This window comes from Streptomyces sp. NPDC002845 (assembly GCF_053591955.1).
Window position 1 is genome coordinate 67,349 of the sequence record NZ_JBSFUU010000019.1, and the last position, 57,671, is coordinate 125,019.

43 protein-coding genes and 3 pseudogenes (1 of these 46 cut by a window edge) are annotated in these 57,671 nt (G+C 72.0%); 23 read left to right on the forward strand and 23 right to left on the reverse strand.

Annotated elements, in window-relative coordinates:
- Positions 1-765 precede the first annotated feature (765 nt).
- A complete protein-coding gene (locus ACWD3C_RS16230; RefSeq protein WP_451144308.1) occupies positions 766-2,634 on the reverse strand; it encodes an AAA family ATPase in 1,869 nt (622 codons plus the stop codon).
- Between the two features lie 431 nt (positions 2,635-3,065).
- Complete coding sequence (locus tag ACWD3C_RS16235) at positions 3,066-3,791, reverse strand: uridine kinase family protein (protein WP_451144310.1); 726 nt, start codon at positions 3,789-3,791, stop codon at positions 3,066-3,068.
- Between the two features lie 136 nt (positions 3,792-3,927).
- Here ACWD3C_RS16235 and ACWD3C_RS16240 point away from each other — a divergent pair, with 136 nt between their 5' ends.
- The 3 genes from ACWD3C_RS16240 (at position 3,928) to ACWD3C_RS16250 (ending at position 6,382) form a co-directional block, all read left to right on the forward strand.
- Positions 3,928-5,292, forward strand: a complete 1,365-nt coding sequence (locus ACWD3C_RS16240) for a peptidase C39 family protein (RefSeq protein WP_451144312.1) — start codon at positions 3,928-3,930, stop codon at positions 5,290-5,292.
- 158 nt (positions 5,293-5,450) lie between these two features.
- Positions 5,451-5,597: an SCO1431 family membrane protein gene (locus ACWD3C_RS16245; RefSeq protein ID WP_451144314.1), complete on the forward strand. Its 147-nt coding sequence runs from the start codon at positions 5,451-5,453 to the stop codon at positions 5,595-5,597.
- A gap of 125 nt (positions 5,598-5,722) precedes the next feature.
- Positions 5,723-6,382, forward strand: a complete 660-nt coding sequence (locus ACWD3C_RS16250) for a TetR/AcrR family transcriptional regulator (RefSeq protein ID WP_451144316.1) — start codon at positions 5,723-5,725, stop codon at positions 6,380-6,382.
- A gap of 51 nt (positions 6,383-6,433) precedes the next feature.
- On the opposite strand, the gene ACWD3C_RS16255 is transcribed toward ACWD3C_RS16250, so the two are convergent.
- Positions 6,434-7,693 (reverse strand): glycoside hydrolase family 18 protein, encoded by a 1,260-nt coding sequence (locus ACWD3C_RS16255; protein WP_451144318.1) that lies wholly within the window; start codon positions 7,691-7,693, stop codon positions 6,434-6,436.
- A 364-nt stretch (positions 7,694-8,057) separates the two neighbouring features.
- Here ACWD3C_RS16255 and ACWD3C_RS16260 point away from each other — a divergent pair, with 364 nt between their 5' ends.
- The gene (locus ACWD3C_RS16260; RefSeq protein ID WP_451144320.1) at positions 8,058-9,230 is read left to right on the forward strand and encodes an acyl-CoA dehydrogenase family protein; all 1,173 of its coding nucleotides are present in this window, start codon (positions 8,058-8,060) and stop codon (positions 9,228-9,230) included.
- Between the two features lie 500 nt (positions 9,231-9,730).
- Here ACWD3C_RS16260 and ACWD3C_RS16265 read toward each other — a convergent pair whose 3' ends face one another.
- Positions 9,731-10,165 (reverse strand): hypothetical protein, encoded by a 435-nt coding sequence (locus tag ACWD3C_RS16265; protein WP_451144322.1) that lies wholly within the window; start codon positions 10,163-10,165, stop codon positions 9,731-9,733.
- Positions 10,166-10,434: 269 nt separating this feature from the next.
- Between ACWD3C_RS16265 and ACWD3C_RS16270 the strand changes: the two genes are divergently transcribed.
- The 4 genes from ACWD3C_RS16270 (at position 10,435) to fxsA (ending at position 14,679) form a co-directional block, all read left to right on the forward strand.
- Positions 10,435-10,875 carry an Lrp/AsnC family transcriptional regulator gene (locus ACWD3C_RS16270; RefSeq protein WP_030577501.1) on the forward strand — a complete coding sequence of 147 codons (441 nt, stop codon included), beginning with the start codon at positions 10,435-10,437 and terminating at the stop codon, positions 10,873-10,875.
- A gap of 90 nt (positions 10,876-10,965) precedes the next feature.
- Entirely contained in the window at positions 10,966-12,579 is a 1,614-nt protein-coding gene (locus ACWD3C_RS16275; protein ID WP_451144325.1) for an amidohydrolase, read from the forward strand.
- A gap of 532 nt (positions 12,580-13,111) precedes the next feature.
- Positions 13,112-13,903, forward strand: coding sequence for a polyprenol monophosphomannose synthase (locus ACWD3C_RS16280; protein WP_451144327.1), 792 nt, complete (start codon positions 13,112-13,114; stop codon positions 13,901-13,903).
- Between the two features lie 206 nt (positions 13,904-14,109).
- The gene (gene fxsA / locus ACWD3C_RS16285) at positions 14,110-14,679 is read left to right on the forward strand and encodes an FxsA family membrane protein (protein ID WP_451144329.1); all 570 of its coding nucleotides are present in this window, start codon (positions 14,110-14,112) and stop codon (positions 14,677-14,679) included.
- A gap of 135 nt (positions 14,680-14,814) precedes the next feature.
- Here fxsA and ACWD3C_RS16290 read toward each other — a convergent pair whose 3' ends face one another.
- From ACWD3C_RS16290 to yczE, 4 genes are all read right to left on the reverse strand, one after another.
- The gene (locus ACWD3C_RS16290) at positions 14,815-15,189 is read right to left on the reverse strand and encodes an RNA polymerase-binding protein RbpA (protein ID WP_030677841.1); all 375 of its coding nucleotides are present in this window, start codon (positions 15,187-15,189) and stop codon (positions 14,815-14,817) included.
- Positions 15,190-15,444: 255 nt separating this feature from the next.
- The gene (locus ACWD3C_RS16295; protein ID WP_451144331.1) at positions 15,445-16,797 is read right to left on the reverse strand and encodes an MFS transporter; all 1,353 of its coding nucleotides are present in this window, start codon (positions 16,795-16,797) and stop codon (positions 15,445-15,447) included.
- 40 nt (positions 16,798-16,837) lie between these two features.
- A complete protein-coding gene (locus ACWD3C_RS16300) occupies positions 16,838-17,605 on the reverse strand; it encodes a glycerophosphodiester phosphodiesterase (protein WP_451144333.1) in 768 nt (255 codons plus the stop codon).
- Complete coding sequence (gene yczE, locus ACWD3C_RS16305; RefSeq protein ID WP_451144335.1) at positions 17,602-18,252, reverse strand: membrane protein YczE; 651 nt, start codon at positions 18,250-18,252, stop codon at positions 17,602-17,604. Before yczE ends, ACWD3C_RS16300 begins: the two co-directional genes overlap by 4 nt.
- A gap of 100 nt (positions 18,253-18,352) precedes the next feature.
- Here yczE and ACWD3C_RS16310 point away from each other — a divergent pair, with 100 nt between their 5' ends.
- On the forward strand, positions 18,353-19,852 hold the full coding sequence (locus tag ACWD3C_RS16310; protein WP_451144337.1) for an SCO1417 family MocR-like transcription factor: 1,500 nt from the start codon (positions 18,353-18,355) through the stop codon (positions 19,850-19,852).
- Between the two features lie 250 nt (positions 19,853-20,102).
- On the opposite strand, the gene ACWD3C_RS16315 is transcribed toward ACWD3C_RS16310, so the two are convergent.
- Together ACWD3C_RS16315 and ACWD3C_RS16320 are read right to left on the reverse strand one after the other, a co-directional pair.
- Positions 20,103-21,686: an ATP-binding protein gene (locus tag ACWD3C_RS16315; RefSeq protein ID WP_451144339.1), complete on the reverse strand. Its 1,584-nt coding sequence runs from the start codon at positions 21,684-21,686 to the stop codon at positions 20,103-20,105.
- Between the two features lie 37 nt (positions 21,687-21,723).
- Positions 21,724-21,918, reverse strand: a complete 195-nt coding sequence (locus ACWD3C_RS16320) for a hypothetical protein (protein WP_451144340.1) — start codon at positions 21,916-21,918, stop codon at positions 21,724-21,726.
- Between the two features lie 263 nt (positions 21,919-22,181).
- On the opposite strand from ACWD3C_RS16320, the gene ACWD3C_RS16325 reads away from it, so the two are divergent.
- From ACWD3C_RS16325 to ACWD3C_RS16345, 5 genes are all read left to right on the forward strand, one after another.
- Complete coding sequence (locus tag ACWD3C_RS16325) at positions 22,182-22,574, forward strand: ankyrin repeat domain-containing protein (RefSeq protein ID WP_451144342.1); 393 nt, start codon at positions 22,182-22,184, stop codon at positions 22,572-22,574.
- A gap of 301 nt (positions 22,575-22,875) precedes the next feature.
- Positions 22,876-24,294 (forward strand): HEAT repeat domain-containing protein, encoded by a 1,419-nt coding sequence (locus ACWD3C_RS16330; RefSeq protein ID WP_451144344.1) that lies wholly within the window; start codon positions 22,876-22,878, stop codon positions 24,292-24,294.
- A 139-nt stretch (positions 24,295-24,433) separates the two neighbouring features.
- Complete coding sequence (locus ACWD3C_RS16335) at positions 24,434-25,558, forward strand: glycosyltransferase family 4 protein (protein WP_451144346.1); 1,125 nt, start codon at positions 24,434-24,436, stop codon at positions 25,556-25,558.
- Positions 25,555-26,817: a glycosyltransferase gene (locus ACWD3C_RS16340; RefSeq protein WP_451144348.1), complete on the forward strand. Its 1,263-nt coding sequence runs from the start codon at positions 25,555-25,557 to the stop codon at positions 26,815-26,817. The genes ACWD3C_RS16335 and ACWD3C_RS16340 overlap by 4 nt, the downstream gene beginning before the upstream one ends.
- The gene (locus tag ACWD3C_RS16345) at positions 26,814-27,668 is read left to right on the forward strand and encodes an SGNH/GDSL hydrolase family protein (RefSeq protein ID WP_451144350.1); all 855 of its coding nucleotides are present in this window, start codon (positions 26,814-26,816) and stop codon (positions 27,666-27,668) included. The genes ACWD3C_RS16340 and ACWD3C_RS16345 overlap by 4 nt, the downstream gene beginning before the upstream one ends.
- A gap of 15 nt (positions 27,669-27,683) precedes the next feature.
- On the opposite strand, the gene ACWD3C_RS16350 is transcribed toward ACWD3C_RS16345, so the two are convergent.
- The 5 genes from ACWD3C_RS16350 to ACWD3C_RS16370 are packed head-to-tail and all read right to left on the reverse strand — an operon-like array spanning position 27,684 to position 32,122.
- Complete coding sequence (locus tag ACWD3C_RS16350; protein ID WP_451144352.1) at positions 27,684-28,553, reverse strand: 5-oxoprolinase subunit C family protein; 870 nt, start codon at positions 28,551-28,553, stop codon at positions 27,684-27,686.
- On the reverse strand, positions 28,550-29,173 hold the full coding sequence (locus tag ACWD3C_RS16355) for a 5-oxoprolinase subunit B family protein (protein ID WP_451144354.1): 624 nt from the start codon (positions 29,171-29,173) through the stop codon (positions 28,550-28,552). The genes ACWD3C_RS16350 and ACWD3C_RS16355 overlap by 4 nt, the downstream gene beginning before the upstream one ends.
- A complete protein-coding gene (locus tag ACWD3C_RS16360; RefSeq protein WP_451144356.1) occupies positions 29,170-29,928 on the reverse strand; it encodes a LamB/YcsF family protein in 759 nt (252 codons plus the stop codon). The genes ACWD3C_RS16355 and ACWD3C_RS16360 overlap by 4 nt, the downstream gene beginning before the upstream one ends.
- A 17-nt stretch (positions 29,929-29,945) precedes the next feature.
- A complete protein-coding gene (locus tag ACWD3C_RS16365) occupies positions 29,946-30,800 on the reverse strand; it encodes a putative hydro-lyase (protein WP_451144358.1) in 855 nt (284 codons plus the stop codon).
- Complete coding sequence (locus ACWD3C_RS16370; protein ID WP_451144360.1) at positions 30,797-32,122, reverse strand: MFS transporter; 1,326 nt, start codon at positions 32,120-32,122, stop codon at positions 30,797-30,799. Before ACWD3C_RS16370 ends, ACWD3C_RS16365 begins: the two co-directional genes overlap by 4 nt.
- A 177-nt stretch (positions 32,123-32,299) precedes the next feature.
- Here ACWD3C_RS16370 and ACWD3C_RS16375 point away from each other — a divergent pair, with 177 nt between their 5' ends.
- The 4 genes from ACWD3C_RS16375 to ACWD3C_RS16390 all read left to right on the forward strand — a co-directional run bounded on the left by ACWD3C_RS16375 (position 32,300) and on the right by ACWD3C_RS16390 (position 40,536).
- Positions 32,300-33,007 carry a GntR family transcriptional regulator gene (locus tag ACWD3C_RS16375; RefSeq protein ID WP_451144362.1) on the forward strand — a complete coding sequence of 236 codons (708 nt, stop codon included), beginning with the start codon at positions 32,300-32,302 and terminating at the stop codon, positions 33,005-33,007.
- Positions 33,008-33,185: 178 nt separating this feature from the next.
- Complete coding sequence (locus ACWD3C_RS16380) at positions 33,186-34,712, forward strand: hypothetical protein (RefSeq protein WP_451144364.1); 1,527 nt, start codon at positions 33,186-33,188, stop codon at positions 34,710-34,712.
- Between the two features lie 46 nt (positions 34,713-34,758).
- Positions 34,759-35,637 (forward strand): hypothetical protein, encoded by an 879-nt coding sequence (locus ACWD3C_RS16385; RefSeq protein ID WP_451144366.1) that lies wholly within the window; start codon positions 34,759-34,761, stop codon positions 35,635-35,637.
- A gap of 66 nt (positions 35,638-35,703) precedes the next feature.
- Entirely contained in the window at positions 35,704-40,536 is a 4,833-nt protein-coding gene (locus tag ACWD3C_RS16390; protein WP_451144368.1) for a hypothetical protein, read from the forward strand.
- 3 nt (positions 40,537-40,539) lie between these two features.
- On the opposite strand, the gene ACWD3C_RS16395 is transcribed toward ACWD3C_RS16390, so the two are convergent.
- The 7 genes and pseudogenes from ACWD3C_RS16395 to ACWD3C_RS16425 all read right to left on the reverse strand — a co-directional run.
- Positions 40,540-42,006 (reverse strand): aldehyde dehydrogenase family protein, encoded by a 1,467-nt coding sequence (locus tag ACWD3C_RS16395; RefSeq protein ID WP_451144370.1) that lies wholly within the window; start codon positions 42,004-42,006, stop codon positions 40,540-40,542.
- Positions 42,007-42,166: 160 nt separating this feature from the next.
- Entirely contained in the window at positions 42,167-43,123 is a 957-nt protein-coding gene (locus ACWD3C_RS16400) for a glycine betaine ABC transporter substrate-binding protein (protein ID WP_451144372.1), read from the reverse strand.
- Between the two features lie 109 nt (positions 43,124-43,232).
- Positions 43,233-45,272 carry an ABC transporter permease gene (locus tag ACWD3C_RS16405; RefSeq protein ID WP_451144374.1) on the reverse strand — a complete coding sequence of 680 codons (2,040 nt, stop codon included), beginning with the start codon at positions 45,270-45,272 and terminating at the stop codon, positions 43,233-43,235.
- Between the two features lie 2 nt (positions 45,273-45,274).
- Positions 45,275-46,378 carry a quaternary amine ABC transporter ATP-binding protein gene (locus ACWD3C_RS16410; RefSeq protein ID WP_451144376.1) on the reverse strand — a complete coding sequence of 368 codons (1,104 nt, stop codon included), beginning with the start codon at positions 46,376-46,378 and terminating at the stop codon, positions 45,275-45,277.
- Positions 46,378-47,919: a GMC family oxidoreductase gene (locus ACWD3C_RS16415; RefSeq protein WP_451144378.1), complete on the reverse strand. Its 1,542-nt coding sequence runs from the start codon at positions 47,917-47,919 to the stop codon at positions 46,378-46,380. The genes ACWD3C_RS16410 and ACWD3C_RS16415 overlap by 1 nt, the downstream gene beginning before the upstream one ends.
- 151 nt (positions 47,920-48,070) lie before the next feature.
- Positions 48,071-48,996: pseudogene (locus ACWD3C_RS16420) on the reverse strand (aromatic ring-hydroxylating oxygenase subunit alpha).
- Between the two features lie 496 nt (positions 48,997-49,492).
- A pseudogene (locus tag ACWD3C_RS16425) lies at positions 49,493-51,355 on the reverse strand (GcvT family protein); the annotation flags it as partial.
- Here ACWD3C_RS16425 and ACWD3C_RS16430 point away from each other — a divergent pair.
- Positions 51,353-51,862: pseudogene (locus ACWD3C_RS16430) on the forward strand (oxidoreductase C-terminal domain-containing protein); the annotation flags it as partial. The pseudogenes ACWD3C_RS16425 and ACWD3C_RS16430 sit on opposite strands and share 3 nt — an antisense overlap.
- Positions 51,863-51,885: 23 nt before the next feature.
- Here ACWD3C_RS16430 and ACWD3C_RS16435 read toward each other — a convergent pair.
- A complete protein-coding gene (locus ACWD3C_RS16435; protein ID WP_451144380.1) occupies positions 51,886-52,470 on the reverse strand; it encodes a hypothetical protein in 585 nt (194 codons plus the stop codon).
- Between the two features lie 606 nt (positions 52,471-53,076).
- Between ACWD3C_RS16435 and ACWD3C_RS16440 the strand changes: the two genes are divergently transcribed.
- The 4 genes in view from ACWD3C_RS16440 to ACWD3C_RS16455 are tightly spaced (at most 24 nt apart) and all read left to right on the forward strand, a layout consistent with a single transcriptional unit that may run on beyond the window.
- Positions 53,077-55,965 (forward strand): nitrate- and nitrite sensing domain-containing protein, encoded by a 2,889-nt coding sequence (locus ACWD3C_RS16440; RefSeq protein WP_451144382.1) that lies wholly within the window; start codon positions 53,077-53,079, stop codon positions 55,963-55,965.
- Positions 55,962-56,393 carry a roadblock/LC7 domain-containing protein gene (locus ACWD3C_RS16445; protein WP_451144384.1) on the forward strand — a complete coding sequence of 144 codons (432 nt, stop codon included), beginning with the start codon at positions 55,962-55,964 and terminating at the stop codon, positions 56,391-56,393. The genes ACWD3C_RS16440 and ACWD3C_RS16445 overlap by 4 nt, the downstream gene beginning before the upstream one ends.
- Positions 56,394-56,411: 18 nt before the next feature.
- Positions 56,412-56,807 (forward strand): DUF742 domain-containing protein, encoded by a 396-nt coding sequence (locus tag ACWD3C_RS16450; RefSeq protein ID WP_451144386.1) that lies wholly within the window; start codon positions 56,412-56,414, stop codon positions 56,805-56,807.
- A 24-nt stretch (positions 56,808-56,831) separates the two neighbouring features.
- Positions 56,832-57,671 carry the 5' portion of a hydantoinase B/oxoprolinase family protein gene (locus ACWD3C_RS16455; RefSeq protein WP_451144388.1) on the forward strand. The gene runs 2,778 nt beyond the window's last position, so only the first 840 of its 3,618 coding nucleotides appear in the window; it begins with the start codon at positions 56,832-56,834; its stop codon lies off the right edge, out of view.

A 57,671-nucleotide genomic window follows, 5' to 3' on the forward strand; every position in this document is an offset into this window, starting at 1 on the left:
CCGCCCCCGCGGGGGCGGGGGGGGGGGGGGGGGGGGGGGCGGGGGGGGGGGGGGCGGGGGGGCGGCGGCCGGGGCGGGGGGGGGGGGGGGGGGGGGGGGGGGGGGGGGAGTGTGCGGCCCTGTGGGTGGTGGGTCGGCCTTGCGGCCTCGTCCTCAAGCGCCGGACGGGCTGGAGGGGCCTGGCCTGGGCTGAAAGGCTTGGCGTCACGGAGCCCGAGGAGCCTGGTTCGGGCCTGAGGAGCTCGGCGCGGGGCCCGACCAGTTTGGTTCGGGCCTTGAGGAGCTCGGCGCGGGGCCCGAGGAGCTTGATGTGGAGTCGGAGGAACTTGGCGCGGAGCCGGATGGGTGGTCCGGGGGCGGAGAGGTTCGGCGCGGGCTGATCGGTGTCGGCGTGGGCTGAAAGGCTAGGCGCGGAGTCGGAGGAGCGTGGTGTGGGCCTGTGTGGATTGGCGGCTGGTGAGGTGTGGCGCGGGCTGATGGGTACTGCTCCGGGCTGGAGCCGCGCCCCGTAAGGGGCGCGGGGAACTGCGCGACCAGCCACACACAACCCGCAGCAACCCAACACCCCACACCACCCACCCCACACCACCCACCCCGGACCAACACCCACGCACCCGAGCTCCCTCACCCACCCCGAACACTCCCCGCGGGGGTCTGGGGCGCAGCCCCCGGCGGGGTCGAAGGGGCGGAGCCCCTGGAGGATGGGACGGGTAGGGGCGGCGGGGGCGAAAAACAACCCCCGTTATCTCACCCGCACGCGCCCCCTCACATCCCCGAAGGGTCCTGCGGCCCCCTCCCCGACAGCACCTCCCCGTACGCCTGCATCAGATCCGGCAACCGCAACGTAGACAGGTCGTCCCGGGTCGGCGTCCCCGGATAGCCGGTGAGCCGCAGGTCGCGATACGCGCAGCTCTTCTCGTACAGGGTCCGCAGAAACCGCCCGTTGCCGAGCTCGTCGATCCAGCCCTGGTCGACGACATGGCCGCTGATGGAGCGGAGCTCATCCAAGGCCTCCTCGTCCCAGACGTCCCCGTTTTCCGCGGCCAGCACCTCGCCGATGGAGGTGAGTTCGAGGGGGCGATACGACGGGAAGTCGACCCGCGTGGTGAAGCGGGAGGAGAGGCCGGGGTTGGCGGTGAGGAGGCGGTCCATGCCCTCGGGGTAGCCGGCGAGGATCACCACCAGGTGGTCGCGGTTGTCCTCGGCGCGCTTCAACAACACCTGCAGCGCTTCGTCGCCGTACGCGTCCCCCTTGCCGTACCCGGAGTTGGACAAGGAGTACGCCTCGTCCACGAACAGCACCCCGCCGATCGCCGAGTCGATCAGTTCGTTGGCCTTGACCGCCGTCTGGCCGAGGTATTCGCCCACCAGATCGGCACGCTGGGCCTCCACGAGGTGGTCGCCGCCCAGCAGACCGAGGGCGTAGAAGACGCGGCCCAGGATGCGGGCGACCGTCGTCTTCCCGGTGCCTGAGGGGCCGGAGAAGACGAAGTGCCGCTTCGGGGGCTGGACCGGTAAGCCCTGCCCCGCTCTCAGCCTCGCCATGTTCAACTGCGCCGACAACGCCTTGACCTGGCGTTTCACCGGTTCCAGGCCGACCATCCGCTCCAGCTCGGCGAGGGCCTCCTCCAGGAGGGCGGGATCGGTCGGCCCGGCGGGCAGCGGGAGCGACGGCACCACGGACTTCTCGCGGACCACCGTGTCGGCCGTCTCGGGCGGCAGCCCGCCCGGCGGAGGCAGGTCGGAGTCGGAGAGTTTCAGGTCCCGGCCCTCGGCGCCGAAGAGGGGGTCCATGCCGTCCGGCCCGTCCAGCATGTCCTGCCCGGCCCCGCTGAGCGCGATCGCCGCGAGGTCGGTGGCCTCGTCGTACCCGTCCCCCTCGGCGATCGCGGCGAGCCGCGCGGAGGTGTCCATGAAGGCGGGGTCGACGCGGTGCACCGCGCGGTACAGGGGGAGTGCAGCCGCCGACCGCCCCGTACCCTCGTGCGCCCGCGCGAGCCAGTAACGCAACTCCTTGCGCTGCGGCTGCTCGCTGCGGCAGCGCATCAGCGCGGCGGAGAGCAGCGGCTCGGCCTGGCCGTACATTTCGAGCCGTACCCGGGCCATACCGCCGAAGAGGCCGGCCTCGATGCCGAGCATGGGGTCGTTGATCAAGGGCTCGGTGTGGCGGACCAGCTGCTCCCAGTCCTTGACGAGATAGGCGCGGCAGGCGTGCAGGAAGCGCACCTGCGGGTCCGTGTCCACCGGTGGCAGGCCGGCCAGGGCGCGGTCCAGCTCCGGGACATGGCGCCCGTCCAGCCAGTGCGAGGCGTGGGCCAGCAGCAGATCGCGCGGGCTCTCCAGTACCGGCTGCACCCACCAGCCCAGCCAGTACCAGGAGTTGAGGGTGCGCCGGTGGCGGGCGCGCTGCTCCCCGAAGCGCTCCCGGTGCCGGAACATCCGCAGCAGCGCGGTCGTCGTGTCCACCCGCAGCGCGTGCAGCCCGAGCCAGCCGTCGGCCATCCCGGGATCCATCCGCACCGCGGCGCGGAACTCCTCCTCCGCCTGCGGATAGGCGCCCATCGTGTAGGCATCCACACCTCGCAGCCAGGCGAGGTCGGCCGGGGCCTCGGGGCCCTGCGTGCCGAAGTCCATCACGTCCCCCACAAACCGTGCCCCCGTTGGTATGCCACCGGGCCGGTGCCCGTCGGCAGCCTTCGTCGAACCGCTGTGCCGCGGACGGGAATTGCATGGGTGCGCAGAGCAGCCGTCCGAAGGTCGCACCGAGGGCATCGTACCCGCGGGTCGGTCGCCTGCCGAAGGGTGCCGTACGGCTGTCTTACGAGGTGGGAGCAGATGGGGCGCACTCAGGTCGGTGACCGAGGGTGAACGAATCATGCCCCGGAACGCCCGAGAAAAGGTGGTGAGGGCAGAACGAAGCCCCCGATCACGGGGGAACAACCGGGGGCTTCGCGTCTGCGGCGGCTTCGAATGGCCGCACATTGAGAACGTAAGACCTGTACGGCCCCCGGGTCAAGCCGAGTTGAAGCACTTGGGGAAGTTCCCGCGCAAGGGTCTTCACAAGTTCAGCACACTGCGGATGGTCCGTCACGGTGCGTGAGGAACAGGGCTGATGCGGGGGCCCCGGCGGGTCCCGGGAGCACCTCGTATCCGTTCAAACACTGGCGTATCAGAAGATCGGCGAATGGCCGGGACGGGTCCTCGGCGAAATGCCGGCGCTCCGCGGCGACCCAGCCGGTCCAGAACGCGTGCTGCGTCTTCCCGTCCCGCGCCCGGCCGCGTGCCCAGGCCTCCTCGTCCGGCAACTCCATCCACAGCAGCCGCGCCAGATGGGGGCGCAGGGCGCGGCGTCCCGCGCCGACGCCCTCGACGAGGACCACGGGTGCGGGCGGCAGCGCGCGGGCCTCACCGAAGGCGCGCATGGTCCAGTCGTACGGCAGGTAGTGCGCCGTCTCGCCGCGGGTGAGCGGTTCGATCACCTGGCTCAGCAGCCGCCCGGTCCAGGCGAAGAGTTCCTCGTGCGTGGCGATGTCGTCGAGGTGCAGCACGGGCGCACCACCGAGCGCCGCGGCCAGCCGCTCCGCGAAGGTCGTCTTCCCGGAGCCGGCGTGTCCGTCGACGCCGATCAGGCGGACGGGTCCGCAGGAGGGCGGCAGTCCGAGGAGGTGGGTGGCGAGGGTGTGGATGGCGGTTCCTGTGGTGAGCTGTGGCGGAGGTGTGGCCCGGCGGCCGACTCTACTGCGGGCGTCACTGTTGGTCTTGTCCGGTGATGCCGGGATCACCCAGGTCATGCCAGTGGTTCAGACCAATATTGCTGGGCGTGGCGGGGCGCGGGGTGCTGGCAGAACTCACCTTCCGGCGTCCATAGTTGGCGAACAGCCGTCCAACCCGAACCGCGCCTTCCGGACCTCTGGGGGTCACCCATTCATGACCAGAGCTTACGAGCCGTCCCGCCGAACAGTCCTGGCCGCCGCCGTTGTCGCCGCGGCAGCGGGCGCCATGAGTCCGGCGGCCGCCGCCGTACCGAACCGGCCCGTTGAAGCCCCGGTGAAGGCTCCGACCGACCTCGTGGACAACCGCTCCTGGACCTCGTACACCGACTGGCGCGGAGGCAGCGCGCAGGGCACCCGCGCGGTGGCGGAGGAACGCCCCGGCATCGTGATCGCCACCCCGGCCGGGACCACCGACTACACCGACCCGCACACCGGGAAGACCGCCACCTGGGAGTACGGGACCTGGACGTCACCGGTGCACCGGCTCACCGTGCCCTCGACGGAGGTGATCGCCTCCTGGAACGCGCACACCCCGGCCGGCACCTGGCTCCAGGCCGAGCTGAAGGGCACGTACTCCGACGGCACGGACACGCCCTGGTACGTGATGGGGCGCTGGGCGGCCGGTGACCAGGACATCAGGCGGACCTCGGTCGACGGCCAGAGGGATGGCAAGAGCAGCGTGTGGACGGACACCTTCGCCGTCGACGACCCCGCCTCGGGGCTCCGGCTCGTGTCGTACCGGCTGCGGCTGACCCTCTACCGCCGGCCCGGCACCCGGCTCACGCCCACCGTGTGGCGGCTCACCGTCATGGGCTCCGACGTGCCCGACCGCTTCACCGTCCCGGCCTCCGCCCCCGGGCTCGCCCACGAGCTGGATGTCCCGCGCTACTCGCAGGACATCCACAAGGGGCAGTACCCGGAGTACGACAACGGAGGCGAGGCCTGGTGCAGCCCCACCTCCTCGCAGATGATCATCGAGTACTGGGGGCGCGAGCCGACCGCCGAGGACCTCGCCTGGGTCAACCCCGACTACGCCGACTCTCAGGTGTGTCACGCGGCCCGCTTCACGTACGACTACGAGTACGCGGGCTGCGGCAACTGGCCCTTCAACGCCGCGTACGCCGCCACCTACCAGGACCTCCAGGGCGTGGTGACCCGGCTCCGCTCGCTCACCGACCTGGAGGCGCTGGTCGCGGCGGGCATCCCGGTGATCACCTCCCAGTCGTTCCTGGCCTCTGAGCTGACGGGAGCGGGGTACGGCACAGCCGGGCACCTGATGACCGTGATCGGCTTCACCGCCGCCGGCGACGTGATCGCCAACGACCCGGCCTCGCCGAGCAACGAGGCGGTGCGCCGGGTCTACAAGCGGCGCGAGTGGGAGAACATCTGGCTGCGCACCAAGCGGTACAACGCCTCCGGCAACGTCGCCTCCGGCACCGGCGGCGTCTGCTACCTGTACTTCCCGGCGCGCCCGACCACCCGCCAGCGCCAGGCCCTCGCGGCGGTGGGGGTGCGCTGACCGCCCGCCCGTCCGTCCGCCCGGCACCCGCGGCCCCCGGTGCGACACCGGGGGCCGCGCCGTGTGAGCAAGCTCTCGGCCACGGAGACGCATTCCGGTGGCAAGGTGGACGGACCGGTGGGGGGAAGTCCGCCGTACACCGACAGCAGCGAGATGCCATGACCGCGACCACCGCCACCACCACCCGTGTCCGCGCCCGCACCGGCGGCCCCGAGGACGACGGCCCGAAGATCGTCGAGCACATCATGGGCTGGATCCTCGTGGTGGTCCTCGCGATGCTGGTGACCCGGCTCGGACTGCTGTGACCTGAGACGTCCGGCGCGCGGCGGTGAGCCCGCCCGCGCGTTGTCGATTCCGTGTCGAACAAGCGGATGGCGCAGTTCTGCCATACTGCCGATGTCCCGCTGGCAGTTGGAGACTTGGGCCGGAATTGAAGAGCAGTCAACAGCGCGCGGTGGAGCGCCCGAGAACCCGCGGCACAGACCGCTCTCTGGCCCGCCGCGCCGAACTCATCGCCATCGGGCGGAAGTTATTCGCCGACACGTCGTACGACACGTTGTCGATGGACGACATCGCGCGCCAGGCCCATGTCGCCAAGGGTCTGATCTACTACTACTTCAAGTCCAAGCGCGGTTATTACCTCGCGATCGTCGAGGACTCGGTGGCCGATCTCGTCACCTTCGCGGCCGGCGGTGTCGAACTGCCGCCGCTGGAGCGGGTGCACCGCACCATCGACAGCTATCTGCGCTACGCCGAGCACAACCAGGCCGCGTACCGCACGATCATCAGCGGCGGCGTCGGCTTCGACACCGAGGTGCAGGCCATCCGGGAAGGCGTGCGCGAGGCGATGATCGGGACCATCGCGGAGGGGGCCTACGGCCGCCGGACCATCGGACCGCTGCCCCGCATGGGGCTCCTCGGCTGGCTCTGCAGCGTGGAGGGCGCCACCCTCGACTGGATCGACGATCCGAGGCTGTCCCGCGACACCATGCGCGAGCTGCTGGTGAGGACGCTCGCCGGCACCTTCCGCGCGATCCAGGAGCTGGACCCCTCGTACGAGGCCCCGCTGCCCGCCCGCTGCGACGACTGAGCGAGGGGTGGGGGTCCGCCGCCCCCCACCCCAAGTGCCGTACCGCCTCGGCTAGTTGATCGCCCTGATCAGCTCGCCGCTGGGGGTGTCACCGCTCAGCTCCCAGAAGAAGGTGCCGCCGAGGCGCTGCGCGTTCTTGTAGGCCATCTTCCGCGCGATGGTCCGCGGGGTGTCGTAACTCCACCAGTCGCTTCCGCACTTGGCGTACGCGGTGCCGCCGACCGTCCCGGTGGCCGGGCACGTCGTCTTGAGCACCTTGTAGTCCTCGAAGCCCGCCTCGTACGTCCCCGCCGCCGGGCCGGTCGCCGTACCGCCGGGCGCCGCCTGGGTGACGCCAGTCCAGCCGCGCCCGTAGAAGCCGATGCCGAGCAGCAGCTTCGAGGAGGGGATGCCGAGCCCCTTGAGCTTCGCGATCGTCGCCGAGGCGTGATAGCCCTCCTCCGGGATACCGCGGTAGGAGCGCAGCGCCGAGTGCGGAGCGGTGGGGCCGGTCGCGCTCCAGGCGCCGAAGTAGTCGTACGTCATCGGGTAGTACCAGTCGACGTAGCGCGCGGCGCCCGCGTAGTCCGCCGCGTCGATCTTGCCGCCGGGGGTGGCGTCGGCCGTGATCGCGGCGGTGACCAGGGCGCGGGAGCCGAATTCGGCGCGCAGCGCGGCCATCAGCTCCCGGTACGCGTCCCGGCCGCTGGTGTCGCAGGTGGCGCCGCAGGCGTTCGGGTACTCCCAGTCGATGTCGATCCCGTCGAAGACGTCCGCCCACTTCGAGTTCTCGACCAGGTCGTGGCAGGACCGGGCGAACGCCGCGGGGTTCCGCGCCGCCTCGCCGAACCCGCCCGACCAGGTCCAGCCGCCGAAGGACCAGAGCACCTTGATGTTCGGGTACAGCTCCTTCAGTTTGCGCAGCTGGTTGAAGTTGCCGCGCAGCTCCTGGTCCGCGGTGTCGGCGACGCCGTCCACCGACTCGGCCGCGGTGTACGTCCGGTCGGTCGCCGCGTAGGCGTCGCCCATCGCGCACTTGCCGTCGGTGACGTTGCCGAAGGCGTAGTTGATGTGGGTGAGCCTGGCTGCCGAGCCGGACGTCCGGATGTTCTTGACGTAGTACTCGCGGCCGTAGGTGCCCCATTCCGTGAAGTAGCCGACGACCTTGGAGCCGGCCCTGGTTGGGTGGGTGACCCCGGCCTCGGCCGTGATCGGGGTGGCGGTCGCGGTGGCGGTGCCCGCGCCGGCGAGGAGCCCGGCGCCGAGGACCGCGCAACACGCGGCGGAGATCAGCGTCCGGAGGCGGACGCGGGAGCGGTGTGGTCTGAGCATCGTGACTCCGGGAGAAGGGAGCATGCGGGGAGGGGGGTGCCTGGACCTGCTGGGTGCCGATGGGAGCGAACGCGGTGACGCGCCGTGACGCGCCGGGGGAACGCTAGAAGGACTAGACCAGTTGAGTCAATGGTTTGGACCAATTTGCTGTGGCGGGGCGCATCGCGGAATGTGTTGTAATGAACGGTCGTTAACAAGTGACGGGCTCTGCCGTATCGGGCATACTCCAAGCGCCACAGCCGCTGGTCAGCGGCTTCCGAGACCCGGAAGAGGACCATCGGCGTGTGGCCAGTGAGACCCGACGGCGCCATCCCAACCCTGGTGCGCGTCCGTCGCAGTGCCCGACAGGGAGGAGAGCGTCGCCATGCCCGACCGCGCCCCGCAGCCGGTGGACCGTCAACTGCCCACGGACGAGGCCCGGGATCTGATCTCCCTCGTCCGCGAGATCGCGCAGCGAGAGATCGTCCCGAAGGCCGCCGAGGAGGAGGACGCCGGCCGCTTTCCGCGCCGGCTCTTCGGCCTGCTCTCGGAGTCGGGACTGCTCGGACTGCCGTACGACTCCGAGTACGGCGGTGGCGACCAGCCGTACGAGGTCTACCTCCAGGTCCTCGAAGAGCTCGCCGCGGCCCGCCTCACCGTCGGCCTCGGCATCAGCGTCCATTCCCTGTCCTGCCATGCGCTCGCGGCCTACGGCACCAAGGAGCAGCAGGTCGAGCATCTGCCCGCCATGCTCGGCGGCGGCCTCCTCGGCGCGTACTGCCTCTCCGAGCCCTCCTCCGGCTCGGACGCGGCCTCCCTGCGGACGAAGGCGGTGAGAGACGGCGACGACTGGGTGATCACGGGTACCAAGGCGTGGATCACGCACGGCGGCATCGCCGACTTCTACACGGTCATGGCCCGTACGGGCGAAGAGGGGGCCCGCGGGATCACGGCCTTCCTGGTGCCGGGGGACGCCGAGGGGCTGAGCGCCGCCGCGCCCGAGAAGAAGATGGGCATGAAGGGTTCGCCCACCGCGCAGATCCACTTCGACGGCGTCCGTGTCCCCGGCGAACGGCGCATCGGCGACGAGGGCCAGGGCTTCGCGATCGCCCTGTCCGCGCTCGACTCCGGGCGGCTCGGCATCGCGGCCTGCGCGATCGGCGTGGCCCAGGCGGCGCTCGACGAGGCGGTCGCGTACGCCACGGGGCGGCAGCAGTTCGGGCGGCCCATCTCGGACTTCCAGGGGCTGCGCTTCCTGCTCGCGGACATGGCGACCCGGATCGAGGCGGGCCGGGCGCTCTACCTCGCCGCCGCCCGGCTGCGTGACGCGGGCCGGCCGTTCTCCAAGCAGGCGGCCATGGCGAAGCTGCTGTGCACCGACACCGCGATGAAGGTCACCACGGACGCCGTCCAGGTCCTCGGCGGGTACGGGTACACGGCGGACTTCCCGGCCGAGCGCTATATGCGCGAGGCCAAGGTGCTGCAGATCGTCGAGGGCACCAACCAGATCCAGCGGATGGTCATCGCCCGGCACCTGGCGGGGCCGGAGTCGCGCTGAACGGTGCCAGCGGGTCCCGGAGCCCGGCGAACGCGCCGAGGCTCCTCGGGGGCGTCGCCAACCGGGCCCACTCCGGGTCGTGGCGCCCCGGCAGCGTACGGCCGTGATCCGCCCAAGTCCGCATCAGGGCACGGTAGATGGGCGGGTCCGGCGGCGGCACGAGCCCCTGCGGAACCGATTCTGCGGAGGCCGGGACATATACCCGGCGTCGGCGTCCGGTCGCTGAATATGTAGGGGTCATACCGGGGCCAACGCGTGAGCGGCGGGGCGGTCACCGCTCGCGGGAATCGTGCGTGGGTTCGCGGCCGGCCCCTACGGGGCACCCTCCGCCTCCTCGGCGGAGCCGGGTGCGCCTGTCCGCACCACGGCGGCCTGCGAGCCGTGGCGCGGGGGCGGTTGCTGAAGGCGGGGCCTCGGGGCGGGCCGCGGCGACGACGCACCGTGCGCCGGACGGACCGGAGGAATGAGCGAAGTCCGGTGTGCAGGACCGGTGTTGGGTGTCAGGCGGCCTGGCGCCGCATCACCGGCACCCGGATCGGGCGCGAGCCCGGGCCGCCGACGTGCGAGAAGGGCTGCGTCCGCCAGTCGAGTCCCTGAGGGAGCGTCAACAGCAGGGCGGTGTCCTGCTCCTGGGGCTCCACGGACTCGTCGGCGGGCCGGGCCTCGGTCGCCGCGCGACCCGTACCGGCGCAGACCGTGAGCCCGAACGGGTTCCACGGCGACACGCACAGCGCGTGCTCGGGCAGGACCTCCTCGTCCGCCAGGAGCGCGATCGGCTGGGCGCAGTCCGGGCAGATCACCCGGTACATCTCGAAGGTGTCGTACGTGTCGAACTCGTCGCTGTCGGCGTCCGGTTCGACGCCCTCCGGCTCGGGCTCGACGACGGGCCGCTGCCGCTTGGGCGCGGTACGACCAGGGCGCTTAAGACTCTGCATGGGTTAACTCCCCCTCGGGCTGGGCCGTGAAGGCGCTGCGGCCTCGACCACAGCAAGCACTTCCCGCCCGGTCTCGGCGGTAATCACGAGAGCATCACGAAGCCCGTTCGAGGACTGTGGCGTTCGTCACATGCCGCACGCAGGTGCCCGGCGCGAGCGGGCCGTCACCCGGATGGCTCACAAACGACTCGCGGCCACATCACGAACCGGGTATGACCTGCGCCGCTGAGGTATCCGAGGAGATCACACGCCCTGTAGGTTCTTGCGCCATGGAGGAGCTGGACCGACAGATCGTGCAGCTGCTCGTCGAGGACGGGCGTATGAGCTACACAGACCTGGGCAAGGCCACGGGCCTGTCCACGTCCGCCGTGCACCAGCGGGTGCGCCGGCTGGAGCAGCGCGGCGTCATCCGCGGCTATGCCGCGGTCGTCGACCCGGAGGCCGTCGGGCTGCCCCTGACCGCGTTCATCTCGGTCAAACCCTTCGACCCCAGCGCCCCCGACGACATCGCGGAACGCCTCGCCGGCGTCCCGGAGATCGAGGCGTGCCACAGCGTCGCGGGCGACGAGAACTACATCCTCAAGGTGCGTGTGGCCACCCCGCACGAGCTGGAGGAGCTGCTCGCCCGGCTGCGGTCGCTGGCGGGGGTGTCGACGCGGACGACGGTCGTGCTGTCGACGCCGTACGAGGCGCGGCCGCCGCGGATCTGACGGCTCGGGTGCCGCGCCCCGACGACCGGATGCCGCGGATTCGGTGACCTGGGTGCGGTGGCGTCGTGGCGAGGCGCGAGACTGGGGCCCATGAGTGAGAGCACCGCCTCGTCCGCCACCGTGCTGCTGCGCGGTGGAGAAGTCCACAGCCCCGCCGACCCCTTCGCCACCGCGATGGTCGTGGAACGCGGGCAGGTCGCCTGGGTCGGCTCCGAGGGCGCGGCCGACGCCTTCGCGGACGGGGTCGACGAGGTGATCGACCTCGACGGCGCCCTCGTCACCCCGGCGTTCACCGACGCACACGTGCACACGACGTCCACCGGGCTTGCGCTCACCGGCCTCGACCTGTCCGGCGCGCCTTCCCTGGAGGCGGCTCTCGCCCTGGTCGGGGACTTCGCCGCCGCCCGCCCCGCCGACCGCGTCCTGCTGGGGCACGGCTGGGACGCCGCCCGCTGGCCCGGTGGCCGCCCGCCGACGCGCGCCGAACTCGACGAGGTCACGGGCGGCCGCCCGCTCTACCTCTCGCGGATCGACGTGCACTCGGCGGTCGTCACCACCGCTCTGCTGGACATGGTCCCGGGCGGCACGGGTTTCGAGGAGGGCCCGCTCACCCGCGACGCCCACCACGCCGTACGCGCCGCCGCGCTCGGAGCTGTCACCCCGGCCCAGCGGACCGAGGCCCAGCGCGCCGCGCTCGCCCGTGCCGCCTCGCTCGGCATCGGTTCGGTCCACGAGTGTGCGGGCCCCGCGATCTCCTCAGAGGACGACTTCACCGGCCTGCTGCGGCTCGCCGCCGAGGAGCCGGGCCCCCGAGTGGTCGGCTACTGGGCCGAGCGGGCCGAAGAAGGCGTGGCAAGAGCGAACGCTCTCGGGGCCCTCGGCGCCGCGGGCGACCTCTTCGTCGACGGCGCCCTCGGTTCGCACACCGCGTGCCTGCACGAGCCGTACGCCGACGCCGGCCACACGGGCACCGCCTACCTCGACGCCGGGGCCGTCGCGGTCCACGTCGTCGCGTGCACCGAGGCGGGCCTCCAGGCGGGCTTCCACGCCATCGGGGACGCCGCCGTGACCGCCGTGGTCGAGGGCGTGCGCGCCGCCGCCGAGAAGGTCGGCCTCGCCCGTGTCAGGGCCGCGCGGCACCGGGTCGAGCACGCCGAGATGCTCACCCCCGACACCGTGGCCGCCTTCGCCGAACTCGGCCTCACCGCCTCCGTACAGCCCGCCTTCGACGCGCTGTGGGGCGGCGAGGACGGCATGTACGCCCAGCGACTGGGCGCCGAGCGGGCCCGTACGCTCAACCCGTTCGCGGCCCTGCTGCGCGCCGGCGTCCCCCTCGCCTTCGGCTCCGACGGCCCCGTCACGCCGCTCGACCCGTGGGGCACCGTCCGCGCGGCGGCCTTCCACCGCACCGCCGAGCACCGCGTGTCCGTACGCGCCGCGTTCACGGCGCATACGCGCGGCGGATGGCGGGCGATCGGACGGGACGACGCGGGCGTCCTGGTGCCGGGCGCACCCGCGGACTACGCCGTGTGGCGCACCGGCGAACTCGTCGTCCAGGCCCCCGACGACCGGGTCGCCCGCTGGTCGACCGATCCCCGCTCCGGCACCCCCGGCCTGCCCGATCTGAGCCCCGGCACCGACCTTCCGGTCTGCCTGCGCACCGTCGTCGGCGGACGCACGGTGTTCGTACGGCCGGGCGAGTGATATACGGGGGCGGCGGGGGGTCCCTCATCCCCCGCCGCTCTTCGCGCTACCTGCGCATCCTCCGCGCTGACCAGGCAACGAAGGGAAATCGCGCAGGTCAAACGACTGTTGACAGGCGGCCGCAGGAGGCGGGTAGGTTCTGCCGGGTCCACCACCGGACGTCCGACCGGTGAACCTCCGCGCGGTCGTCGAGCGCCACTGGGTCACGGGTGGTGTGCCGCACCGGCGCACCACCACTGGGAGCCAGGCCCAGGGGCAGCGCCTCGGCGAGGGAACGTTCAGCCAGTCGGCAGGTGTGACCCGGGTGGGGCCCGGACGCTCAGTAGACAACGGCTTTCGGTCGATCCGCAGCCAGCGGGTCCCAGGTCGGCCCGAAGGGCGCCGGGCCCCGATCCGCACCCCACGGAGAATTCTCCGGCGCGCTCATGCACGCCTCTTGTCCATTCCACGCCGCTGTACCACCGTGCCGACACGTCGGCGCAGGCCGTGGCCATTAAGGTGGACCTCTGCGTACGGACACGAAGGGGCAGCAGTGAACGACGGCGACGGGACCCTCGCGGCAGGGGCCCAGGGGAGGCAGTTCGGTCCGCTCGGCACGGCCTTGGTGATCATCCCGACCTACAACGAGGCGGAGAACATCAAGGCCATCGTCGGCCGGGTACGGGCAGCGGTGCCCGACGCCCACGTCCTGGTCGCGGACGACAACAGCCCCGACGGCACGGGCAAGCTCGCCGACGAGCTGGCCGCCGAGGACGACCACGTCCAGGTGCTGCACCGCAAGGGCAAGGAAGGGCTCGGCGCCGCGTATCTCGCGGGCTTCCGCTGGGGCATGGAGCACGGCTACGGCGTCCTGATCGAGATGGACGCCGACGGCTCCCACCAGCCCGAGGAACTGCCCCGGCTGCTGACCGCCCTCAAGGGCGCGGACCTCGTCCTCGGCTCCCGCTGGGTGCCCGGCGGCCGGGTCGTGAACTGGCCCAAGAGCCGCGAGTTCATCTCCCGCGGCGGCAGCCTCTACTCGCGCGTCCTGCTCGACGTACCCGTCCGTGACGTCACCGGCGGCTACCGCGCCTTCCGCCGCGAAACCCTCGAAGGCCTCGGCCTCGACGAGGTCGCCTCCCAGGGCTACTGCTTCCAGGTCGACCTTGCCCGCCGTGCCGTCAAGGCCGGCTACCACGTGGTCGAGGTCCCCATCACCTTCGTCGAGCGCGAGCACGGCGACTCCAAGATGAGCCGCGACATCCTCGTCGAGGCGCTGTGGCGGGTGACCGCGTGGGGCGTGGGGGAGCGGGTGGAGAAGCTCTTCGGTAAGGACAAGTCTTAGCTTCGGTAAGGACAGGTCTTAGCGTCTTCGGCAGCGGCAAGCCGCGGCGTCTTTGGCAGGGACAAGCCGTAACGGCGGACGCGCCGTGGCCCTACGGCCGCACGGGCACTGCCGTACGGCTTTCACCGGGAGTGCCGTACGGCCTCACCGGCACACCCGGTCACCCTCTTATCCCGCGCTGAGCCGGATCCAGGCACACTGGGAGCATGACGACTGGCGCACCGACCCCCACCTACCCCGCCCGGCCGCGGCGCTCCCGGCTGCGCACGTTCCTGCCGCTGGGCATCGCCGCGTGGCTGGTGCTGGAGATCTGGCTGCTCACGGTGGTCGCGGGCGCGGCCGGCGGCTTCACGGTCTTCCTGCTGCTGCTCGCCGGTTTCGTCCTCGGCTCCGTGGTCATCAAGCGGGCCGGCCGCCGGGCCTTCCGCAACCTGGCCGAGACCCTGCAACAGCAGCAGGCCGGCGTGGCCCCCACCGGCGGCAACAGCGAGGGCAACGGGCTGATGATGCTCGGCGGCCTGCTCCTGATGCTCCCGGGCCTGCTCTCCGACGCGGTCGGCCTGGTCCTCCTGATCCCGCCGGTCCAGAAGGCCCTCAGCCGCTACGCCGAGCGCACCTTCGAACGCAAGCTCCGCGAGGCCACTCCCGGCAGCCTCGGCGGCGCCTTCCAGCAGGCCCGCATGCACCGCCCGGACGGCAAGGTGGTCCCGGGTGAGGTCGTCAGGGACGACGAGGGCGAGGCTCCGCAGAGCCCGAGGCCGCCGCTTGAGTCTTAGCCGGGGGTCTGGGGGGCGGAGCCTCCAGAGAGGCTCACTCTTCCCGCCGGCACAGCAAAACGTGGGCGCCGTACATCACACGTACGGCGCCCACGTCTCAGGTCGCGCTCTGTATGCCGCCAACCCCCGGAGGGATTACGCGGACTTGCGGCTGTCCCGCGGATGTACCGCGATGTTCATCGCACCGGAGCGGAGAACGGCCAGTCGCTCCGCGAGGACCTCTTCGAGCTCCTCGCGGGTGCGTCGCTCCATCAGCATGTCCCAATGCGTACGCGCAGGCTTGGCCTTCTTCTCTTCAGGGCCGTCGCCGTCCACGAGAAGTGCCTGGGCCCCGCAGACCTTGCACTCCCACTCCGGCGGGATCTCCGCCTCGACCGAGAAGGGCATCTCGAAGCGGTGCCCCTTCTCGCATGCGTACTCCACGGCCTGGCGCGGGGCCAGGTCGATGCCGCGGTCCGTCTCGTAGCTGGTCACTACGAGGCGTGTGCCGCGAAGAGCTCGCTCACTCATGAATCGTGCCTCCCGGGCTTGTCGCCCACAGGACAGGTGTCGCTGTCGTCGTCATCCGGTCAACGTCCGGTCGGCGGTAAAGATTCCCGTTCTGGGTCATGCGTCGCCGTCGTAGCCGCCCCTTGTTGTACCCACCGGCGCCCGGTTTGTCACATCTGACAGCAGATGTCACCCAGCGTTTCGGCATCTTTGACGCGCAGTAACGGTACGCCTGGCAGGCCAAACGCGTACACTACAGGCCTTTGCCGTCCGACGCTAAATCCGTTCGGGTACGGGATTGCCCGCGTCGCTGATCGCGCGCCGCACCGGAACTCGCGCGAGCAGGGCGAATCCCAGCAGGAAGAAGGCCACCAGCGAGATGATCGCGTCCCGATAACTTCCCGTCAGCTGGTACGTCAGACCGAACAGAAGCGGGCCCAGCCAGCTCATGCCGCGGTCGCTCAGTTCGTACGCCGAGAAGTATTCGGCCTCCTTACCCGGCGGCACCAGATGCGAGAACAGGGAGCGCGACAGAGCCTGGCTGCCCCCGAGGACCAGACCGATCCCGGCGGCCAGCGCGAAGAACCAGACGGGCGCGCCCGCGGGCAGGAAGTACCCGGCGCCGAGGATCAGCGTCCAGGCGACCAGCGAGCCGAGGATCGTGCGCTTCGCGCCGTACGTCCGCGCCAGCCACGCCATGCCCAGGGCGCCGCCCACCGCGAGCACCTGCACCAGCAGCACCGCTCCGATCAGCGTCGACTGTTCGAGGTCCAGCTCTTCGGAGCCGTACACCGAGGCCTGCGAGATCACCGTCTGGATGCCGTCGTTGTAGACGAGGTACGCCAGCAGGAAGGCGAGGGTGAGCGGGTGGCGGCGCATGTCGCGGACGGTCGCCATGAGCTGCCGCAGCCCCGGGGCGGTGGCCCCCTTTGTCACCACGGGCGCCCGGCGGTCCCGCAGACGCTTCAGCGGTACGAGCGTGAAGGCGCCCCACCACAGCCCGGCCGACGCCAAACAGATGCGGACCGCCGTGCCCTCGGAGAGACCGAAGCTGTCGTGGGCGGTGAACAGCACCAGATTCAGGACCAGGACCAGTGAGCCCGCCGCGTAGCCGAAGGCCCAGCCCCGGGAGGAGACCGCGTCGCGTTCCTCGGGCGTCGCGATCTGCGGCAGGTAGGAGTTGTAGAGCATCATCGAGACCGACTGCGCCGCGTTGGCCACGACCAGCAGCAGCCCGCCCAGCAGATAGCGGTCGCCGTCCAGGAAGAACATGCCCGCCGTCGCCGCCGCCCCCAGATAGGCGGCCCCCGCCAACAAGGGCTTCTTGCGGCCCGTACGGTCGGCTGCCGCGCCCACCAGGGGCATCACCACGATCGCGACGATCACCGACAGGGACACCGAGTACGCGAAGAAGGAACCGGCGCGGACCGGTATCCCCAGGGGATGCACATAACCGTCCGCGTCCGCCGCCGCCTTGGCGACGGAGGTGAGATAGGGACCCAGGAACACGGTCAGGACGCTCGTCGAGTAGACGGAGCAGGCCCAGTCGTAGAAGTACCAGCCGCGCTGTTCGCGCCGTCGCCCGGCAGCCTCGTCGGCTGTCCCCTCCCGCACGGTGTCGGTGCCCACGCGTGCCCTCACTTCTCCGTGAACGGTGCCGCGCGAGGGCTCAGGCCCAGGTTCCCCGTTCCTTGAGGACCGTGCGCAGCGTGTCGATGTGATCGGTCATGATGCCATCGACTCCGAGGTCCAGGAGATGGTGCATGCGTTGCGGTTCGTTCACGGTCCACACGTGAACCTGCAGCCCACGCGCGTGGGCCGCCCGTACGAAGCGGTGGTCGACCACGGGCACGCCCGACTGGGCCTCGGGCACCTGGGCCGCGACCGCCGAGCGGCGCAGGGTGGAGGGGATGCCCCACGAGCGCAGCCGCAGTCCCAGGACGCCGGAGGTGCCGTACGAGGTGGCCAGGCGGGGGCCGCCCAGGCGCTGGGCGCGGGCGACGCGCGACTCCGAGAACGAGCCGACGCAGACGCGGTCCCACGCGCGCGTGCGGGCGATCAGGCCGAGCAGCGGGTGGAGGGCCGGCTCCGCCTTGATGTCGACGTTCCAGCGCACCCCGGGGAACTCTTCGAGCAGGTCCTCGAAGAGGGGTACCGGTTCGGCGCCCGCCACGCGCGCGTGCCGCACGTCCTTCCAGGGGAGGTCGGCGATGCGGCCCGCTGCGTCGGTCACGCGGTCGAGGGTCGCGTCGTGGAAGGCGACGAGCTTCCCGTCGGCCGTGGCGTGCACATCGGTCTCGATGTAGCGGTAGCCCGCCGTCACCGCGCGCCGGAACTGGGCCGCGGTGTTCTCCAGACCGTCCGCGGCCCCGCCACGGTGGGCGAAGGCGATCGGACCCGGGTGGTCGAGATATGGGTGGCGTATGAGCGTGGTCACCGGGGCAGTATGGCCCGCTTCGTTGGACGGGCGGCAACGACCGTGCTGCCGGGGGCCGTGGGAACGGCGAACACCCGCAGGAAGAGCTGGGCCAGCGGGCCGATCGACAGCGCGTACAGGATCGTCCCGACGCCGATCGTGCCCCCGAGGGTGAAGCCGGTGGCGACCACCGTCACCTCGACGGCCGTCCGCATCAGGCGGATCGAACGGCCCGTACGCCGGTGCAGACCCGTCATCAGGCCGTCGCGCGGGCCGGGGCCGAAGCGGGCCGCGATGTAGAGGCCGGTCGCCACACCGTTCAGCAGGATGCCCGCGGCCAGCAGGGGAATCCGTACGGCGAGGGTGTGCGCCTCGGGCACCAGCGCGAGCGTGGCGTCCATCGCGAGGCCGACGACGAAGACGTTGGAGACCGTGCCGAGGCCCGGGCGCTGACGTAGCGGGACCCACAGGAGCAGCACCACCGCGCCCACGATGATCGACACGACACCGATCGTCAGCCCGGTGAGTTCGGCGAGTCCCTGGTGCAGTACACCCCATGGCTCCAGGCCGAGACCCGCCTCCACGAGGAGGGCGGAGCTGGCGCCGTAGAGCGCGAGACCGGCGTACAGCTGGATCAACCGTCGCCCGAGACGGCTCTGTGTGGACAAGACGTGCCCCCCTGTGGTGGTAGTGGACCGGTGCGTGACACTCTGTGGCTTGGTGGGGAACGCCATCCATGGCCAATTCGGGGAAGGTGGACTGGAAAACATGGCGCAGTGGACTTCGGCGGTCGGGGCGGCGCAGCTCGCCCGGCTGCTCGGCTCCCAGCAGGAGCGCCCCGCGGGCCCCGGCACGCGCCGTCCGCCCGCCTACCGCGCGCTGGCCGACGGCATCCGGCTGCTTGTGCTGGAGGGCCGGGTGCCGGTCGCCGCCCGGCTGCCCGCCGAGCGGGAGCTCGCGCTGTCCCTGTCCGTCAGCCGTACGACGGTCGCGGCGGCCTATGAGGCCCTGCGCAGTGAAGGCTTCCTGGAGTCCCGCAGAGGCGCGGGCAGCTGGACCGCCGTGCCGGCCGGGAACCCCCTCCCCGCGCGCGGCCTGGAACCGCTGCCGCCCGAAGCGCTCGGCTCCATGATCGACCTGGGTACCGCGGCCCTGCCCGCGCCCGAGCCATGGCTGACCCGGGCCGTCCAGGGCGCCTTGGAGGAGCTGCCGCCGTACGCCCACACGCACGGCGACTACCCGGCCGGCCTGCCCGCCCTGCGCTCGATGCTCGCCGAGCGCTACACCGCGGGCGGGATCCCCACCATGCCCGAGCAGATCATGGTCACCACCGGTGCGATGGGCGCCATGGACGCCATCTGCCACCTCTTCGCCGGGCGCGGTGAACGCGTCGCCGTGGAGTCGCCCTCGTACGCCAACATCCTCCAGTTGATGCGCGAGGCCGGGGCCCGGCTGGTGCCGGTCGCGATGGCCGAGGGCCTCACCGGGTGGGACCTGGACCGCTGGCGGCAGGTACTCCGGGACGCGGCGCCCCGGCTCGCCTATGTGGTCGCCGACTTCCACAACCCGACCGGCGCCCTCGCCGACGAGAACCAGCGGCGGCGGCTCGTCGACGCGGCCCGGGCCGCCGGGACCGTGCTCGTCGTCGACGAGACCATGAGCGAGCTGCGTCTCGACGCGGACGTGGAGATGCCACGGCGGGTGTGCGGCTTCGACCCCGCGGGGTCGACCGTCATCACCGTCGGCTCGGCCAGCAAGGCCTTCTGGGCCGGCATGCGCATCGGCTGGGTCCGTGCCGCGCCCGATGTGATCCGCAGCCTGGTCGCCGCGCGCGCGTACGCCGATCTGGGGACTCCTGTCCTGGAGCAGCTCGCCGTGAACTGGCTGATGAGCACGGGGGGCTGGGAGCAGGCCGTGGACGTGCGGCGCGAGCAGGCGCGGGACAACCGGGACGCGCTGGTCGCCGCGGTGAGCAGGGAGCTTCCGGGCTGGGAGTTCGCCGTGCCGCGCGGCGGGCTGACGCTGTGGGTGCGGACGGGGGGCCTGTCGGGGTCACGGCTCGCGGAGGCGGGGGAGAGGGTGGGCGTGCGCGTTCCGTCCGGGCCCCGCTTCGGCGTGGACGGTGCCTTCGAGGGGTATGTGCGGTTGCCGTTCACGGTGGGGGGTGCGGTGGCCGAGGAGGCGGCGGCGCGGTTGGCGGCCGCGGCGCGGCTGGTGGAGACGGGGGCGTCCGGGGGGACGGAGTCGCCGCGGACGTTTGTGGCGTAGGGGTCGCTCACGGGCGACTTCTCGCCCCCGCCGCCCCTACCCATGCCCATCCCACAGGGGCTCCGCCCCCTGAACCCCCGCTCCTCAAACGCCGGAGAGGCTGAATTTCAGCCCGTCCGGCGTTTGAGGACGAGGCCGCCAGGCCGGTGCGGGGGTCTGGGGGCGTAGCCCCCAGCGGGGATCCGGGGCAGCGCCCCGGGGGTGGAACGGGTAGGGGCGGCGGGGGCGAGAAACCTCCCCCCGAAACGCCCTAACCCTCCGCCACCGCGGCCTCCGCGGCGATCGGTTCCGTGTCGGCCGGAGCCGTGGGTGCCGGGTCGGCCGGAGTCGTGCGCCCCGGCAGCAGTTCCAGCACCGCCTGCCGCTGGCTCTCGCTCGTGGCGTCGTCGTACGGGTCCGGGGTCGCCGGGACCTGGAGGCGGTGGACGGGGCCGGTGCCGAGGCGGGCGTAGCCGCGGCCGGGAGGGGTCTCGGGGGCCAGCGTGGTGTGCGGGAGGGCGCCCAGGAACGCTTCCAGGTCCTCCGGCGACGCCGGGCCCAGCAGCACGCGCGCGCGTGTGTGCTGCCGTACCGCGTCGGAGAGGGTGTCCAGGCAGTCGAGCTGTTCGGCCACGACGACGGTGACGTTCGCGGCGCGCCCGTGGCGGAGCGGGACCTGGAGGAGGGGCTGCGGGTCCCGGCCGCCGTCGGCGGCGGCCAGGTGGCCCAGCGCGCTCGGGCGGTCGAGCAGGATCCACAGGGGGCGCTTGGTGTCGTCGGGCGAGGGGTGGCCCGACTGGCGGGCGCGGTTGACGGCGATCAGGCGGCGCTCGGTCTCGTGGGCCGCCCACTCCAGGGTCCCCAGGGCGCCGGCGAGGCCGCATTCGACGGCGAGGACACCGTTACGGCCGGTCAGGCACGCGTACTCGCCGGTCCCGCCGCCCTCGACGATCAGGACGTCGCCGTGCTGCAGGGCCTGGAGCGCGATCGAGCGCAGGAGGGTGGTCGTCCCGCTGCCGGGCTCGCCCGTGATCAGCAGATGCGGCTCGGTGGAGCGGACGCCGGTGCGCCAGACGACCGGTGGGACGTCGTGCTGCTCGTCACCGTAGGACAGGGGGAGCGTGCGCTGGACGTGGGTCGGGTCGGTGAAGCCGAGGACCGTCTCGCCGGGTGCTGTGACGAAGCGCTGGGCGGCGATGTCGGTGGGGAGCGGGGGCAGGACCGTGACGATCAGTTCGTTGCCCTCCTCGTCCCAGTCGAAGTGGTACTCACGGCCGCGGCCCGCCTTGGCGTGCAGCAGCTGTTCGACGCGTGCGCGGGAGGCGGGTTCGCCGTCCGTGAAGTACGCCGGGTAGTGGATCGTCAGATGGGACACGCGGCCCGTGTCGTCGAAGTCGTACGACGGGAAGGCCTTCTCCCAGTCGCCGCCGTGGGCGTAGAGGGGGGCAGGGTCCTCGGCGGCGGAGAAGTAGGGAACCAGCGCCTCGTACAGGGACGTCAGACGCTGGGTCTGTGCCGCGTCGGGGCCTGTGGGCTCCGACGCGGGGCGCTCGCGGCCCTGCCAGGCTGCCGCCGCCATCAGCGCGATGACGGCGAGCAGCGGCCCGTACGGCATCAGCGTCACGACCAGGACCACCGAGGCCACCAGGAACAGCAGCGAGCCGCGCCGGTCCTTGGGGGTGTCGGCCCACTTGCGCCGCCCGGCGGCTGCCAGCCGGCGCAGGCCACGGGTGATCGTGATCAGCGGGTGGAGGACGTCGGTGGCGCTGTCGGCCGCCGTCCGGGCCAGCTCCCGGCTTCGGGCGAGCTGTGCGCCGCCGTTGCTCAGAATGCGGGGGAGGGGGCGGAGGGCCACTGCGGTCTCCTGAGGGTGCGTGCGGACGGGAGCGGGCTCAGAAGTTGATCCCGCCCAGGAGGCTCGCGAGGCTCTCGCCGCCCGCCTTGATGCTGGGGGCGATGGCGGTACTGGCGAGGTAGAAGCCGAACAGTGTGGCGACGATCGCGTGCGAGGCCTTCAGTCCGTCCTTGCGGAAGAAGAGGAAGACGATGATGCCGAACAGGACGACGCCCGAGATGGACAGAATCATTTGTGCTCTCCTGGTCGAGGGGGACAGTCACCATGAGTCCTTCCAGAGTCACAGCATGTATCCATACGACAAAAGGTGCAAATGGATGAATAGCGGCTGATTTCACTCGACTGACGGGGTGTGTTCTGACCCGTCCGAGCTGGGCTGTTGCGCCCGTCGCGGGCTGCTGTGATCTTTGCCTCGGACGACGGCGGTCATGTGCGCGAGAAGCCAGTACCCTGGCGATTCACCTGAACGGTTGTCATGGAGAGGCGGTCCCGGCGATGAGTGAAGCCCCCGACCCCGAGGTCGTGGAGCTCGCCACCAAGATCTTCGATCTGGCCCGGCAGGGGCAGACCGAGGCGCTCGCGGCATACGTGGACGCCGGCGTTCCGGCCAACCTCACCAACGACCGCGGCGACTCGCTCGTGATGCTCGCCGCCTACCACGGCCACGCCGACGCGGTGCGCGCCCTGCTCGCCCGCGGCGCCGAGGCCGACCGCGTCAACGACCGAGGCCAGACCCCGCTCGCCGGGGCTGTCTTCAAGGGTGAGAAAGAAGTCATCAAGGCTCTGCTGGAAAGCGGGGCCGATGCCACCGCCGGTACTCCCTCGGCCGTCGACACGGCCCGGATGTTCGGCAAGACAGAACTGCTCGAATTGTTCGGCGCACACTGATTCGAACATCCTGACCAGGAAGAACACGGAAAACGGGGGAGGCGGTACGGGGCCGCCGGAAATACGGTCGCGGTAGATAGAAGTGCCGGGTCATCATGACGTCGTGATTCACGGACGCGATGGCTGGGCAGGTGTTGCCGCACCGCGTGGGCCGTGACGCGGTCCGCATGGGCCACCGACGAGAGGCAGAGGAAGATGGTCTACAACAAGCAAGAGACGGCGGGCGCCTCGACGTGTTGTCACGCGGCCAGGTAATGCACGATCCCCGGTTGCGTCGACGCTTGATGTGAGGCTGTTTCCCATGTTCGAACCGGTCATAGCGCCCAGCGGTACGCTGCTCGGCCTGCTGCAGCGGGGCCGCGGCGACGGCACGCTGCACGCGCTCACCGCCCCGCGGGCCGAGGCGCTCGCGGCTCTGAACCACTGTGTACTGAGCGACCCCCGCCACGACTGGCAGGTGGAGAACCGGTCCCTGTACTACGCCCGTCTCTACCTCGACCTGAACGGCGAACTCGACGAGATCGAGCAGCACCTGTTCGACGCCGAGGACGTGCTCGACACCTGCGAGTCACGCACCGGGCTCGCTCTCGCGGTCCTCGGTCACCTCGCCTCGTACGGCAGGCGCGACGCGCTCGAACTGCTGCGCAGGTACGCAGCCTCCGGCAGCAACTGGGCCTGGGCCCTGGACGAGCTGGCCCTCCGGGACGACGACGAGGCGCTACGGGCCCTTGCCGCGCCCGTGCTGGCACGCTTCGCCACCGACGCCGAGGGCGAGGCCGAACTCGCCGCCGTCGTCCGCGACGCCTTCGAGCCCCGACCCTGGCGGCTGTGGGCCGACGATCCCCGTGAAGCGATCGCCACGCGTGTGCGTGCCGCCCAGGAGACCGGCTGTTTCGACCGCTGGCAGCGGCAGATGCGCCCCACCGGTCCCCGTCCGGGGTGGAGCGTGAAGGCCGTGTTCGAGTGGGCCCAGCAGGGCATCGAACGCGGAGCGATGCTTCATGTCCCGGCGGCCCGCTGTCTCATGGCCGTCGCGGGCCCCGAGGGCCGGCCCGAGATCATCGAGGCCGCCCGAACCGGCGATGACGGCGCCCGCTGTACCGCGTTGCGCTATCTCGCCGACAGCAATGATCCCGACGCGCTCGATCTGGTCGAGGCGGCCGTGTCCGACGGCTCCGCGGCCGTCGTGGACGCCGCTGCCGACGCCTTCGAACGGATGCGCAGCGTCGCCGCCGTCGACCGGGCGCGACGGTGGGTGCACCGGCCTGACGAACTGGGCGCCGCCGCCGGGCGCATGCTCGCCTGCCGGGGCGGCGCACAGGACCGCGATCTGGTGCTGGGGGCGCTGCGCGAGGCCGTACGAGGTGAGGGCCCGGACGCGCCGACCCTGTGGACCCTCGTTGACGGCACCGGACGGCTCGGCATCGTCTGCGCCGCACCGGTCCTGCGCCACATCTACCGCGAGACCGCCTCGTCCCACCTCCGCGGCCGCGCCGCCCGCGCGCTCGCCGCCACCGACCCCTCCTTCCCCGCCGGATTCGCCGTCGAATGCCTCTGGGACTGCGAGGAATCCACCCGCGAAGTCGCTGCACGGCACGCCGAGACCGGTGACACGCGCGTCGTCGACCAGCTCCGCCGCCTGGCCGCGGACCCGGCCGAGGAGGCAGAGGTCCAGACAGCCGTACGCAGCCGGATCGGGCCCGACATGCCCGCCGTGTGAACGACGGGTGACCCGGAAGTCAGACGCTCGTGGACACGGTCTGACCTGGGCGGGTGCGCAGCGCAACGCTCATGGGACGTTCCCCGTCCGGAAAGATCCACGTTGACGCGGCCACGTCCAGCGCGGCGAGAACACCGGTATGCGTGTCGTCATCGTGACCGAATCCTTTCCCCCCGATGTGAACGGCGTGGCCCACTGCGCGCTCCAGACCGCCCGACACCTCGTCGATCGCGGTCACACCCCCCTCGTCGTCGCCCCGGCCCCTGCGCCCGGAAGCAAGGCCGACGCCCTCGCGCCGTGCCCCGTCGTCCATGTCCCCTCCCTTCCGCTCCCCGGCTACCCCCAGGTCCGCGTCGCCCTGCCCAGCCGGCGCCTGGCCGCGGCGCTCATCTCGCACCGCGCCGACATCGTTCACCTGGCCAGTCCCTTCGTCCTCGGCGTGCGCGGCATGGCGGCCGCCGCGCGGCTCGGCATACCGGCCGTGGCCGTCTACCAGACCGACCTCGCCGGATACGCCCGCACCTACATGGGCGCCGGTGAGGCCGCCGCCTGGCGGCGCATCCGCTCCGTCCACTCGGCCGCCGACCGCACCCTGGCGCCGTCCAGCGCGTCACTGCACGACCTGGAGGCGCACGGTGTGCCCCGGGTGAAGCTGTGGCCGCGCGGCGTCGACACCGTCCGCTTCCGCCCCGGCCTCCGGGACGAGGCGCTCCGCCGCGAGCTCGCCCCGGGCGGCGAGCTGATCGTCGGCTACGTCGGCCGGCTCGCCCCCGAGAAGCAGGTCGAACTCCTCGCGGGCGCCTGCGGACTGGACGGCGTGCGTGTCGTCGTCGTGGGCGACGGCCCCAGCGAGCCCGCCCTGCGCGAACAGCTCCCGGGCGCCGTCTTCCTGGGACGCCGGACCGGCGACGAACTCGCCCGGATCTTCGCCTCGTTCGACGTCTTCGCGCACACCGGCCCGTACGAAACCTTCTGCCAGACCGTGCAGGAGGCCATGGCCAGCGGAGTGCCCGTCGTCGCGCCCGCCGCAGGCGGACCGCTGGACCTGGTGGCGCACGGGCGCACGGGCCTGCTGGTCCCGCCGCGCGACGCGGACGCCGTACGGGACGCCGTACGGGCGCTCGCCGACGACCCGGAACGGCGGGCCGTGTACGGCGCCGCCGGGCGGGCCACCGTCGAGGGGCGCACCTGGGCAGCCGTCGGCGACCGACTCATCGGGCACTACACCGACGTGCTCGCCGCACGGACGGCGGTGGCGGCATGAACGCGCGCGTGGAGAGCGGTGAGGGTACGCACGCGCGCGTGGAGAGCGGTGAAGGTGAGCACGCGCGCGTGGGCGGCGGTACCGGCCCGCTTGCCGCGGGCGGCCGAGGCACCGGGCTGCGGATCGTGCGGCTCGCCAACTTCGTGGCGCCCTCCTCGGGCGGCCTGCGCACGGCCCTGCGCGAGCTCGGCAAGGGCTACAGGGCGGCCGGGCACGAGCCGGTCCTCGTCGTGCCGGGCGAGCGTCACTCCGACCGGGAGACCGAGCAGGGGCGCGTCATCACCCTGCCCGGACCCCTGCTGCCCGGCACCGGCGGCTACCGGGTCCTCGTGGACAAGCGGCGCGTGGCCGCACTCCTGGAGGAACTCGGGCCCGACCGGCTGGAGGTCTCCGACCGTACGACGCTGCGGTGGACCGGCAAGTGGGCGCGGCGCGCCCGCCTGCCCGCCGTGATGGTCTCCCACGAGACCGCCGACGGCGTGCTGCGGACCTGGGGCCTGTCCGAGAACATGTCCCGGCGCGCCTCGGACGCCCTCAACATCCGTACGGCACACACCTATGCACGCGTCGTGTGCACGACCGAGTTCGCGGAGCGGGAGTTCCTGCGCATCGGCGCCCGCAATGTCGTACGTGCTCCGCTGGGCGTCGACCTGGAACAGCGGCACCCCGCGCTGCGGGACCCCGGGCTGCGCGACCGGTACGTGCGCGTGGGCGAGACGCTGCTCGTCATGTGCTCCCGGCTCTCCGTCGAGAAGCGGCCCGGAACGGCCCTGGACGCCCTGGAGGCGCTCCTGCGGCGCGGGGCGGGCGTCCGGCTCGTCGTCGCCGGGGACGGGCCGCTGCGCGCCCGGCTGGAGCAGCGGGCCCGGGAGCGGGCTCTGCCCGTGACCTTCCTCGGGCACGTCGGCGACCGTGCCCTGCTCGGTGCGCTGCAGGCCACGGCGGACGTGTGCCTGGCGCCGGGGCCCGCCGAGACGTTCGGGCTCGCCGCGCTGGAGGCCATGGCCTGCGGCACGCCCGTCGTGGCCAGTGCCTCCTCCGCGCTGACCGAGGTCGTCGGGTCGGCCGGGGCCACCGCCGCGGACCACGGGGACGCGTTCGCCGACGCGGTGGAAGTCCTCCTGGACCGGCCCGAGGACGAGCGCAGGCGCGCGGCACGCGCGCGTGCCGCCTGCTTCGGCTGGAGGACCGCCGTGGACGCCTTCCTCGCCGCGCACGACGCGATCGTCCCGCGCACGGTGCCGGAGAGTGTCGGATGAGACCGCTGCGCTTCGTGGCCCTCGGCGACTCCCTCACCGAGGGAGTGGGGGATCCCGTCGGCGGGGAATGGCGCGGCTGGGCCGCGCTCCTCGCCGACGGGCTCGGCCCGGCCGTCGACTTCACCAACCTCGCCGTCAGCGGCGCCCAGACGCGCGACGTCCTGGAGCGGCAGACCCCCGCCGCCCTCGCCGTGCGGCCGGACGTCGTGTCCGTCGTCGTCGGCGTCAACGACACCCTCCGCCGCACCTTCGACATCCACGCCGTCGCCGCCCGCCTCGACGAGGTGTACGCGGCCTTCCGGGCCCAGGGCGCGGCCCTGCTCACCGCGTGCCTGCCCGACCCCGGCGGCATGCTCGGCCTGCCCGGCGCGCTCGCCGGACCGCTCGCCCGGCGGCAGCGGGCCGTCAACACCGTCGTCCACGCCCTGTCCGAGCGCTACGGGGCGGTTCATCTGCACGCCTGCGAGGGCGCGTGGCTGACGGACCGGGCCATGTGGAGCGCGGACCGGCTGCACCCCGGCGAACGCGGCCACCGGCAGCTCGCGGTCCGCTTCCACGCCCTGCTCGCCGAGGCGGGCATCGCCACGGGGCCCACGCCGTCCGCCGAGCCCGAGTTCCCCGCGCCCACCCGGGCGGCCGGCCTGTGGTGGCTGGCCACCGCGGGCACCGGCTGGGTCGCCCGCCGCTGCACCGACCTGCTGCCGCAACTTCTCACCCTCGCCGCCTCCGAGGTACGCCACCGGGCCCGGGGCACCAGCGCCCGGCTCGACCTCAGCACCTCCCGCGCGGTGGCGTCGGCGCTGGCCGCGCTGTCGGTGGCTGTACCGGAGCAGCAGCCGGACGTGGCGTGACGTGCGCAGCCGGGGTCAGCGCCGCCGTACCGTCACGAAGTGCACCGGAGTGCCCGGTACGGCCTGGGCCGTACCGGGCAGGTCCTCCGGGTGGACGACCGCGATCACCGGGTACCCCCCGGTGGTCGGATGGTCGGCGAGGAAGACGACCGGGCGGCCGTCCGGCGGAACCTGGACGGCGCCCAGCACCATCCCCTCGCTGGGGAGTTCATCCGTGCGAGCGCGCTCCAGAGCGGGTCCCCCCGTGCGCAGGCCGATGCGGTTGCTCGCGGACGACACGACGTACGCGCGCGTGGTGAACGCCCGTACGGCCGCCGCGGTGAACCAGTCGTCGCGGGGGCCCAGGGTCACCCGCAGGACGAGCTCGGCGGGCGGCGCGGGCTGCGGAACGACGTCCACGCGCGCGTGTGCCCTCGCCGGTGGCCCCAGGGGCAGCACCGTGCCGTCGGTCAGCGGGGCCGGGCCGAGCCCCGACAGCAGGTCCGTCGAGCGGCTGCCCAGCACCGGCTCCACGGCCACTCCACCGGAGACGGCCAGATAACTGCGTACCCCGGAGCGCGCGGGCCCGACGTCCAGCAGGGCCCCGCCCGGAACCCGCAGCGGGGCTCCCCAGGCCGCCGGGCGCCCGTCGACGGTGACCGGGCAGGGGGCGCCCCCGACGGCCACGGTGACCGCTGAACGCGGGCGTACGGCACAGCCGTTGAGGGTGGTCTCCAGGACGGCCGCGTCGGGGGAATTGCCGACGAGCCGGTTGACCAGCGCGGCGGCGGGCGCGTCGAGGGCACCGGAGCGGGGCACACCGAGGTGGGAGTGGCCGGGGCGTCCCCGGTCCTGCACGGTGGTGAGGGCCCCGGCGCGCACAACGGCGAGGGCGCGGTCGGTCACAGTGCCCCCGCGGATCCCGAGGGAACGAAGCGGACCCGGGTGCCCGGCGTCAGCAGCGCGGCCGGCACGCGCGCGTGGTCCCACAGCACCGTGTCCGTCGTACCGATCAGCTGCCAGCCGCCCGGGGACGAGCGCGGGTACACACCCGTGTACGGGCCCGCCAGCGCCACGGAACCCGCCGGGACGGCCGTCCGCGGAGTCACCCGGCGCGGCACCTGGCGGGGCAGGCCGGTGAGATAGCCGAAGCCGGGCGCGAACCCGCAGAAGGCGACCCGGAAGTCGGCCGCCGCGTGGATACGGGCCACCTCGGCCTCGGCCACACCCCAGTGGGCGGCGACGTCGGTCAGGTCGGGACCGTCGTACCGTACGGGGATCTCGACGACCTCCTCCTCCGCGCGCGGGGGGACAGGCGGCACCTCCCAGGAGGCGAGGCGCTCGGCCAGGCGCGACGGGGCGTCGAGGCCGTCCAGGAGGACCGTACGGGCCGCGGGGACGATCTCGGCCACGGTGAGGTCGCCGCAGGCGCGACGGCGCAGCAGTTCGGCGTGCAGGGCCTCGGCCTCCTCGCCGGTGCTCACCTCGATCAGGAGCGCGCGGTCCCCGACCGGCAGTGCTCTCATGCGAACGCCTCCACGCGCACGCCCGAGGACTCAAGCCCTTCCCGGACCCGGCGGGCGAGTCCCACCGCGCCCGGGGTGTCGCCGTGCAGGCACAGGGAACGCGCCCGGACGGACACCCGCTCTCCGGAGTGGGACGGGACGGCGCCGAAGCGGGCCAGGCCCACGGAGCGTTCGACCACGACGTCCGCGTCGGTGATCACCGCGCCGTCCCGGTCGCGCGGTACGAGGGTGCCCTCGTCGGTGTAGGCACGGTCCGCGAACGCCTCGGGGACGACGGGCAGCCCGGCCCGCTCGGCCACCTTCAGGAAGCGTGAGTCCGGCAGCCCGAGCACGGGCAGCGCGGCGTCGGCGAGCAGCACGCCGTCGACCACCGCCGCCGCCTGCTCCTCGTCGTGCACCACACGGTTGTAGAGCGCGCCGTGCGGCTTGACGTACGACACGCGCGTGCCCGCCGCGCGCGCGAAGACCTCCAGGGCACCGATCTGGTACGCCACCTCGGCCGCCAGCTCGGCGGGCGGCACGTCCATCGCGCGCCGCCCGAACCCCGCCAGGTCCCGGTACGAGACCTGGGCCCCGATCCGTACACCGCGCTCGGCCGCCAGCTCGCACACCCGCCGCATGGTGACCGCGTCCCCGGCGTGGAAGCCGCAGGCCACGTTGGCGCTGGTGACGACGGACAGCAGCCGTTCGTCGTCGGTCAGCCGCCAGCGGCCGAAGCCCTCGCCGAGGTCGGCGTTCAGATCGATCAAGGTCATGGTTCCCATTCTGTTGGTCAGGCCACGCGGTACTGCTCGTCGCGGGCGTCGGTGAGGAACATCTGGCCGGGTGCGTGGGTGATGGCGAAGGGCGGACGCGAGGCCATCACCGCCGCCTGGGGCGTCACCCCGCAGGCCCAGAACACGGGGATGTCGTCCGGCTCGGCGGCCACCGGGTCACCGAAGTCCGGGCGCGACAGGTCCGCGACGCCGAGCCCCGACGGCTCCCCGCAGTGCACCGGGCTGCCGTGCACGGCCGGGAGCAGACTGCTCTCCCGGATCGCGGCGGCCAGGTGCTCGGGCGGGACCGGCCGCATCGACACCACCAGGGGGCCGCGCAGGCGTCCGGCGGGGCGGCACTGACGGCCGGTGACGTACATGGAGACGTTGCGGCCCTGCTCGACATGGCGCATCGGGACGCCCGCCTCGGTCAGCGCCCACTCGAAGGTGAAGCTGCACCCGATGAGGAACGACACCAGGTCCTCGCGCCAGACGTCGAGCACGTCCGTCGGCTCGGCCACCAACTCGCCGTGCCTCCACACCCGGTAGCGCGGCAGATCGGTGCGCAGATCCGCGCCATCGGCGAGCGGGGTCGTCCAGGAACCGGCCTCCGTGACGTCGAGCACCGGGCACGGCTTCGGGTTGCGCTGGCAGAAGAGCAGCATCTCGTACGCCCAGTCGGCCGGGACCGAGATCAGGTTCGCCTGGGTGTGTCCGGCACAGACTCCGGCGGTGGGCCCCGACACGCCCGAACGGAACCGTGCGCGCGCCTTTTCGGGGGTCCACGCGTGTGCGTGCCGGTCGAGAAGGGCCAAGGGACGGTCCTGGACGCTGACGAGGCTCAGCGGGCGGTTCTGGGTGGCGCGGTTCACTGGAGCTCCTTCCCACGGGTCTCGGGCAGCCCGAGCAGCGCGATCGCGGCCAGGCCGTACCCGATCGCGCCGAAGACCAGCGCGCCGCCCACGCCCCAGCTGTCGGCCAGGAAGCCGACCGTGGTGGGGAAGACGGCGCCCACCGCGCGGCCGGTGTTGTACGTGAAGCCCTGTCCCGTGCCGCGCACGGCCGTCGGATACAGCTCGCTGAGGAACGAGCCGAAGCCGCTGAAGATCGCCGACATGCAGAACCCGAGCGGGAAACCGAGCACCAGGACAAGGGTGTTGGCGCCGCTCGGGATGTTCGCGTACGCCAGGATGCAGATCGCCGAGAGCACCGCGAAGAGCCAGATGTTCCGCCTGCGGCCCAGCCGGTCGGTGAGATAGCCGCCGGTGAGGTAGCCGATGAAGGCTCCCGAGATCAGGAACGTGAGGTACCCGCCGGTGCCGACGACCGACAGCCCGCGCTCGGTCTTCAGGTACGTGGGCACCCACGTGGCCAGCGTGTAGTAGCCGCCCTGGACACCGGTGGAGAGCAAGACCGCGAAGACGGTGGTGCGCAGCAGGCCCGGCGCGGTGGCGGTGCCGGGCCGGAAGATCGCGGCGAACGAGCCCTTCTCGGTGCTCTTCTCGCGTGCGGCGGCCGCCTCCGGGGCGTCCCCGACATGACGGCGCACCCAGACCACGAGCAGCGCGGGCAGCGCGCCCGTCCAGAACATCACGCGCCAGGCGAGGTCGTCGTCCACGAGCGAGAAGACCAGGGTGTAGGCGATCACGGAGAGTGCCCAGCCGACGGCCCACGAACTCTGGATCGCGCCGAGTGTCCGTCCCCGGTCCTTGGCGCTCGCGTACTCGGCGACCAGAATCGCGCCGACCGCCCACTCGCCGCCGAAGCCGAGCCCCTGGAGGGCGCGGAAGACCAGCAGGGTTTCGTAGTTGGGCGCGAAGCCGCAGGCCACGGTGAAGATCGCGTAGGTGGCCACGGTGATCATCAGCGCCTTGACGCGCCCGATCCGGTCCGCGAGCACGCCCGCCGCGGCACCGCCGATCGCCGAGACGACCAGGGTGACCGTGGTGAACAGGCCGGTCTGGCCGCTGTCCAGCCCGAAGTAGGCCGCGAGCGCCACCATGCTCAGCGGCAACGTGAAGTAGTCGTACGAGTCGAGGGCAAAGCCGCCGAAGGCGCCCGCGAAGGCGCGGCGGCCACGCGGGCCGAGGGCGCGCAGCCAGCCGAACGCGCCGTCGTCGGCGGTCTGTTCACCCGTGGCCGGCCCGGCGTCGGCGGTCAGGGTCCGGGGAGGAGCGGGAGGAGTCGTGCTCATGGGCACCTCGCAATGAGGGACGGAGAGTGCATGAGGACTGAGCCGTGCCGTGCGGGAGGGCGGCGCCGGAGGGGAGCGGAGGTGCGGTCGGCGCCTGTCCAGCAAGGTAGAGGATCGTTGAACGATCCTTCAATACCCCTGTTGTTTCGTTCTTGTATCTGCGATTGAATTCCGGGCATGGCCGCCGAACTGACGGAACTAGCCGACGATCGCGCCCTCCTGGGCCGCACCAGCACCGCCGAGCGTGTCTCGGACATCCTCAGGAGCCGTATCGCCGAGGGGTTCTTCCCGCCCGGGACCCGGCTGTCCGAGGACAGCATCGGCGGAGCCCTCGGCGTCTCCCGCAACACCCTGCGCGAGGCGTTCCGCCTGCTCACGCACGAACGGCTGCTGGTGCACGAGCTCAACCGTGGGGTCTTCGTGCGCGTGCTGACCGTCGAGGACGTCGAGGACATCTACCGCACCCGAAGCCTCGTCGAGCGCGCCGTCGTACGCGGGCTCGGTGTGCCGCCGTACGCCGTGGAGGGGCTCGCCAAGGCCGTCTCCGACGGGCAGGAGGCGGCGCGCGAAGGTGACTGGAAAGGTGTGTCCACGGCCAACATCCACTTCCACCGGGAACTGGTCGCCCTCGCCGGCAGCGAGCGCACCGACGAGCTGATGCGCAGCGTCTTCGCCGAACTCCGGCTCGCCTTCCACGTGGTGGACGACCCACGGCGCCTCCACGAGCCGTACCTCGCCCGCAACCGCCAGATCCTCAAGACCTTGCAGGCGGGCGAGCGGGACGAGGCCGAGCGGCTGCTCACGGTGTATCTCGACGACTCACGCAAAGGGCTGGTCGAGGTCTACGGGCGGCGTGTCGCGGGCAGGGCCCAGGGCATCGACTGAAGGCGCCGGGGCAGTGGGCCCGCGCCCCGTCAGGAGCGCGGGGCTGTGACATGTGCGGCTCCGCCGCGTGGGCGCGAGCAACACGAACGGCTCGCACGCAAGGGCGAAGCCGCAGTCCTCCCGCTCGCCGAGCCGAGCGTTTGGGCCGTTGTCAGACCGAGGACCTAGTCTGTGCACCGTGACTTCGCCTGCATCGACGGACAGCGTTCCGCCCCAGCTCAGCGCGGGGCCGCGCCCCGCTCCGGGGCCGGCCGCCGACGAGGGACTGGCGCGGCGGCTGCGTGCGCTCGCCTGCACCGCGCCGCTGCACGACCTCGACGCGCGCAAGGCCAATCTCGCCGGTGAGTACTCGGTGTACGGCATGGCGGAGGTCGCCCTCGCCGCCATCGACCTGGTCACGCTGAACATGGACTTCGACACGGGCGCCGACCACGAACAGATCGTCGCCCGGCTCATCCCCCGCATCGCCGCCCAGGCCCCGCAGCGTCCCGTCGCCGAGCACGAGCGCGTGGCCCGCTGGGTCCTGGAGAACCTGATCAACGTCGGCAGCGTCGACCGCGGCTTCCGGGCCGTATACGGCACGTTCGCGCCCGACGGCACCTATGTGCGCCGCGACTACGACTTCAAGCTGATCGAGGAGGTCCCCGGGTACGGGGGCGGCGTCTACCTCCGGACGACCGACGAGGCCGTCAACGTGCTGGTGGGCGCCCTCGACACCGACGTCACCAGCGCCCAGATCGCCGCCGAGGTCAAGCTGGAGGTGCTGATCAGCCGAGGCCGGCTCGCCGACGCGCAGCTCGCCGCCGAGCAGGCCCGGTACCGCACCGTGCAGTACTCGGAGACGCTCAGGAAGGCGCTGGACGCCACCCGGCGCAATGTGCGGGCCGTGGACTGGCTCAACACCGTGCCCGACATGATCGCCGAGGCCCTCGACCACGTCGCCGACCGGTACCGCCACGAGAACGCGATCCTCACCAACATCCGCAGGGCCCGCGACGAGTCCGAGGACCCCGAGCACAAGCGGCGCGCCGCCGAGCTGGTCGACATCGTCAAGGACTGCATCCGGCGCCACACCCAGCTTCAGTCGCGGTTGCTGGAGGCCGGTCCGCTGTTCCGCGCAGAGCAGGACCGGCAGGCCTTCGCGACGCCCATGACGACGTCGGGCATCGACCTGTACGGGCATTTGGTCGCGCCCGTCCTCCCGCTGCCGCTGGAGCAGGCGGTCCGCGTGACGGACGCGTTCTTCGCGCGCGGGACGGGGTTCCGGACGCGGGCCTCCGTGCGCGTGGCGGACCTCGTCGATCTGCTGCTGACCCCGCCGGTGGAGCGTGAGGACCTCGGCGCGGAGATGCCCGAGCCCGACCTCATCGCCACGCCGGACGACAGCCGGTTCAGCGAGGGGCAGTTGGCCGCGGCGATGGAGTTGCTCGACCTGCCCGCGGATGCGCCTCGGCGGTTGTCCGGGCTGCTCGCGGAGGCGCGCCGTCAGGATCCTGAACTGCCGTATTTGGTGGCCTTGTTGGCTGTGCACGCGGCCAGTCCGCCGGTCGGTACCGCCTACCGGCAGGGCGAGCAGACGTTGCTGTTCGCCGTCGACGACGGGACGGAGCTGGACGATCCCGAGTTCGGTGGGGCCGACCTGATCGTGGGCACCGCCATGTTGGACGCGGCGGGGATGGCCGCGGACCGGACGGAGGCGGCGTGAGCGAGCACGACAACCAGGCGGAACAGCACACCGAGGAGTCCCAACCGTGACCGAGCACGTCGAGTGGAGTGAGCCGGAGGCCGTCGCCGCACCGGCGTCCGTCGCCGTCACCCCCGCCGACGCCGCCGACGCGGCGCGGCTCGTGGCCTTCGGGCTCCAGCCCAAGCTCCAGCCGGCCCGCGACCAGGAGTACGCGGAGCTGCTGCGGCGCTACCGGGAGGACCCGGCGTTCGCGCGGCTCGCCGACGCCGTGGCGGCCGGCCTGGGGCTGGTCGTGCTGGAGGTGTCCCCGCGCGCGGGGATGGCCGTGACGGCGGCCGAGGACTCGGTGTTCGCCGTGCGCATGGGTGACTACGCGCGCCGGACGTCGGCCGACTCCGGGGACCGGTTCCTGCACGGGCTCGCCCATCTCGCGGTCGCCGCCCTGGCGTTCCCACGGCCCGAGGACCTCGCGGACGACGGGTACATCGGGCGGGTGTCGGTCAACGGCGTCGACGCGTTCGTACGGCAGGCCTGCCGCCGTCTGGAGGAGCGGGCGGCCGAGCAGGGGGAGAACACCGACCCGGCGACCGAGGCGCCCGGCTTGGAGGCGGCCTGGCGGATCTGGGCCAGACGCAGCGCCACCGGGGCCACCAAGGACGCGCGCAGACTGGCGGGTTCCACGACCGGCATCGTCGGCAAGGCGGTCGCGTTCCTCACCGACTCCGGGTTCCTGCAGCGTACGGGGGACGACGGCGGCGGGACGTACCGGACGACGGCGCGCTACCAGCTCCAGGTGCGCGACATGGCGGGCGGCGCGGCCATGGCGGAGCTGCTGGAACTGGGTGTCGTGCCGGTCACCGACGGCACCGCGAGCCTGTTGCCCGCCGAGGACACCGAGGACCTGGAGCTGGTGGCCGACGCCGGGCTGCCGTTCCACTCGTGAGCCTCCTGCCCCTCCTGCCCCTCCTGCTTCTCCGAACCACCGTTACGACTGCGAGAGTCCGCCGCCATGTACGAGCTGTCCCGGGTCCGCCTCTACTCCATCGGCCCTGCCGGTGCGCGTTACGCCGACACCGTGCTGGACCTGCGGGGTGTCGGCGAGCCCGTGCCCGACCCCGCGCCCCAGCAGGCGGAGTTCTTCGAGGAGGAGCCCACCGGGCCACCGCACCGGCCCGCGCCCGCCGGCGTGCTCTTCCTGGAGAACGGCGGTGGCAAGTCGGTGCTGCTCAAGCTGATCTTCTCGGTGATGCTGCCGGGCCACCGGAACACCCTCGGTGGCGCCAGTTCCGGTGTGCTGCGCAAGTTCCTGCTCGCCGACGACTGCGGGCATGTCGCGCTGGAGTGGCAGCACACGCTGACCGGCGAGTGCGTCGTCGTCGGCAAGGTGAGCGAATGGCGGGGACGGCAGGTCTCCAACGACCCACGGAAGTTCGCCGAGGCCTGGTACTCGTTCCGGCCCGGCCCGGGGCTGAGCCTCGACAGCCTCCCCGTCGCCGAGTCCACCGCCGTACGGCCGCCCGTCGAGGGGCAGTCGGGTGCGAAGGGGCGCCGCCGGACGATGAAGGGCTTCCGCGACGCACTCACCGAGGCGGGCAAGGCGTACCCGCACCTCGAAGTGCACTGGGAGGAGATCCACGACCGCTGGAACGAGCACCTCGGTGACCTCGGCCTGGACCCCGAACTCTTCCGCTACCAGCGGGAGATGAACGCCGACGAGGGCGAGGCCGCCGGTCTCTTCGCGGTCAAGAAGGACTCCGACTTCACCGACCTGCTGCTGCGGGCCGTGACCGACACACGGGACACGGACGGGCTCGCGGACCTGGTCGGCGGCTTCGGCAACAAGCTGGGGCGGCGCGCCGAGCTGATCGCCGAGCGCGACTTCACGGCGGGTTCCGTGGACCTGCTCGGGCGGATCGTCGACGCCGCCGAGGCACGCTCACGCGCGCGGGACATCCACACCGCCGCCGAGCGCCGGACCCGCACGCTGGCCCGGCGGCTGTCCGCGCGGGCCGGGCAGGAGCGGGTCCGGAGCACCGACCTCGCCCAGCGGGTCACCGCCGCCGCGTACGCCGTCACGCACGCCGAGGCGGCCCGCGGGCGCAGCGCGCTGATCGCGGCCGAACTCGCCTACCGGCACGCCTCGCTGGCCCTCGCCGCCGCCGAGAAGTCCGCCGCCGCCCAGAAGCGCGAGCTCGCCGACGCGCGCACCCTGCACTCCGCCTGGCAGGCCGCCGAGGCCGTGCTGAGGCACCGAGCCGCCGCCGACCGCTCCGCGCGCGTGGCCGCCGCGATCCGCGAGGCCGAGCGGGACGCCGCCCCCGCGCTGGCCGCCCGCGCCAAGGCCGCCGTCGATCTCGTACGCGCCCTGCACGGCGCCGCCGAGAGCGCCGAGACCCTCGCGAACGAGGAGGAGGAGCGGTCCGCCGCGCTCCAGGAGGTCAGCGAGTCCGCGTACCGGGACTCGACGTCCGCCGCCACCGAGGCACAGCGCGCCCGCAGCGAGGTCGGGCATCTGCGGCAGCGGCTCACCGAGGTAGAGCAGGAGACCGCCGAGGCGGTGCGCGCGGGCTGGCTCGACGACAGCGCCCCCGACGCCGACCCCGCGCGGGCCGCGCTCGCCGCGAGCGACGCCGAGAAGACGGCCGTCGCCGCCTGGGACACCGCGCGCGAGGCGTCCCGCCGGGCCTCCGAGCACAACCGCGAGGCGGCCTCCGCCGAGTCGCGGGCCGAGCTGACCGCCGCCCGCGCGGCGGACGCGGCCACGGCGGCCGAGCGGGCGTACGACGGGGAGCGCGGGACAGCCGAGGGGCTCGCGGCGGAGGAGCGGCTGGCGGAGCTGCTGAGCCTGCCGGGCGCCTCCGGCAAGGGCGGGGTGCCGGGGCCGCGCCGGGACGGTGCCGATGAGGAGAGCGGTTCGGTGCCCGGGAAGAGCGCCGGGACAGCGGGGCGGTCCGGTTCCGCCGTCTCCGGTGCAAAGTCGGCCGACGGCTCGCGGGTGGCGTCGGATGTCGCAGTCGGTCCGGGCGCCTCGTCGGCCGGAGCGGGCGGTGCGGCCCGGGGCGCCGCGCGCGTGACGCGCTCCGGTGCCCCCCACACCCCGCGTGCTCTCGACGAAGGCCCGCTCACCGCCGAGGAGCTGGACCACTGGGCCGACGAATTGCGCGAGCTCCTCGACGAGAACGTGGCCTCCGCCGAGCGCCACCTCTTCGAGCTGCGGACCGCCGCGGCCGACGACGCCCGGATTCTCGGCGCCCTCGGTGACGGGGGGCTGCTGCCGCCGGGCCCGGACGTGCTGGCCACGGTCGAGTTCCTCGGCGAGCACGGCATCCCCGCCCTCCCCGGCTGGCGCTACCTCGCCCAGGCCGTCGACCCCGCCGACCACGCGCGCGTGCTGGCCGCCCGACCCGAGCTGGTCGACGGCGTGATCATCACCGACCCGGACACGCACGCCCGCGCCCGCGAGGCCCTCTCCGACGCCGCGCTGCTGCCCCGGTCCGCCGTGGCGGTCGGCACGGCCGCGGCCCTGCTCGCCCCGACCCCGGCCCCCGAATCCCGGAACGGCGACGTCTTCCTCGTACCGCCGAACCCGGCCATGCACGACGAGCACGCCGCCGACGAGGAACGCCAGGCGCTGCGCGCGCGGGCGACCGAGCGGGACGAGGAGATCCGCACCCTCGCCACACGCCTCGGCAAGGACCGCGAGCTGGCGGCGCGGCTCGCCTCCTGGCGCACGGGCTGCCCGGCGGGACGGCTCACCGAGCTCGCCACGGCCGCCCGGGAGGCGCGCGCGTTCGCCGAGGAGGCGGAGGCCGAGCTGACTCAGGCGCGGACCGTTCGGGCCGAGGCCGAGGAGGCCGCCGCAGAGGCCGCCCAGGTGCGGGACGAGCGGCAGGAGGCCGCGCAGCGCGCCCGGCGCGCCGCCGACGCCCTCGCCGGGCTCGCCTTCCGGCTGCGCGAGCGCGCCGCCTGGCAGGTCAGGGTCCGTGAACTCGCCGACGAGGCAACGGAGTCGGAGGCCGGCGCCCAGACGTGCCTGGAGCGCGCCCGCGCCGCCGACGAGGACCGTCGCGCCGCCCAGCGCGCGGCCGACGACGCCCGCCGCACGGCCCGCGCCCTGCGCGCCGAGCGAGCGGAGATCGCGGGCGCGCCCGACGACGTACCGGAAGACGACACGGACGATCCCAAGTCGTCGCTGCCCGCGCTCCGCGAGGCCTACCGTGCCGCCTCCCAGCTGTACGAGAAGGTCGGCGTCGGCGCCGACCTGCGCGCCGAGCAGGCCCGCGCCGAGAGCGACGAGAGTGCCGCGCGCGCCGATCTCGACCGGCTCAGCAACAAGGTCCGCAACCGCGCCGAGCAGCTCCTTCAGTCACCCGACGGCTCCGACGGGCCCTCCCGGCAGGCCGCCGCCGCCCGCGCGGAGGAGCTGGTGCAGCTGCTGGAGACCCGGATGTCCACCGCGAGCGAGCAGCTCGGGCGGCTGCGCGGCGAGGCCGAACGGCACGCGCCCGAGGACGGCGAGGCGCACACCGACCTGCCCGAGGAGCTCGTCCCGCGCGACGCCGAGCACGCCCAGGCCCTGCTGCGCACCGCCACCGCCGAACTCGCCTCCCGCACCGAGGCGTTGACCCAGGCCCGCGATGCCCACGCCGAGCTGCTGGACGCCCACCGCGCCGCCGAGGACGCGGCCGGCGGCTTCGACGAGACGGCCGCCCTGCTCCGTGACCTGCTGCGCGAGACGCACACCACGGACGAGGAGCAGGAGGAGACCGAGCCGTACCCCGGCAGCCTGGAGGAGGCCCGCAAGTCCGCCGCCGAGGCCCGCCGTTCGCTGCGCGGCTGCGCCGCCGACCTCTCCGCCACCGAAGGCGCCGTACGCGAGGCGAGCGACATCCTCGTACGGCACGCCAACTCCACGCGCTACGAGCAGGTGCGCACGCCCGCCCGTCAGCAGATCCGCGAACTGCCCGCGTCCGCGCTGCCGGAGCACGCGAAGAAGTGGGCGGACGCGTTCGCGCCCCGGCTCCGGGTGCTGACGGACGAGCTGGAGCAGTTGGAGCGCAACCGGGACTCGATCGTCGACCGGCTGCGGGGGCTCGTGGAATCCGCCCTGGCCACGCTCCGGTCCGCCCAGCGGCTGTCCCGGCTGCCCGAGGGGCTGGGGGAGTGGTCCGGGCAGGAGTTCCTGCGCATCCGCTTCGAGGAGCCCGACCAGGCAACGCTCACCGAACGGCTCGGTGAGGTCGTCGACGAGGCGACCCGCGCGGCCGTCAAGAAGAACTCCGACCTGCGGCGCGACGGAATGTCCCTGCTGCTCAGAGGAGTCGGCGCCGCCCTGCAGCCCAAGGGCGTCGCCGTCGAGATCCTCAAGCCGGACGCCGTGCTGCGCGCGGAGCGCGTTCCCGTAGGCCAGATGGGAGACGTGTTCTCCGGCGGACAGCTGCTCACCGCGGCGATCGCCCTGTACTGCACGATGGCCGCCCTGCGCTCCAACGACCGGGGCCGCGACAAGCACCGGCACGCGGGCACGCTGTTCCTCGACAACCCCATCGGGCGCGCCAACGCGACGTACCTGCTGGAGCTGCAGCGTGCCGTGTCGGACGCGCTCGGAGTCCAGCTCCTCTACACCACCGGCCTGTTCGACACGACCGCGCTGGCGGAGTTCCCTCTTGTCATCCGTCTGCGCAACGACGCCGACCTGCGCGCCGGGCTGAAGTACATCAGCGTTGAGGAACACCTCCGGCCGGGACTGCCGCAGCAGACCCCGGCCGGGGAAGGGGGAGCGGTGCACAGCGAGATCACCGCGACCCGGATGTTCAAGCGGCCCGCACCGCAGGGCTCGTGACGGTTACGCGAACCAGCCCTGCGGGGCCGGGTTGGTGTTGCGCCAGACGTGCTTGTGCTCCTGGTACTCGGAGAGCCCGGCCGGGCCCAGCTCCCGTCCCGTACCGGACTGCTTGAAGCCGCCCCACTCCGCCTGCGGGACATAGGGGTGGAAGTCGTTGATCCAGACGGTGCCGAGCCGCAGCCGGGAGGCGACCCGCGCGGCCTTGGCCTCGTCGCGGGTCCACAGCCCGCCCGCGAGACCGTAGATCGTGTCGTTGGCCAGGCGCACGGCCTCGTCCTCGTCGGTGAATCGCTCCACCGTGAGGACCGGCCCGAAGGACTCGTCCTGGACGACGGACATGCTGCCGGCGCACTCGTCGAGCACGGTCGGCAGGTAGTAGAAGCCCTGCTCGTACTCCTCGCCGCTCGGCCGGGTGCCGCCGCAGCGCAGCACCGCGCCCTCCGCGATGCCCTGGGCGACGTACGCCTCGACCTTGTCGCGGTGCGCCGCGGAGATCAGCGGACCGGTCTGCGCCTTCTCGTCGAACGGCCCGCCCAGCCTGATGAGCTGGGCACGGCGGACCACCTCGTCGACGAACCGGTCGTGCAGGGAGTCCTCGACGAGCAGCCGCGCACCGGCCGAGCACACCTGGCCGGAGTGCAGGAACACGGCGGTCAGCGCCATGTCGACGGCCGTGTCGAAGTCGGCGTCGGCGAACACGATGTTCGGGTTCTTGCCGCCGAGTTCCAGCGCGACCTTCTTGACCGTGCTCGCCGCCGTGGCCATCAGGTGACGGCCGGTCTGCAGGCCGCCGGTGAAGGAGACCAGGTCCACGTCGGAGTGCTCGGCGAGGGGCGCGCCCGCTTCCGGACCGGCGCCCAGCACCAGGTTGCCGACTCCGGCGGGCAGCCCGGCGTCGTTCAGCAGTCGCATCAGGTGGATCGCGGTGTGCGGGGTGAGTTCGCTGGGCTTGAGAACGAAGGTGTTGCCCGCGGCGAGGGCCGGGGCGACCTTCCAGGCGGTCTGCAGAAGCGGGTAGTTCCAGGGGGTGATCAGGGCACACACCCCGATCGGCTCGTGCACCACCCTGCTGTCGACATCCGGGTTGCCGGTGTCGACGACCCGGCCGGTGTCCTGCGCGGCGAGGCGGCCGAAGTAGCGGAAGCAGTTGGCGATGTCGTCCATGTCGTACTCGCTCTCGACCATCCGCTTACCGGTGTCGAGCGATTCGGCGCGGGCGAGGAGCTCCTTGTCGCGGACGAGGAGATCGGCGACGCGCAGCAGCAGGTCACCGCGTTCGGCGGCGGGGGTGTGCGGCCAGGGTCCCTTGTCGAAGGCGCGCCGGGCGGCGGCGATGGCCGCCACCGTGTCCTTGCCGCCCGCTTCGTCGACGACCGCGACCAGGCTGCCGTCGGCGGGGCAGCGGATCTCGCGGGTTCGTCCGTCGAGCGCGGCGGTCCACGCGCCGCCGATGAACAGGTCCGGCATCTTGCTTACTTCCTTCTTTGCTGCGTGCTTCGAGGCGGTGTGGGTGAGTGGTGCGGCACCCGGCCGGGGCTCGCCACACCCGCCGGGCCCGTCCGGGTGGGCGCAGGGCGGGAAACCCCCGCCGTGCGCCCACCCGGACGTGGCATGCCGTTTTCGTTTCCTACTTCGGCAACCAGCCCTCGACGGTGTCCTGGTTGGCCTCGACCCACCTCTCGGCGGCGGCGTCCGCGCTCATCTTCTCGTCCGCGATCATGGCGGCGACCTCGTTCTGCTGGTCGGCCGTCCACTTGAAGTTCTTCAGGAACTCGGCCGCGTCACCGCCGTTCTCGGCGAAGTCGGCATTGAAGAACTTCTGCAGATCCGTGTTGGGGTAGGCGCAGGCGACCTTCTCCGGGTCGGAGTCGCAGCCCTCCGTGTACTCGGGCAGCTCCACCTCGACCAGGTCGATCTGGGCGTTGAGCCACTGCGGCGTCCACCAGTAGCCGATGAACGGCTTCTTGGACTCGTAGTTCTCCTTCATCTGGGTGATCTGCGCGGCCTCGGAGCCCGCGTAGACCGTCTTGAAGTCCAGCTTCAGGTTCTTGATGATCGCGTCGTCGTTCGTCGTGTACGACGGCGAGCCCTCCAGCAGCTGCCCCTTGTCGCCGCTCTCCGCGGTCTTGAAGAGGTCCTTGTGCTTGTTGAGGCCCTCCCAGGTGGCGAGGTCCGGGTACTCGTCGGCGAGGTACTTCGGGATGAACCAGCCGATGTGCCCGACGACGCCCAGGTCACCGCCCTCGACGACGGTCTTCTCCTTGTTGACGTACCGCTCGATCTTCTTCGGCGCGCCGCCCCAGTCCTCCAGGATCGCGTCGACCTTGCCGCTGTTGAGGCCGTCGATGGCGACCGACTCGTCGAGCTGCTGTGTCTTGACCTTGACGTCGAGCTCGTTCTCCAGGACGTACTTGGCCACCGCGGCGTTGGCCTCCGCGCCGACCCACGAGGGGACGGCGATGGTGACCTCGTCGGAGCTGCCCGAGGAGGAGGTGTCGGCGGCACCGCAGGCGGTCAGCCCGGTGAGGCCGAGAACGACGGCGGTGGCGGCGACGGCGCGGTGTGCGTGGGTTCTGTTCTTCATCTGGGGAGGTGTCTCTCGTTTCGGTTGAGCAGGATGCCTTCGGCCTGAGTGGCTGTGTTCCGATGCGGTGCGCGTGCGCACGCAGGGGTTTTGCCGGGTGGGGCCTCGGTCACGGTTTCGGTGTGTGGTCGCTCGTACGGCGCTGGGTGGTCCGGTCGAGTACGAGGCCCAGCAGGACGATGGCGACGCCCGCGGACATGCCGACACCGAGCTCGCTCTTCTGGAGACCGTAGACGACGTCGTAACCGAGTGCGCCCGAGCCGACGAACCCGCCGACGATGACCATGGCGAGTACCAGGACCACGCCCTGGTTGAGCGCCAGCATCAGGGCGGGGCGGGCCAGCGGAAGCTGCACCTGGAAGATCTGCTGCCAGGTGCTGGCGCCCATCGAGCGGGCCGCCTCCAGTGCCGCCGCGTCGACCGCGCGCAGCCCCTGCACGGTGATGCGGATCACCGCGGGCAGAGCGTACAGGACGGCCGCGGCGACGGCCGCCGAGCGGCCCACGTTGAACAGGGCGACCACCGGGATCAGATAGATGAACTGCGGCAGCGTCTGCATGGTGTCCAGCACGGGACGCAGGACGCGCTCCACGGTCGGCACCCTTGCGGCGACCACGCCGATCACGAACCCGGCCAGCAGCGTGAGGACCACACCCGCGATCGCCTGCGAGAGGGTGTCCAGGGAGTTGTCCCACACGCCGATGACGCCGACCGCGGCCATCGACAGGCCGGCGGTGCACATGGCGCCCCAGCCGCCCGCCAGCAGCGCCAGCGCGGCGGCGATCAGGACCAGCAACCACCACGGCGTGGACGTCAGACCGTCCCGCAGGGGGTTGAGGACCTCGGTGGTGAAGCCGTCCGCCCAGACGCGGGTGCCGCCCAGGACGGGTACGCCCTCGGCCAGGTGGCTGGTGAACCAGTCGACGGCCTCGTTGACGGGCCGCGAGATGCCGACGGTCCAGCCGTCGGGCCACTCGTTGTTCAGCGCGGCCTTGCCGACGGCGAGCAGCGCGGCGAACGCGCCGGCCACCACGGTCCAGGCACGCCACCCGTGCAGCCAGGCGATGCCGGTGTGGACGCCGCCCCCGCCCAGACGGTCGCCCGCGGCGGCGGTGGTGCGGTCCAGCCAGATGGCGAGCAGCACGATCGGGATGCCCGCGGCGAGCGCCGCGCCGACGTCGACCGTGGACAGCGCGCGGAAGACCTCCTCACCCAGACCGCCCGCGCCGATGACCGACGCGATGGTGACCATGGAGAGCGTCATCATGATCGTCTGGTTGAGGCCGAGGAGGACCTCCTTGCGGGCCAGCGGCAGCCGAGCCGTCAGCAGCCGCTGCACCGGGGTCGCGCCGAGCGACGCCGATGCCTCCATCACGGACGGGTCGGCGCCGCGCAGGCCGAGCGAGGTGAGCCGGGCCATCGGCGGGGCCGCGTAGATGACGGTGGCGATCAGCGCGGACGGCACACCGATGTCGAAGATCAGCACCAGCGGCAGCAGGTACGCGAACGCCGGCATGATCTGCATGGTGTCGAGGACCGGGCGCAGAATCCGCTCGAACCGGTCCGACAGGCCCGCGCCGAGGCCGAGCAGGCCGCCGACCACGGCGGACACGGAGACCGCGACCGCCATGAGGGCGAGCGTCTCCATGGTGGCTTCCCACATGCCGAGCAGCCCGCAGACCACGAACGCGCCCAGAGCCGTTCCCGCGGTCTTCAGCCCGCGCCGCCCCAGGCCGCCGACGCGCCAGGCGATCAGCACCGCGGCGGCGGTCACCGCGAACCAGCCGAGGTTCAGCAGGAAGTCGGTGACCCAGTCCACCGAGCCCTCGGCCCAGTTGCTCAGGTGCAGCAGGAAGTAGAGGAACACCGGGCTCGTGTTGCGGTTGTCGAGGACCCAGTTGTACGCGTCGTCGAGCGGGGTGGACACGTCCACGGTGAGCTGGGAAGGCCATGCGCCGCTGCCCCACAGGACGGCGGCGAACGGCACCAGCACCACGGCGACCGCGGCCAGCGCGGCGAGCCGACGGGTGGACGGCCGCATGACCGACAGCCTGCGCAGGAGCGGCGAGCGGGTGGCGGTGTCCCGGGGCTCGCCCGGTGGCGAGCCGGTCTTTCCCGGTGCCTGTTTTTCGGGAGTGATCGTGCTCATCGTCAGCTCACCGCCGCCCGCTCGGAGTCGACGGCCGTGCTGCCGACGCCCGCGACCACGGCCAGCAGGTTCTCGTGGTCGACGACGCCCAGGCAGGTGCCGTCCTCCAGCACGCAGGCGGCCTCGCCGCTGCGGGCGACCATTTCGATGGCGGAGGCGACGACCGTGTCGGGGGCGAGAGCGCCCGGGTGCTCCGTGCCGCCGCAGTCCCCGGGCCGCATGGCGTTGCGTACCGTGATGACCTGTTCGCGGGGCACGTCGCGGACGAAGTCCCGGACGTACTCGTCGGCCGGGCTGGCCACGATCTCCTCCGGGGTGCCGATCTGGACGATCGCGCCGTCGCGCATCAGCATGATGCGGTCACCGAGCTTCAGGGCCTCCTGGAGGTCATGGGTGATGAAGACCATGGTGCGGCCCTCCTCCCGGTGCAGGCGGATCACCTCCTCCTGCATGTCACGCCGGATCAGCGGGTCCAGGGCGCTGAACGGCTCGTCGAACAGGAGTACCTCGGGGTCGACGGCGAGGGCGCGGGCCAGGCCCACGCGCTGCTGCTGGCCACCGGAGAGCTGGGTGGGACGGCGGTGCTCCATACCGGCGAGACCGACCTTGTCGACCATCTTCATGGCCTGGGCGCGACGGTCGAGCTTGCCGACACCCTGGATCTCCAGGCCGTAGGCCACGTTGTCGAGCACGGAACGGTGCGGCAGCAGCCCGAAGTGCTGGAAGACCATGGCCGCCCGGTGTCGACGCAGCTCGCGCAGCCGGTTCCGGTCCATGGCGAGCACGTCCTCGCCGTCGATCTCCAGAGCCCCGGAGGTCGGTTCGATGAGCCGGGTCAGACAGCGTACGAGGGTGGACTTGCCGGAACCGGACAGGCCCATGACGACGAACACCTCGCCCTTGCGGACGTCGAAGGAGACATCGCGGACGGCGACCGTGCAGCCGGCGCGGCGGCGCAGTTCGTCGGTGGGTAGGTCCGCGAGTTCGCTGCCGGGGACGCGTTCGGCCTTCGGCCCGAAGACCTTCCAGAGATTGCGTACGGAGAACACGGGCGCGCCATCGGCCGGCTCGCCTCGTTCCGCTTCCTTGATCAGGGTGGTGGACATCAGGCATCGACTCCCGGAGTGTTCGGCCGAACGAGTAGGTCTGCGCACTTCTCTCCGACCATCAGCACGCCAATCATCGGGTTGACGGCGGGGATGGTCGGGAAGACAGAGGCGTCGGCGATGCGGACACCGCTCAGGCCGCGCACGGTCAGATCGGGGCCGACGACCGCGAGCGGGTCGTCGGTCGCGCCGATCCGGCAGGTGCCGGCCGGGTGGTAGACGGTGTGCGCCACCTTGCGCGCGTATTCGCTCAGCTCCTCGTCGCCGGTGACCTCGGGCCCGGGGCAGACCTCGCGCTTCAGCCAGGAGGCGAGCGGCCCGGTCTTCGCGATCTCGCGGGCGAGACGGATGCCGTCCACCAGGGTCCGGCCGTCGTAGTCGTCCTCGTCGGTGAAGTACCGGAAGTCGAGGGCGGGCTTGACCGCGGGGTCGGCGCTGGTGAGGTAGAGACGGCCGCGGCTGCGCGGCTTGGGGATGTTGGGGGTCATCGACACCCCGTACGGCGGCTTCTCGTAGCCGAGGCGCTCGGGGTTGTCGGTGAACGGGATTTGGTAGAAGTGGAACATCAGGTCCGGGCCCGGGGACGCGGGGTCCCGGCGGACGAACAGACCCGCGTCGGAGTCCATCGCGGAGTTGTCCGGAATGGGCCCGTGGGTCTCCCACACGATCACGGACTCGGGGTGGTCGAGCAGGTTCTCGCCGACGCCCGGCAGATCGTGGACGACGGGGATGCCCAGAGCCTCCAGGTCCTGCTTGGGGCCGATTCCGGAGTGCATCAGCAGGCGCGGGGTGTCCACCGCGCCCGCGCAGACGATGACTTCGCGCGATGCGGTGACGGTCTTCTCCGTGCCGTCGGCGGTACGTACTCGTACACCTATAGCACGCTCACCCTCCAGTTCGAGCCGGAACGCCCAGGTCTCCAGCATCAGATGGAGGTTGGGCCGGTCCAGGAAGGGGTGCAGATACGCGACCGAGGCGGAGGAGCGCTTGTTGTTCTCCGGGTGGTACGCCAGGTCGAAGAAGCCGACGCCCTCGTGGAAGGGCTGCTTGTTGAAGCCCTCGACACGCGGTACGCCGAGGGCTTCCTGGGCGGAGTCGACGAAGTCGCGGGCGATGGCGTTGCGGTCCTTCTCGTCCACCGCGACGATGTTGTTCAGCAGCCGGTCGTAGTACGGGTCCATGGTGGCCGCGTCCCAGCCCTCGGCACCCGCCTCGGCCCATTCCGCCCAGTCGGAGGGCAGTGGCTTGAAACTGATCAGGGTGTTGTGGGAGGAGCAGCCTCCGAGCACCCGGGCACGGCTGTGCCGGATGTGGGAGTTGCCGCGCGGCTGCGGAGTCGTCGGGTAGTCGTAGTCGAGGTCCCCGCCGAGCAGACCGAGCCAGCGCCGCAGCGTCAGTACGTCGGGCCGGTCCACGTCGGAGGGCCCGCCTTCGATGACGGCGACCCGGATCTCCGGGTCCTCGGTCAGACGGGAGGCGACGACCGAACCGGCGGTACCTCCGCCGATGACGACGTAGTCATAAGTCTCCTGCTCGGGCATGGCTTCTTCTGCTCCTTGTCGTGCCTGCCGGGCCTTTCCCCGGCGCCCCGGCCCTGTCGCTGGACGGTGTGTCCTAACGACAGGACATGGGGTGGGGCGCCTGCCCTCGACTTCTGAGGTCATTCACGATTCAAGCGAGATGTGATGCGGCTCACATCGTTGTAGAGCCTCCGGCCTTGAGTCCCTCCATCACCCAGTGGTGGAGGGTGCCGATGTGGTGCTCGCTGGGCACCAGGACGCCGCCGGAGCGGTAGGCACGCGAATCCATCGAGGGCTGGGTGCGCTCACAGGCGTCGAAGTCCTGAACGTTAACACGATGGAACAGTTCGACCGATTTGGTGAGGTCTGCTCCCGACTCGATGACCTGCGGAGAGTACAGCCAGTCGCACTCGACGACTGTCCGCTCATGTGACATCGGGAACATTCGGTGGACGATCACATGGTCGGGGACGAGGTTGACGAACACCGGTGGTTTGACGGTGATCGCGTAGTAGCGCCGGTCCTGCTCCTCGGCCACGCCGTCGAGCCTGCCGAAGCCCTCGCCGCCGTCGACCGTGAAGCCCTGGACGTCGTCGCCGAACTCGGCGCCGTGGCCCACGAAGTACTGCGCGGCGTAGCCGTCCGCGAACTCCGGGAGCACCCGGTGAGTTCGGGGTGGATCGTCGCGCAGTGACAGCACTCCATGAAGTTCTCGACGATCAGCTTCCAGTTCGCCTTCACGTCGTAGACGATCCGCTTGCCGAGCGCGAGCCTCTCCGTTCCGTAGTGCTCGATCGCGGCCGGGGTGCCCAGCCGCTCCACGGCCTCGCCCTGCACCGTCTTCTCGAAGGAGGGCGGCTCGTCGGCCAGGCACACCCAGGCATAGCCGAGCCACTCCCGCAGGGCGACCTTGACCAGGCCGTACTCGACACGGTCGATGTCCGGCATCCTGACCAGGTTGGGCGCCGCGACCAGCTTGCCGTCGAGGTCGTAGGTCCAGGCGTAGTACGGGCACTGGAGGCCGCGCCGGACCTCGCCGGACTCCTCCAGGCACAGCCGGGCCCCTCGGCGGCGGCAGATATTGAGGAAGGCCCGCAGCTCGCCGGTGCGGAACCGATGGTCAGGACGCTCTCACGGCCGACCTGGACGGTGCGGAAGGCGCCGGGTTCGGCCAGGTCGGCGGAGCGTACCGCGCAGATCCACATCGACTCGAAGAGGAACTCCTGCTCCCGCCGGAAGATCTGCGGGTCCGTGTAGTAGTGCCCCGGCAGGGTCGCCGTCAGGCTGGGCGAGACCTGGTGCGTGGCGAGCGGGGACTCGGGGGCGGGGGTCGTCGTCACGTGCGTACTCCTCAAGCGGAACGTGCCTGTTGCTCAGGTGGGCGTGGCGGCGAGGCGGGCGGGGCCGGTCAGGCCGATGGGGTGTGCGGTGGAGCCGGTGAGGGCGGGTCGGCCTTCTCCTCGTGGAGGGCGATCTCGTCGTCCTGCGGGTTCAGGGTGGGAAGCGGCGGCGGATCTCCTCGGCGTCCAGCACCTCGTGGGTTTGCCGCCGAGACCGATCACCATCACGTCGTACGTGGGGACATGGGCGTCACCTATCGGCGGATGCGGGTCATCTTCGGGTCGAAGAGCGGCTCATCGGCCACGGTCGCGGAGACCTTCTCGCCGAAGTACTCGATGTGCACGCCGGTGCCGGTGGTCAGCGGCGGCAGCCAGGCGTACGCGACGCAGCGGCCCAGCGTGTAGCCGTACGAGGCGCTGGTGACGTAGCCGGCGGGGGTGCCGTCCACGTAGACCGGCTCCTTGCCCAGGACGACGAAGGCGGGGTCGTCGAGAAGGAGGGGCGTGAGCCTGCGGGTCACCTGGGGGAGGCGCCGGAGGGCTTCCTGCCCGACGAAGCCGTCCTTGCCCATGCGGACCGCGAAGCCGACGCCGCCTCGAACGGGTTGTGCTCGTCGGTCATGTCGGTGCCCCAGGCGCGGTAACCCTTCTCCAGACGAAGGGAGTTGAAGGCGGAGCGCCCGGCCGCGACCACACCGAGCTCCCGGCCCGCCTCCCACAGCGTGTCCCAGAGCCTCAGCCCCAGGTCGGCGGTGGTGTAGAGCTCCCAGCCCAGCTCACCGACGTAACTCAGGCGCATCGCCGTGACCGGGACATGCCCGAGGTGCGTCTCCTTGGCGCGGAAGTAGCCGAAGCCCTCGTGCGAGAAGTCGTCGCGGGTCAGCGACTGGACGAGGTCGTGGGCGAGCGGGCCCCAGACGCCGACGCAGCAGGTCCCTGAGGTGATGTCCCTGATCTGCGCGTCGGCCGGGGCGTGCCGCAGAAGCCAGTCCAGGTCGGTGGGGGAGTTGGCGCCCACCTGGAAGCGGTCCGGGGCGAGGCGCGCGACGGTGAGGTCGGAACGTACGCCGCCCGTCTCGTCGAGGAGCAGGGTGTACGTGACCGCGCCGGGCTTCTTGCGGAGGTTGTTGCTGGTCATACGGTTGAGGAAGCCGAGTGCTCCCGGGCCGGTGACTTCCAGGCGGCGCAGGGGGGGCATGTCGTACAGCGCGACCTTCTCACGGGTCGCCCTCGCCTCGGCGGCCGCGATCGGGGACCAGTAGCGGGGCGACCAGGCGTCGGGTTCGGGGAGTTGCAGTCCTTCGGTGAGCGGCGCGTTCGCCTCGTACCAGTGCGGGCGCTCCCAGCCGCCGCCCTCCAGGAAGCGGGCGCCGAGGGCCTGCTGGCGGGCGTGGAAGGGGCTGACGCGCAGCGGGCGCGGGTGCTCCAGCGGCTGGAGCGGGTGGACGACGTCGTACACCTCGACGAACTGCTGACAGCCGCGCTCTTCGACATACGACGGTGAGCGCTGCGCGTCCTCGAAGCGGGTGAGGTCGCACTCGTGGATGTCGACGGACGGGCGGCCGTCGACCATCCACTCGGCGACGGCCTTGGCGACGCCCGCGGAGTGGGTGACCCAGACGGCCTCGGCCAGCCAGAAGCCCCTGGTGGTGGGCGACTCGCCGAGGACCGGCAGGCCGTCCGGGGTGAAGGAGAAGACGCCGTTGAAGCCCTCGTCGATCTCCGTCCCGCGCAGGGTCGGCATCAGAGGGCGGCAGTCCTCCCAGCTCGGGGCCGAGTCCTCCTCGGTGAAGGGGTACGAGGAGGGCATCTCCATGTTCCGCGCCTTGGCCTCGCCGTACGGGAGGATCGCGAACGGGTCGACGGGCATGGGTTTGTGGGCGTAGGAGCCGATGCCGATGCGGTTGGTGTGCTCGCGGAAGTAGAGGTCGCGGTCCTGGAAGCGGAGGATGGGCCGGGAGGCCTCTGCTTCGTGGTCCTGGAGTTCGGGGAGCGGCTTCGTCTTCGCGTACTGGTGTGCGACGGGTTGCAGGTACGTCGACTCCGGCCATGCGGCCGATGAGCGGGCCCCAGAGACCGGCCGCCGAGACCACATGGTCGGCGGCGAAGACGCCCTGCCCGCCGACATCGTGATCGTCGGCATCGGCGCCGTCCCCAACTCCGCCTGGCTGGCGGGCTCCGCGCTCGCTCTCCACGACGGCGTCCTGTGCGACGACGGCTGTGTGACCGGGCTGCCGCAGGTGGTCGCCGTCGGTGACGTCGCCCGTGTCGGCGGCACCCGCGCGGAGCACTGGACCTCGGCCACCGAGCAACCCCGCGTCGCCGTACGCAATCTGCTCGCAGGGCGCACGGTCGAGACCGTCCGGCCGGTGCCCTATTTCTGGTCCGACCCGTACGGCGCCCGCATCCAGTTCGCCGGCCGGCACCACGCGTCCGACACCGTCCGGATCGCCGAGGGCGCGCTCGCCGACGACGGAGCCCCGGACGAGGGCGGCTTCCTCGCCCTGTACGAGCGCGACGGCCGTACGTCAGCCGTGCTGTCCGTGAACCGCCCCCGCCCGTTCATGCGGGTGCGGCGCGAACTGGTGCGTGCGGCGGGCGAGGTGGAGCCGGCGGCACGGTGACGGTCGTCCAGACCCGCTCCGGCCTACGAGTGAGACAGCTGTCCCGCTCCGCCTCGCCTCCGTATTCGCTCCTGGGTGCGCTCCGCCGCCCGGGCCTGCCGCCGGGCGCGGCGACGCTCCCGCCGCAGTGCTCGGGCCGAGCTGCTCGGGACCGACACCACGCCGTTGCGCTGGTTCCACACCTGGCGGGTCACCCACACGTCCAGCGCGCCCCATGTTGCCACGACCGTGCTGGCCACGCTGCTGAGCACCATGGGGAACGCCAGCCAGGAACCGGCCAGGGTGCACAGGAAGGCCACCATCGCCTGGATCAGCGTCACCGCGATGATGAGCACCGCGCGCACGGCCGCCGTGCGCACCGGATCGGGCAGCCGCCGACGCTTCGCGGGCTCCTCCACCCACAACGGCCGGTAGTACGGCTGATTTTCGCCTCTACCTTCGAGGAAACGCGCTCCTGCCGGCTGTTGTTCAGGCTGCTCGGAGGGGGCCTCCGCCGAGAGGAGCTGTCCGCCGTCGGCAGCGGGCCGTCGTCCGTCATCGGTGGACCGGGGCCGTTCGTCCGCCGAGGAACTCCCGTGCCCGTCGCGTCTGTCACGCCCGTCCGTCACGGAACTCCGCTGTGCCGCGGCGCCCGGCCCGCCGGGGCCCGAGGGGGCCCGCCGCGCGCCCACCGGGTCACCCGTGTCGCTCTCCCGCGCAGGAATACCGCCCTCCGGTGCCTGTGACCCCGGCTGCTCCGCCACAGGCGTCGCCGCACCGTCTCCGGGCGCTCCGCGCCGCTCCGCCGTGCCCATCAACGTGTCACTCCCCACCGCCGGCAGACAGCTCGCCCCGGGATCATGTGACCCCGGCTCCCCTGTGGTTGCCCGGCTTGCGCTGTTTTACGCCGCCTGGGCGCGGCATGCGGCGCCTGTGGCCGATTCCGCCCCCAATTCCCGTACAGAAAGACGATCGGCGTCCGCCGAAGATTCCCAACGAGCGAAGGAAACCGGCCAACCGATGAAGTTCCCCGACAGGAGCCGATCGCCCCAAGTGCCGGACCGCAGGAGACAATCTCCCGCAATGATCGGACAACTCCCCATGTCTCGTTCCCTACAGATGAGCAGTGCGGCCGGACAGGCCTTCGAGTTACCTGGGTGTCGGTAGTAGGCTCACGCCGTTTGTTGACGCACATGTGTACCCCCGGGCCGGCGGGGGTCAAGCTGGGGGAGGCCATGCGCTTTCGCGGGAAGTCCATCCGCCGGAAGATCGTGGCGCTGCTTCTCGTGCCCTTGCTGTCCCTGACCGGGATCTGGGGCTTCGCCACGTTCCTTACCGGCCGCGAGGCCGGACAGCTCTTCAACGTGTCGTACGTCGTCGAGGAGATAGGTTTCCCCACCGAGGACACCGTCCGCGTACTCCAGCAGGAACGCCGCCAGACTCTCGTCTACCTCGCCGACCCCCGCGCCTCCGACGCGCTCACCGCCCTGAAGCGCAGTCGGTCCGCCACCGACGAAGCCGTGGCCGCGCTCCGCACGAACGCCGAGGACGCCGACGTACGGGACGAGATGGGCGAGGCCACCGCGACGCGCCTGACCGCGATCCTGGACGGTCTCGACGGCATCTCCTCTCTGCGCGACAGCGTCGAGGAGGGCACCGTCAACGTGTCCCAGGCCCTCAACCTGTACAACCGCCTGGTGGACCCCTGTTTCACCCTGCTGGCCAACCTCGACGTCCTCGACAACGTGGAGATGGACAAGCAGGGACGCGCCCTCGTCAACCTCGCACGCGCGCGCGAACTGCTCTCCCGCGAGGACGCCCTGCTCGGCTCCGCACTCGTCTCGGGCCGGCTCACCCGCGACGAGATCCGCGATGTCGCCGACCTCGTGGCGCAGCGCACTCTGATGTACGACATCACCCTGCCCCTGCTGCCCTCGGCGGATCGCGAACGCTTCGAGCGCTACTGGAAGAACGCGAACACCGCCCCGCTGCGCGTCGCCGAGCGGGCCGTCATCGGCTCCGCTCCCGGAGAACCCCGCGGAGTCACCGCCAAGACCTGGGACACCGCCGCCGACCGGGTGCTCGACGAACTCGCCGACCTCAACACCGAGGCGGGCGACCGCTTCCAGGACCGGGTCCGGCCCCTCGCCGTCAACGTCATCGTGAAGGCCGCCATCGCGGGCGTGCTCGGTCTCGCCGCCCTGCTGGCCTCCCTCATCATGTCCATACGCATCGGCCGCATTCTCATCCGTGACCTGCGCCGCCTGCGCCAGGAGGCCCATGAGGCGGCCGGGGTCCGGCTGCCCAGCGTGATGCGCCGCCTCTCCGCGGGGGAGAAGGTCGACGTCGAGACCGAGGTCCCGCGCCTGGAGTACGACAAGAACGAGATCGGCGAGGTCGGCCAGGCCCTCAACACCCTCCAGCGCGCCGCCGTCGAGGCCGCCGTCAAGCAGTCCGAACTCCGCGACGGAGTCTCCGAGGTCTTCGTCAACCTCGCCCGGCGCAATCAGGTCCTGCTGCACAAGCAGCTCACCCTGCTGGACGCCATGGAGCGCCGCACCGAGGACACCGACGAACTCGCCGACCTGTTCCGCCTCGACCACCTGACCACGCGTATGCGCCGCCACGCCGAGGGCCTGGTCATCCTCTCCGGCGCCGCCCCGTCCCGGCAGTGGCGCAAGCCCATCCAGCTCATGGACGTCGTCCGGGCCGCCGTCGCCGAGGTCGAGGACTACGAGCGCATCGAGGTCCGCCGTCTCCCGCGCGTCGCCGTCACCGGCCCTGCGGTCGCCGACCTCACCCACCTCGTGGCCGAACTACTGGAGAACGCCACGGTGTTTTCGCCGCCGCACACCGCCGTCCAGGTGCTGGGCGAGCGCGTCGCCAACGGCTTCACCCTGGAGATCCACGACCGCGGCCTCGGTATGGCGGCCGAGGCCCTCCTGGACGCCAATCTCCGGCTCGCGGAGACCCCGGAGTTCGAGCTGTCCGACACCGACCGGCTCGGTCTCTTCGTCGTCAGCCGGCTCGCCCAGCGGCAGAACGTCCGCGTCTCCCTGCAACCCTCGCCGTACGGCGGGACCACCGCCGTGGTCTTCATCCCCGACGCGCTGCTCACGGACGACGTCCCGGACACCAACGGCATCGGCTTCCGCCTCGACCGAGCCCATCCCAGCAAGGAGGCCGAGGTCGAACAGGGGCGCGCCGCGGCGCTTTCCGAGGTGCCGGTACGGCTGCCGGGCCTCCCGCCTTCCCTCCTGGACGGGCCGGTCGAACTGGAGGCACCGGTCGACCTGGACTCCTTCGGCGGCTTTCCGGACGGACTCGACGACGAGGACCGCGAGGGCGGTCTGTTCCGGCCGCGCCGCTCCGTCGCCGGTGTTCCCGGGGAGCAGCACCAGCAGGCGCGCGACGGCCAGGGCGAACAGGCACGCCCCGGCGACGTCGGCACCGCGCGTCCCGGCCCCGTGCAACTGCCCAGGCGCCGGCTTCCCAAGCTCGTCAGCTCGCACGGCCGCCCGGTGACGGAGAGCGGCTCCCGGAGCGGTGACGACGAGCCTCCGGAGAACCACCCGCCGGGCACGGCCGGTCTTGAGGAGGCGAGGCCCCTGACGGCCCGTCGCGGGCACCACCCCGACCGGCCGGCTCCTCCGGGCGCGGACCACCCCGAGCCGCTGCCCCACCGGGCGGGCCGTGCCGAGCCGAAGCCTCCGGGCGCCGACCGCACGGAAACCCTCACCGGCCACGGGGACGAGGGCCGCGGGGACGAGCCGCCCGCCCTGCCCCAACGCCGTCGTACGGGCCCGTCGAGCGACGCGGCCGGGACGCCCCCGCGCGCGGACGCCCAGGCAGGCCAGGCAGAATCGGGGGCGGGCCCGCTGCCCCGACGCGTCCGGCAGGCCAATCTGGCCCCGCAGTTGAAGAACGGCCCCGAACGGCGCGCCGAGCGCGACAAGGCCCGCACCGACCGCGCGGACCTCGCCGAACGCGACGCCGACGAGGTACGCAGCCGTATGGCCTCGCTCCAGCGGGGCTGGCGGCGCGGCCGCGAGGAGAACGCTACGGGCGATGATGCCCAAGGCGGCTCAGCATCACGAGGAACGAGTAAGGGGGACGGTCGATGACCGCACCGAGGGACGCAGGGCCCACCACGACGGGCACGGAGTCCAGGGAGCTGAACTGGCTCCTGGACGACCTGGTCGAGCGTGTCGCCAGCATCCGCAAGGCGATCGTGCTCTCCAGCGACGGGCTGCCCACGGGCGTCTCCGAGGGCCTGACCAGAGAGGACAGCGAGCACTTGGCCGCCGTCTCCTCCGGATTCCACAGCCTGGCCAAGGGCGTCGGCCGCCACTTCGAGGCGGGCAGCGTCCGGCAGACCGTCGTCGAGCTCGACGAGGCCTTCCTGTTCGTCACCGCCGCCGGCGACGGAAGCTGCCTCGCCGTCCTCGCCGACGCCGACGCCGACATCGGTCAGATCGCCTACGAGATGACACTCCTGGTCAAGCGGGTCGGCATACATCTGGGCTCCGCTCCACGCACCGATGTGCCCTAGGACGGGTAGTGGGATGGCATGAGCGGAGACGGTCAGGGAAGAAGCCACTGGTTCGACGACGAGGCCGGGCCGGTGGTCCGTCCGTACGCCATGACGCGCGGCCGGACCAGCCATGCGGTCCAACACCGTCTCGACCTGATCGCGGTGGTCGTCACGGAACCGCACGCCGACGATCCGGAGGCGGACCACTCGCTGTCCCCGGAGCACGTGGACATCGTCGAACTCTGCCGTGACGCCCCGCAGTCGGTGGCCGAACTCTCGGCCGAGCTCGACCTCCCCATCGGGGTGGTGCGCGTCCTCGTCGGGGATCTCGTGGACGGCGAAATGGTCCATGTGACACGTCCCGTACCCCCGGCGGAGCTGGTGGACGAGAGTATTCTGCGCGACGTGATCAACGGCCTCCGGGCACTGTGAACGGCGCAGAAGCGGAGTAGTGACGTGACAGGCTGGCAGTTCTGGGTCGACCGAGGCGGCACCTTCACCGACATCGTCGCGCGGCGCCCGGGCGGCCGCCTGCTCACCCACAAGCTCCTCTCCGAGAACCCCACGCGGTACGCGGACGCCGCCGTCGCGGGCGTGCGCGAACTCCTGGGCGGCTCCGACGCCCCCATCGAGGCCGTCCGCATGGGCACCACCGTCGCCACCAACGCCCTCCTGGAGCGCAAGGGCGAGCGTACCCTCCTCGTCATCACCCGCGGCTTCCGCGACGCCCTGCGCATCGCCTACCAGAACCGCCCCCGCATCTTCGCCCGCGAGATCGAGCTTCCCGAACTGCTCTACGAGCGAGTCGTCGAGGTCGACGAGCGCATCGCCGCCGACGGCACAGTCCTGCGCGACCCCGACCTGGACGCCCTCGCCAGGCCGCTCCAGGAGGCGTACGACGACGGAATCCGCGCCGTCGCCGTGGTCTGCATGCACAGCCACCTCCACCCCGCCCACGAACAGGCCGTCGGAGAGCTGGCCGCCCGTATCGGCTTCCCGCAGATCTCGCTCTCCAGCGAGGTCAGCCCGCTGATGAAGCTCGTCCCGCGCGGGGACACGGCCGTCGTCGACGCCTACCTGTCGCCGGTGCTGCGCCGCTACGTCCAGCACGTCGCCGACGAACTCGAAGGCGTACGGCTGATGTTCATGCAGTCCAACGGCGGGCTCGCCGAGGCCGGGCAGTTCCGCGGGAAGGACGCCATTCTCTCCGGGCCCGCAGGCGGCATCGTCGGCATGGCCCGCATGTCGCAGCTCGCCGGCTTCGACCGCGTCATCGGCTTCGACATGGGCGGTACC

Coding starts and splice junctions, on each gene's coding strand:
- ACWD3C_RS16230 (WP_451144308.1), bottom strand. CDS start 2,634: ATGGACTTCGGCACGCAGGGCCCCGAGGCCCCGGCCGACCTCGCCTGG.
- ACWD3C_RS16235 (WP_451144310.1), bottom strand. CDS start 3,791: ATGACCTGGGTGATCCCGGCATCACCGGACAAGACCAACAGTGACGCC.
- ACWD3C_RS16240 (WP_451144312.1), top strand. CDS start 3,928: ATGACCAGAGCTTACGAGCCGTCCCGCCGAACAGTCCTGGCCGCCGCC.
- ACWD3C_RS16245 (WP_451144314.1), top strand. CDS start 5,451: ATGACCGCGACCACCGCCACCACCACCCGTGTCCGCGCCCGCACCGGC.
- ACWD3C_RS16255 (WP_451144318.1), bottom strand. CDS start 7,693: ATGCTCAGACCACACCGCTCCCGCGTCCGCCTCCGGACGCTGATCTCC.
- ACWD3C_RS16260 (WP_451144320.1), top strand. CDS start 8,058: ATGCCCGACCGCGCCCCGCAGCCGGTGGACCGTCAACTGCCCACGGAC.
- ACWD3C_RS16265 (WP_451144322.1), bottom strand. CDS start 10,165: ATGCAGAGTCTTAAGCGCCCTGGTCGTACCGCGCCCAAGCGGCAGCGG.
- ACWD3C_RS16270 (WP_030577501.1), top strand. CDS start 10,435: ATGGAGGAGCTGGACCGACAGATCGTGCAGCTGCTCGTCGAGGACGGG.
- ACWD3C_RS16275 (WP_451144325.1), top strand. CDS start 10,966: ATGAGTGAGAGCACCGCCTCGTCCGCCACCGTGCTGCTGCGCGGTGGA.
- fxsA (WP_451144329.1), top strand. CDS start 14,110: ATGACGACTGGCGCACCGACCCCCACCTACCCCGCCCGGCCGCGGCGC.
- ACWD3C_RS16290 (WP_030677841.1), bottom strand. CDS start 15,189: ATGAGTGAGCGAGCTCTTCGCGGCACACGCCTCGTAGTGACCAGCTAC.
- ACWD3C_RS16310 (WP_451144337.1), top strand. CDS start 18,353: ATGGCGCAGTGGACTTCGGCGGTCGGGGCGGCGCAGCTCGCCCGGCTG.
- ACWD3C_RS16320 (WP_451144340.1), bottom strand. CDS start 21,918: ATGATTCTGTCCATCTCGGGCGTCGTCCTGTTCGGCATCATCGTCTTC.
- ACWD3C_RS16325 (WP_451144342.1), top strand. CDS start 22,182: ATGAGTGAAGCCCCCGACCCCGAGGTCGTGGAGCTCGCCACCAAGATC.
- ACWD3C_RS16330 (WP_451144344.1), top strand. CDS start 22,876: ATGTTCGAACCGGTCATAGCGCCCAGCGGTACGCTGCTCGGCCTGCTG.
- ACWD3C_RS16335 (WP_451144346.1), top strand. CDS start 24,434: ATGCGTGTCGTCATCGTGACCGAATCCTTTCCCCCCGATGTGAACGGC.
- ACWD3C_RS16340 (WP_451144348.1), top strand. CDS start 25,555: ATGAACGCGCGCGTGGAGAGCGGTGAGGGTACGCACGCGCGCGTGGAG.
- ACWD3C_RS16345 (WP_451144350.1), top strand. CDS start 26,814: ATGAGACCGCTGCGCTTCGTGGCCCTCGGCGACTCCCTCACCGAGGGA.
- ACWD3C_RS16355 (WP_451144354.1), bottom strand. CDS start 29,173: ATGAGAGCACTGCCGGTCGGGGACCGCGCGCTCCTGATCGAGGTGAGC.
- ACWD3C_RS16360 (WP_451144356.1), bottom strand. CDS start 29,928: ATGACCTTGATCGATCTGAACGCCGACCTCGGCGAGGGCTTCGGCCGC.
- ACWD3C_RS16370 (WP_451144360.1), bottom strand. CDS start 32,122: ATGAGCACGACTCCTCCCGCTCCTCCCCGGACCCTGACCGCCGACGCC.
- ACWD3C_RS16375 (WP_451144362.1), top strand. CDS start 32,300: ATGGCCGCCGAACTGACGGAACTAGCCGACGATCGCGCCCTCCTGGGC.
- ACWD3C_RS16390 (WP_451144368.1), top strand. CDS start 35,704: ATGTACGAGCTGTCCCGGGTCCGCCTCTACTCCATCGGCCCTGCCGGT.
- ACWD3C_RS16395 (WP_451144370.1), bottom strand. CDS start 42,006: ATGCCGGACCTGTTCATCGGCGGCGCGTGGACCGCCGCGCTCGACGGA.
- ACWD3C_RS16400 (WP_451144372.1), bottom strand. CDS start 43,123: ATGAAGAACAGAACCCACGCACACCGCGCCGTCGCCGCCACCGCCGTC.
- ACWD3C_RS16405 (WP_451144374.1), bottom strand. CDS start 45,272: ATGAGCACGATCACTCCCGAAAAACAGGCACCGGGAAAGACCGGCTCG.
- ACWD3C_RS16410 (WP_451144376.1), bottom strand. CDS start 46,378: ATGTCCACCACCCTGATCAAGGAAGCGGAACGAGGCGAGCCGGCCGAT.
- ACWD3C_RS16415 (WP_451144378.1), bottom strand. CDS start 47,919: ATGCCCGAGCAGGAGACTTATGACTACGTCGTCATCGGCGGAGGTACC.
- ACWD3C_RS16440 (WP_451144382.1), top strand. CDS start 53,077: ATGCGCTTTCGCGGGAAGTCCATCCGCCGGAAGATCGTGGCGCTGCTT.
- ACWD3C_RS16445 (WP_451144384.1), top strand. CDS start 55,962: ATGACCGCACCGAGGGACGCAGGGCCCACCACGACGGGCACGGAGTCC.
- ACWD3C_RS16450 (WP_451144386.1), top strand. CDS start 56,412: ATGAGCGGAGACGGTCAGGGAAGAAGCCACTGGTTCGACGACGAGGCC.